Raw genomic sequence first — 48,755 nt, forward strand, 5'->3', positions numbered from 1 at the left:
AACCTTGGACCTATTGATTAAGAGTCAACTGCTCTACCAACTGAGCTAACGGCCCGAAAATCGGGAGGCGAATTATGACGTGGCCGCGACACGTCTTGCAAGCTTTTTTTTTGCGTGCGATGCCATGGGCATCATGCGGGCAAGAAAAAAGCCACCAAGCGCTTGCTTGGTGGCTTCTGTCTGGTGGGCCGTCAAGGATTCGAACCTTGGACCTATTGATTAAGAGTCAACTGCTCTACCAACTGAGCTAACGGCCCTAAAAACTAGACGAATACTTTAAGCTGCATTACGTCTTTCTGCAACGGCTGATCTGCTTTCGGCTGACCTGCCTTGAATCAGTGGGGTGGCTGAGGGGATTCGAACCCCCGACCACCGGAATCACAATCCGGTACTCTAACCGACTGAGCTACAGCCACCACTGAAACGTCGGACCCAGTGGCATCGACTGCCTGCCGCTGGAACCTTGATTTCTGCCCTGCACCGCGCCGAAAAGCGACGAATGCCGAAGCAAGTCCGCTATTTTTACGGAGTCGCCCCGGAATTGCAAGCAGTTCTTCACGCATCCGTTTTCATGCGCGCGCCGGGCCGTACGCTGCTGCCCGCGACCGGCCGCCGCAGCTGTCGCAATTACCTCTGCATACCCGCTACCACCGCACCGGATCGCCCGCTGCCCTGCCCTGCGCCACGGTGACCCTGCATGAACGAGCCCTGGATCGCTGGAGCCGCCCCCATGCTCCATGTCAGCGTGACCTTCTTTCCGGTGAGAGGTCGTTGCCATGAATACCCGCTTTCGCCCGGTCCGCATCCGCACGCAGCTGCACCTGACCCTGCGCCTGACGCAGCGCCAGCCACCCGCCGACGGCGTGCCGCGGTGCACGCTGTCCTTCCGCGCCAGCGCCCCGGCGGGCTGGTGGCTGACCCGGATGCTGCTGCAGTCCAACGAACTGGATCGCCTGATTGGTGACCTGCAGCACCAGCAGTGCCTGCTGCCGGACGACGCCACGCAGCCGTGGCGGCGCCCCGGCTGGCTGGATGCGTCGCTGCCGCTGGGGCTGGCGCGGGGCGAATACGACGCGATGATCCAGGCACTGAGCGCGCGACGCGCGGACCTGCGGCGGACCTACCTGCCGTTGATGACCGCGATGCGCGCGGGCCGGTCCGTCCCGCAGGCAGTGGCTGCCATCATCGCCTGCTGACCGGTTCGCAATGGCCGATGCCAGCGGTCACACCGCGCCGCGCAGGGCGTCGCGGGCGCTGTCCACCAGTTCGCGCCCGAGCAGCAGCAGTTCGCCTACCAGGGTGTCGCCGGGCGGCACGTCGGCGGTGGCGTCATAGGTATTGGCCTGCGCCTTCTGCAGGATCCGCAGCACCGCACCGAGCCCGCGCAGCTTGCGGTCGGCCAGCCGCACATCACAGCGCCAGGCATCGGCGGCCGCACAGGCCTCGTCATGGCACGCGGCCGCGCGCAGACGCTGCTGCATCGTCGGCAGGCCATGCACCGGCACGTAGGCGGGTCGTACATCGTCCTGCGCCATGAGGATGGCTTCGAGCCGAGACACGAAGCGCGGCGGCAGGTTATGGATGGCTTCGCCGATCAACGCGTACAGGCGCGCGCCGGCATCCAGCTGTGGCGACATCGAGAACCTCGCAGGGCTTCAAGCCACCTGCGCCGGGGCGCGAGGTGGCGGGCGATGCGGGTTGGAGTACCGGCCAGATTGACCAAAACCGGCGGATCGGGAGATCCCGCGCATCACCCGCCATTGAACCGGCGCGGCAATGCATTCTCCGCCGTGCCCGAAGGCCACAACAGAGGTTGATCGGTCAATCTGAAATCGGGACTCCAATCCCGGCCGACCCCGATGGGCCAGCAAGGACATCGTGCGCAGGCACGACCGCTGCGTCCATGAGGAAAATTGGAGTTTGTAGCGCGGATCCAATGGCGCGCCCGACAGGAATCGAACCTGTAACCGCCGGCTTAGAAGGCCGGTGCTCTATCCAGTTGAGCTACGGGCGCCCGAACCGGGTGGACCAACCCGCTCCAACAGGGCGATGGTTGGTCGGGGTAGAGGGATTCGAACCCCCGACATCCTGCTCCCAAAGCAGGCGCGCTACCAGACTGCGCTATACCCCGGCGATGCTTCCTGCCAGGGCGGGGCCCACGAGCAGACGGGAATTGTGAACATCCGGCCCCGGTTCTGTCAAACCTGTGCAGGGGTGCGCAGACGCGGCCCGGCCGGCTGCTGCGGCCGTGCGTTATGCTGGCTGCAGACGGCCGGATGGCCTCCCCTACCCCCTTTTCGCACGGAGATCGCACATGCGCAGCGGCAACCCGGCTCTTTCCGAGTCCACCTTCCTTGACCTTGGCAGCGGCACCGTTTCCGCACGCGGCGACCAGGTAATGACCCTCAACGGCACCGTCAACAAGACCGGCCTGCTGTTGCTGCTGACCGTGCTGACCGCGTCGTTCTCGTGGAGCCAGGCGCTGGTGACCGGCGGTGAGACGGCCGGTACGTTGTCGTCGGCCGGCATGGGTTACCTGATCGGCGGTGCGCTGGGCGGCTTCGTGCTGGCGCTGATCACCGTGTTCAAGAAGACCTGGTCGCCGGTCACCGCGCCGATGTACGCGCTGGTGGAAGGCCTGTTCCTGGGCGCGGTCTCGGCGGTGTTCGAACAGCGCTTCCCGGGCATCGTGTTCCAGGCCGTGCTGGCCACCTTCGGCACGCTGATCGCGCTGCTGGTGGCGTACCGCAGTGGGCTGATCAAGGCCACCGAGAACTTCAAGCTGGGCGTGGTCGCGGCTACCGGCGGCATCGCGCTGCTGTACCTGGCGTCGATCGTGCTGGGCCTGTTCGGCATCAACGTGCCGGTGATCCATGAAGCCAGCGGGCTGGGCATCGCCTTCAGCGTGTTCGTGGTGATCGTGGCGGCGTTGAACCTGGTGCTGGATTTCGATTTCATCGAAAGCGGCGTGGAACAGGGCGCCCCGAAGTTCATGGAGTGGTACGGCGCGTTCGGACTGATGGTCACCCTGGTGTGGCTGTACGTGGAATTCCTGCGCCTGCTGTCGAAGATCCAGCAGCGCTGAGCCGGCCGGGAAAAGGGGTCAGAGTCCCGGGTCAGAGTCGTTTTCTGCGAAAAGGAGTCTGACCCCTGCCGCGCCCCCTGCCGGGCTACTACCGCGCGGTCAGTGACGACTGCAGGGCGGCGTAGTGCGCCGCCAGATGATCGACCAGCGCGCGCACTTTCGGTGCCAGCGCGCGGGCATGCGGGTACAGCGCGTAATAGCGTCGCTGGCCGGCGGTCCAGTCCGGCAGCACGCGGATCAGGCGTCCCGCGCGCAGGTCGTCCTGCACCGTGAGTGCGGTGAACAAGGTGATGCCCATGCCGGCAAGCGCGGCGGCATAAAGCGCCGGCGTTGCATCCACCGCCAGCCGCTGGCCGGCTTCGACCTCCAGCTGCGCCCCACGCGGGCCATGCAACCGCCATGGTGAACGCGCAGTCACCGGACTGAATGCCAGTAGTGCATGCTGCGCCAGGTCGCTGCCGTGGCGCGGCAGACCGTGCCGGGCCAGATACGACGGTGCGGCCACCAGGATGCGGTCACAGCAGGCCAGTTCGCGCGCCACCATCTGGCTGTCCGGCAGTTCATGGGCAATGCGCAGCACCAGGTCGAAGCCACCGCCCACCACGTCCACCAGCTGGTCGTCCGCGCACAGGTCCAGCGCGATCTGCGGGTGACGCGACAGGAACGCCGGCAACCAGTGCGGCAGCTCCTGGCTGGCGACCACCTGGGGCACGCTGAGGCGGATGCGACCGCTCGGCTGCGCCTGTGCGGCACGGGCCCGGTTGTCGGCCAGTTCCAGCCGGTCCAGCAGCTCCACCGATTCGGCGTAATACTGGCGACCGGCTTCGGTCAACGCGAAGCGGCGGCTGTTGCGATCCAGCAGCCGTACGTCCAGATGGTCTTCCAGCTGCCGCAGTTGCCGCGACATCGCCGAATGCGTGGTGCCCATGCGCTCGGCGGCGGCGGTAAAGGTGCCGGCTTCGACAATGGCACGCAACGCACGCAACGCGGCGAAATGGTCCATCGTCGGCACGCTCCGGCAGCGCCCGCCGGGTGCGGGCGCTGCCAGCTTATCAGCGCGCGGCAGCGGCGGCCTTGCCGACCAGGCCGATGATCGCGTCGGTGGTCATGACGTCGCCATAGGTGTCTTCAACCGTGGCCAGGCTGGCTGCGTGCAGCGTCTTGTGATCGATGCGCGTCCCGGTGGCCAGTTGCAGGTCACGGGTGGCGGTCGCATCGGAGGAGACGATCACCCGGTAACCGCGCGGTGCAGCCGCCGCATCACGGGCAGCACCCGACACGCAGGCGTGGGTCATCAGGCCGGTGACGATCAGCGTGTCGATGCCGGCCTCCTTCAAGGTTCTGTCCATCACCGCGGCCGAGGCGCCGGCGAAGACGCTCACATTGTCCTTCTGCACCACGGTTTCACCGGTGCGCGGCTGCATGTCCGGATGGAACTGCACGGTCTTGCCCCCTTCGGCGAACAGCGGAGCGCCGGCCGGCAGCACGTGCTGGACGTGGATCACGCGGATGCCCTTGGCATCGGCCGCCTTGATCAGCCGACGGGTGTTCTCCAGGGCACTGGCGCCATCGGGGATCACCATGCGGCCGCCCGGGAAGTATTCGTTCTGGAAATCGATGACGAGTACCGCCGTCTTGTCTGCCTGCAGGGCGTCGATCGGAGTGGCACCGGCCATGTGGCGGATGGTGGGATGGGCCGGCTCGGCGGCGGCGGCCGGGGCGACGGCGGCCATGCCGATCAGGCTGGCAAGACCGAAAGCTGCGATGTTCATGCGGTTGGTACCTTGGCTGCGGAGTGTGCAGCCAGCTTGCCTCCTGCCCCGCATGCCGCACAGTCCAGAACCCGCACGCCATCTGTGCGTGGTCCGCACAGACCTCTGCTCCAAACGCAGCGAGGCGCCCGAAGGCGCCCCGCTGGTAGTGCAGTGACCGTACCGCCGCCGCTTACAGGCGGCTGGCGATGGCCTGGGCGAAGCCCATGGTGTTGCCGGTGCCGCCGAGGTCGCCGGTCAGCGAATCCTTGGCTTCCAGCGTGGCGACGATGGCCTTGCGCAGGCGCTCGGCGTTTTCCGGCTGGCCGATATGGTCCAGCATCTGCGCCGCCGCCAGCAGCAGGGCGCACGGGTTGGCCTTGCCTTGGCCGGCGATGTCCGGCGCGGTGCCGTGCACGGCTTCGAAGATCGCCGCGTTCTCACCGATGTTGGCGCCCGGGGCCAGGCCGAGGCCGCCGACCAGACCGGCGCACAGGTCGGAGATGATGTCGCCGAACAGGTTGGTGGTGACGATCACATCAAACTGTTCCGGACGCATCACCAACTGCATGCAGCAGTTGTCGACGATCATTTCCTGGAACTCGATGTCCGGGTACTTGGCGGCCACTTCGCGCGCCACGGCCAGGAACAGGCCCGAGGTCGACTTGATGATGTTGGCCTTGTGCACGGCGGTGACCTTCTTGCGGCCGGTGCTGCGGGCCAGTTCGAAGGCATAGCGCACGATGCGCTCGGAGCCCTTGCGGGTGATGCGGGTACCGGAGAAGGCGGTCTCACCGTCGGCCGACACTTCCTGGCCTTCGGCCAGGTAGGCACCTTCGGTGTTCTCACGCACGGTCACCAGGTTGACGTTGTCGAAACGTGACTTGGTGTTCGGGAAGGTGTGCGCCGGGCGGACGTTGGCGTACAGGTCGAAGTGGCGGCGCAGGCTGACGTTGATCGAGGTGAAGCCACCGCCGATCGGGGTGCTCAGCGGGCTCTTCAGCGCGATCTTGTTGCGCGCGATCGATTCCAGCGTGGAGGCCGGCATCAGGTCGCCATGCTTTTCCAGCGCGACCAGGCCGGCGTCGGCGTCTTCGTATTCCAGGCCGGCGTTGAGCTTGTCCAGGACGTACAGGGTAGCGTCCATGATCTCCGGGCCGATGCCATCGCCGCGGATGACCGTGATTTTCTGCGTCATTGATCAAATTTCCGAACAGGGGGAAAAACGCCGTCCGGGGGTGTCCGGTGCACCGGCGCAGGTAAGTTTCACCCGCAATTATGCCTCAGCCGGGTCCAAGCTCCCAAATAGACCAAAGTCCGAGGCCGGGGTAGCGCCAAGCCATGCTTGGCGAGCGCAGCGGCAAATCCCCGCGGAAAGCCGCCGGGCAGCAAGGGGTCAGGTTTCTTTTCCGGCGGAAAAGGAGCCTGACCCCGTCGCCCCTGCAAGGTCAGTGCTCGTGTTCGGCCGGGGCGGCGGCGCCGGCTTCAAGCTGGTCCAGGAAGTCCACCGCGCGGCGCAGGTGCGGGATCACGATGGAGCCGCCCACCACCAGGCCGACCGAGAACGTTTCGAAGAACTCATCGCGCTCCACGCCGGCGGCCTTGCACTGGGCCACGTGGTAGCTGATGCAGTCGTCGCAGCGCAGCACCAGCGATGCCACCAGGCCCAGCAGTTCCTTGGTCTTCACATCCAGCGCGCCGGCCTGGTAGGTCTGGGTGTCCAGCGCGAAGAAGCGGCGCACGACCTGGTTCGGTTCGGCCAGGATGCGCTCGTTCATCTTCTTGCGGTAGACGTTGAATTCAGCCAGGCGGTCGCCGCTTTCGTCCGCTGCGCTCATGCTGCGCCCTGCCCGGCCAGCAGCGGCTCCAGCTTGCCTTCCCGGTGCAGGGCCATCATGTCATCGTAGCCGCCGACATGGACCTCGCCGACGAAGATCTGCGGCACGCTGGTGCGGCGGGTCTTGGCCATCATCTTTTCGCGCTCGGCGGCATCCAGGTCGATGCGCACCTCGGTCCACTGCTGGCCCTTGCTCTTGAGGAAGTTCTTGGCCGCCACGCAGTACGGGCAGACAGCGGTGGAATAAATGGTGATGGCGGGGGCGCCACCAGCAGGCTGTTCAACTTGGCTCACGGGAAACTCCACGACGGTTCGACTGTCTGTATATGGTAGCGGCCTGATGGAAAATCCACGCCATGGCCGCAACACTGTGGATTAACGATAGGTTTCCCCCCGGCCTGCCACGCTGGGGGACGCTGCCCGAGGACCGACCGCTTGCGACCGCTGCTGCTCTCCGCTGCCCTGACCCTCGCATTGGCTGTGCCGCTGGCCCAGGCCCAGGATTCGCTGCCCGATATCGGCTCGTCTGCCGGTGAACTGCTGACCCCCGCCCGCCAGGCCGAGTACGGCGGCATGATGCTGCGCGAACTGCGCAACTACGGCTACCTGCTGGATGATCCGCTCACCGCCGAGTGGCTGCAGACCATGGGCACCCGACTGGGATCCAACAGCGCCCAGCCGCGCCAGCAGTACACCTTCTTCATGATGAAGGACCGGCAGATCAACGCCTTCGCCACGCTGGGTGGCTATATCGGGGTGAATGCCGGACTGGTGCTCACCGCCGAACGCGAGGACGAGGTCGCCGCGGTGCTGTCCCACGAAATCGCCCACGTCACCCAGCAGCACGTGCTGCGCGGGGTGGAACGCGCGCAGCGTGACCAGATTCCGATCCTGCTGGGCATGCTGGCGGCGGTGATCGCCTCGCAGCAGGCCGGCGGCAATTCGGCCGGCAACGCCACCATGGCCAGCATCGCCTCGGGCATGGGCCTGATGCAGCAGCGGCAGATCGATTACACCCGCTCCAATGAATCCGAGGCCGACCGGCTGGGCATCCGCACGCTGGCGCGCAGCGGCTACGACGTGGACGCGATGGCCGGCTTCTTCGAGCGCATGAGCGCTTCGATGCGCGGCAATGACGGCGGTTACAACGTGCCGGATTTCCTGCGCACCCACCCGGTCAACACCACCCGCATCAGCGAGGCCAAGCTGCGCGCCGAGCAGATGAAGAAGGACACCGTGGTGCTGACCACCGAGGTGCCCGGTGGCGTGCGCACCGAACGGGTGAACCCGAGCGATCCCGGCCTGTCCGACCCGATCACCCGCCGCAACAACCTGCTGTTGCCGCCGGGCATGCAGGTATCGGTGGGCCAGCTCAGCCGCGGTTCCAGCGGTGATTTCGACTGGGCCCGCGAGCGCCTGCGGGTGCTCAGCGCGGTGACGCCGTCGGAACTGACCCGTGAGTACCAAGGCCTGGCGCGGCAGAAGGGCGGCCTGACCCCAGCCCAGCGCTACGGCCAGGCCCTGGCCCAGCTGACCACCGGCACCGGCGGTGCGGCCGGCGCCGCGCGCGCCCTGGCTGAACTGAACGACGCCGACCCGGGAAACCTGTGGGTGGCACTGGCGCTGGGCGAAGCAGAATCCCGCTCCGGCCAGGCGGCCAAGGCCAATGAACGCTTCGAGGCGCTGCTGCGCGAGCATCCGGGCAGCCGCCCGGTGGCGCTGACCTTCGCGCAGATCCTCAATGAGCAGGGCGGCCAGGCGGCCGGGCAGCGCGCACAGGCGATGCTGCGCCCGCTGTTGTCACAAAGCGGCAACGATCCAGTCTTCCAGCAGCGCTTCGCCCGCGCCAGTGAACTGGCCGGCGATGCCCACCGCGCCAGCGAAGCCTATGCCGAAGCGGCCTATCTCAATGGCCGCCCGGAACAGTCACTGATGCAGCTGCAGGCGCTCAAACGCCAGCCCGGCCTGGATTACGTCACCCGCGCGCGGGTGGACGCACGCATCGAAACCATCACCCCGACCGTGCTGGAAATGCGCCGCCAGGGCGTCAACGACCCCGAGCTCGAGCGCCGCTGAGGCACGCCGCCCTGCGACCTGCCGACCGCTGGTCGTTACAGCGGGGTCGATGGCGTCACAAACATGTCATCAAATCGTAGTCTACTGACGTCACTCCCGATCTGATGAGCAACTTGGTGGCCTCGTGCAGAAACGCATCCTGATCGTCGACGACGAACCCGCGATCCGCGAAATGGTGGCCTTTGCCCTGCGCAAGGGCGATTACGAGCCGATCCACGCCGGCGACGCACGCGAAGCACAGACGGCCATCGCCGATCGCGTGCCCGACCTGATCCTGCTGGACTGGATGCTTCCGGGCACCAGCGGCCTGGACCTGGCCCGCCGCTGGCGCAAGGAGGCCCTGACCCGCGAGGTGCCGATCATCATGCTGACCGCGCGTGGCGAGGAAAACGACCGGGTCGGCGGACTGGAAGCCGGCGTGGACGATTACGTGGTCAAGCCGTTCTCGGCCCGCGAGCTGCTGGCACGGATCCGTGCGGTGATGCGCCGGGCGCGCGATGACGACGAAGATGGCAGCGTGGCGGTGGGTTCGGTGCGCATCGACGGCGCCGCCCACCGTGTGTTCGCCAACGACCAGCCGGTGCCGATCGGCCCGACCGAATACCGCCTGCTGCACTTCTTCATGACCCACCCCGAACGCGTGTACACGCGGGCGCAGTTGCTGGATCACGTCTGGGGCGGCAGTGTGTACGTGGAAGAGCGCACCATCGACGTGCACATCCGCCGCCTGCGCAAGACGCTGGAACCGTTCGCCGCTGAAAACATGGTGCAGACCGTGCGCGGTGCCGGCTACCGCTTCTCCACGTCCACCTGATCACTGGTACTGCAATGCCGCGTCACATCCGTTCCGCCTGGTTCAAGACCCTGGCCACCCTGACCACGGTGCTGTTGTTGTCCGGGGTGGCAGGTTGGGCGCTCGGTGATGCGTGGATGGGACTGGCGATCGCCGCCATCGGCGCGCTGGCTTGGCACTACTGGCGGCTGCGCCGGGTGCTCGGCCGGCTGACCGCGCGGCAGCGCTGGGAGATCGCCGACGGTGCCGGCGTCTGGAACGAACTGGACCGCGTGGTGTCGCGCAACCAGCATGAAATGCGCGTGCGCAAGCGCCGCCTGCTGGACATGCTGCGCAGCTACCGGGCCGCGGCCGCCGCGCTGCCCGATGCGGTGGTGGTGCTGGACCGCAACAGCCAACGCGTGCAGTGGTTCAACGAAGCGGCCACGACGTTGCTCGGCCTGCACCATCCCGGTGACCTGGGCCAGGCGCTGGTGCAGCGCCTGCAGCCGATGCCGCTGGCCCACTGGCTGGCCGGTGGACGCAATGCCGAACCGATCCTGGACGTGCCCTCGCCGGTGGATCCGGCGATCCGCCTCAACCTGCGCCTGATCCCCTATTCGGCCGACCACTGGCTGCTGATCGCCCGCGACGTCAGCAAGCTGCTGCGGCTGGAACAGGTGCGCCGTGACTTCGTCGCCAACGTATCGCACGAACTGCGCACGCCGCTGACCGTGGTGCATGGTTACCTGGACATGATGGATCCAGAGGACTTCCCCGGCACCGGGCCGATGCTGGAAGAGATGCGCAAGCAGAGCCAGCGGATGGCCCAGCTGGTGGAAGACCTGCTGACCCTGTCGCGGCTGGAATCGCAGGAAGCCGGCGATGCCGAAGTGGTCGCCATGCTGCCGATGCTGGCCACGCTGCGCCGCGAAGCCGAAGCCCACAGCCAGGGCCGCCACCAGATCACCGTGGAAGACCATGCCGGAGTGGACCTGCTGGGGTCGATCAAGGAACTGCACAGCGCGTTTTCCAACCTGGTCACCAACGCGGTGCGCTACACCCCGGCCGAAGGCCAGGTGCGGGTGATCTTCAGCCGCGAAGGCGACGGCGTGGTGCTGGCCGTCCACGATACCGGCTATGGCATCCCGGCCAACCACCTGCCGCGGCTGACCGAACGCTTCTACCGCGTGTCCAGCAGCCGTTCGCGCGAAAGCGGCGGTACCGGCCTGGGCCTGTCCATCGTCAAGCACATCCTTGGCCTGCACCACGCCCGCCTGGAGATCCAGAGCGAGGTCGGCAAGGGCTCCACGTTCTCCTGCCATTTCGATGCCGCGCACGTCCGCGCGCGCGATGTGGCCGCCTCCCTCCACGCCGAAGATTGAAGCCATGAGCAGCCTTGGATCCCTCCCCGCCGTGCCGCAGCCGGAATCCGATTCACTGCGGGATCCGGCGCTGTACATCAACCGCGAACTGTCCCAGCTGGACTTCAATTTCCGCGTGCTGGCGCAGGCGCTGGATCCGCAGGTGCCGCTGCTGGAGCGCCTGCGCTTCATGTGCATTTCCTGCACCAACCTGGACGAGTTCTTCGAAATCCGCGCGGCGGCCGTGCGCCATGCACAGGAATTCGGGCTGCCACCGGCACCGGACGGCATGAGTCCGCAGGCGATCCTCACCGCCATCCATGACCGCGCTGCCGAACTGGTGGACCAGCAGTACCGCTGCTGGAACGAGGTGCTGCGCCCGGCACTGCAGGAGGCGGGTATCGGCGTGCTCGGCCGGCATTCCTGGAACCACCGCCAGAAGCGCTGGCTGCGCGCCTATTTCCGCAACGAGATCATGCCGGTGCTGTCGCCGCTGGGCCTGGACCCGGTGCATCCGTTCCCGAAGATCCTCAACAAATCGCTGAACATCGTGGTGGTGCTGAAGGGCGTGGATGCGTTCGGTCGCAGTGGCCACCTGGCCATCGTGCGCGCACCGCGCTCGCTGCCACGCATCATCGAACTGCCCGAGTCGCTCGGCGAGGGCCGCAACTTCGTGTTCCTGTCCTCGATGCTGTCGGCGTTCGTCGACGAGCTGTTCCCGGGCATGGAAGTGGAAGGGGCCTACCAGTTCCGCGTCACCCGCAATTCCGAACTGGTGGTGGACGAGGAGGAAGTCGAGAACCTGGCGCTGGCCCTGCGCGACGAACTGGTCGACCGCGGCTACCGGCCCGCGGTGCGCCTGGAGATCGCCCAGGACACCCCGCGCGACATCGTGCGCACCCTGCTGCAGAACTTCGGCCTGACCGAAAACGCGGTGTATTACATCGATGGCCCGGTCAACCTCAACCGGGTCGTCCAGCTGTACGACGTCCTCCCGCGCCCGGACCTGAAGTACCCACCGATGACCCCGCGCACGCTGCGCGATGGCGACGGCATCTTCGAAACCGTGGCCCGCCAGGACGTGCTGCTGCACCACCCCTTCGATGCCTTCACCGCGGTGCTGGACGTGATCAAGCAGGCGGCGATCGATCCGAACGTGCTGGCGATCAAGCAGACGCTGTACCGCACCGGCAAGGACTCGCTGATCGTGGAGGCGCTGATCCAGGCCGCCCGCAACGGCAAGGACGTGACCGTGGTGGTGGAGCTGCGCGCGCGCTTCGATGAAGAGGCCAACCTGGGCCTGGCCGATCGCCTGCAGGAAGCCGGCGTGCAGGTGGTGTACGGCGTGGTGGGCTTCAAGACCCACGCCAAGATGCTGCTGATCGTGCGCCGCGAAGGCCGCAAGCTGCGCCGCTACGTGCACCTGGGCACCGGCAATTACCACAGCGGCACCGCACGCGCCTACACCGACATCAGCCTGATCACCGCCGATGCGGATATCGGCAACGACGTGCACCTGCTGTTCCAGCAGTTGTCCGGGCTGGCATCCAAGGCCAAGCTGAAGCACCTGTTGCAATCGCCGTTCACCCTGCACGCCGGGGTGCTCAAGCGCATCGAACGCGAGAAGGCGATCGCCGAATCCGGACGGCCGGCGCGCATCATCGCCAAGATGAACGCCCTCAACGAACCGCAGGTGGTGCGCGCGTTGTATGCCGCATCGCAGGCCGGCGTGCAGATCGACCTGATCGTGCGCGGCGCCTGCACGCTGCGTCCCGGCGTGCCGGGGGTGTCGGACAACATCCGCGTGCGCTCCATCGTCGGCCGCTTCCTGGAACACAGCCGCGTCTACTGGTTCGGCAATGCCGGCGCACCGGAACTGTACTGCGCCAGTGCGGACTGGCTGGAACGCAACCTGCTGCGCCGCGTGGAAACCGCGTTCCCGATCCTCGACCCGGCGCTGGCACGACGGGTGTACCGCGAAGTGCTGCAGAACTACCTGGACGACAACCTCAACGCCTGGGAGCTGCAGGCCGACGGCCGCTACGTGAAGCTGGCACCGGCGCATGACGAGGCCCCGCATTCGGCGCAGATGGGCTTGATGCAGGGCCTGTGACCGCTGCCGGTCCGGCAACGTGAAGAAGGCGCGGTGACGAGCGGCACCCGCCTTCGGCTACCATTCGAGCATGCCGCACACATCGACTTCCCCGACCCTGCAAGATGGCGACCTGTTGGCCGCCATCGACATCGGCTCCAACAGTTTCCACATGGTCATCGCCCGCTACACGCTGGGGCAGCTGCGGGTGGTCGACCGCCTGCGCGAGACCGTGCGCATGGCCGATGGCCTGGATGGCAAAGGCGGCTTGTCCAGCGAGGCGCGACAACGCGCGCTGGAATGCCTGGCCCGCTTCGGCCAGCGCATCCGCGACGTGCCCTCGCACCGCGTGCGCGCCCTGGCCACCAACACCGTGCGCCAGCTGCGCTCGCCGCAGGCGTTCCTGATGCCGGCCGAAACCGCGCTGGGGCATGCCATCGAAGTGGTCAGCGGGCGCGAAGAGGCGCGCCTGATCTACCTGGGCGTGGCGCATGCGCAGCCGCCCAAGGCCGACCAGCGCCGGCTGGTGATCGACATCGGCGGCGGCTCCACCGAGTTCATCATCGGCTCGGGCATGCAGACCCTGGAACGCGAAAGCCTGCAGGCCGGCTGCATCGCCAGCACCCGGCGCTTCTTCCCCGGTGGCAAGCTCAGCCGCAAGCGCTGGAAGGATGCGCTGGCCGAGATCGGCCGTGAATTCCAGCCGTTCGCCAGCAAGTACCGGGCGCTGGGCTGGGACGAGGCACTGGGCTCTTCGGGCACCCACAAGGCGATCAGCGAGATCTGCGCGGCGATGAAGCTGAGCAAGGGCGCGATCACCGCCGAGGCGCTGCCGCAGCTGCGCGATGAACTGCTGAAGGCCAAGAAGATCGATGACATCGTGCTGCCCGGACTGGGCAGCGACCGTCGGCCGATCATCGCCGGTGGCGTGCTGGTGCTGGAAGCGGCCTTCCAGGCGCTCGGCCTGCAGAAGCTGCTGGTCAGCAAGGCGGCGATGCGCGAAGGCATCCTGTACGACATCGTCGGCCGTGCCGGCGAGAACGACCCGCGCGACGTCTCCGTGGCCGCCTTCACGGTGCGCTACGGCATCGATGTGCCGCAGGCCGACCGCGTGCAGGCCACCGCGCTGGCGCTGTTCGAGCAGGTGCAGCAGAGCTGGGCGCTGGATGCCGACGACCAGCGCATGCTGGCTTGGGCTGCACGCCTGCACGAACTGGGGCTGATGATCGCGCACAGTGGTTACCACACCCATGGCAGTTACGTGCTGGAAAACTCGGACATCGCCGGGTTCTCGCGCCAGGAACAACAGATGCTGGCCGCGCTGGTACGCACGCACCGCCGCAACGTGCCCAAGAGTGCGTTCGAGGCACTTCCCGAGCGCCTGGTGGTCCCGGCGCGCCGGTTGGCCGCGTTGCTGCGGCTGGCGGTGCTGGTCAACCGGGCGCACGAATCCACGCCGCTGCCGGTGCTGGAAATCACGGCGGAGGACGACCGGTTGTCGCTGATCGTGCCGCAGAATTTCATCGATCCCCGGCCGCTGCTGCGTGCCGACCTGATCGGCGAAGTGGACGGCATGACCGGCCTGGGATTGCAGTTCAAACCGTTCGTGGCCTGATTCGGTAGCGTAGGCAACGTCAACGTCAACAGCTGCAGGGCTGTGGGTGGGCGGGGCGGGGTAGCCCCGCGGGAATCGCCGTGAATACGTCCCGGCAGGCTCGCCATCCGCTTGCTCGCCGGTGCAGTCCTGCACAGGCGGCAAGGCCTGCGCAGGACTCCTGCCCAGCCCGTCCGGCGCATGCGCCGGACCCATGCGGATGAGCGTTCCCGCGAGGCTACCCCGCCCCACCTTCGACAGGCCCATGGCGGCTTTTGGTTAAAGCCAGAGGTTGGACGGGTGGGAGAAAGATGGGGTCAAAGTCCTTTCGCGCAGCGAAAGGACTCTGACCCCTGCCTTTGTTCTTTTTTCCTCTTGCGCGGGTGGCGGCGCCCGGAACCTGTCAGGGGCCGGACGGTGGGGCTGGGCGGGGGGCGTTGAGCGCCATGGACGGCGCGAAACGAGGCCCGCATGGGTGAGGGGGCTTTGCTTGCGAAGCACCGCTTCGCAAGCACCCGAACGCACAGCCGCCCAGCGGCTGGGCCGGACCCCGGAGGGGCGGCTCCTGCCGTCCCCCGCACAGCCCCACCGCCCGGCCCACCCCAGCTGCAGCAACAAAGCCACCCGCGAGGGGGTCCCACCCGTTCGACCCCGGTCACGCGACGGTCGCAATCCGGTCACGCCCGGGACATGCCCGGCGACGAGCATGCGCACAAACGGGAGAATCCCATGCGCTACGCGATCGTCACCGAGACCTACCCTCCGGAAGTGAACGGCGTGGCCCTGACCGTGCAGGGGCTGGAGATGGGCCTGCGCCAGGCCGGGCACGAGGTCGACCTGGTGCGACCGCGCCAGCACGCCGACCGCGACGCCGACCTGCTGGACGGCGCGCTGCTGGTCCCCGGTGCCGCCCTGCCCCGCTATCCCGGCCTGCGCTTCGGCCTGCCCGCACCGGTCCGGCTCGGCCGCCACTGGCAGGCACGACGCCCCGATGCGGTCTACATCGCAACCGAAGGCCCGCTGGGCTGGTCCGCCCTGCGCTGCGCGCGCCGGCTCGGCATCCCGGTCGCCACCGGCTTCCATACCCGCTTCGACGAATACCTGCCCGACTACGGCGTGGCCTGGCTGCAGGCCGCCGCGCTGCGCTGGATGCGCCGCTTCCACAACCAGGCCGATGCCACCCTGGTGCCCACCCGTGAGCTGCAGGACTTCCTCGCCGGCGAAGGCTTCGAACGGGTGCGGCTGCTGGCGCGCGCGGTGGACAGCCAGCAGTTCGATCCGGCCAAGCGCGATCCTGCGCTGCGCGAAGAATGGGGTATCGAAGGGAATGGTTTTGCCGCGATCTACGTCGGCCGCATCGCCGCGGAAAAGAACCTGGGGCTGGCGGTAAAGGCCTTCCGCCGGCTGCAGCAGCAGCGGCCCAAGGCCCGCTTCGTGCTGGTCGGCGACGGCCCGGCCCGCGAAAAGCTGGCGCACGACAATCCTGATTTCCTGTTCTGCGGCGTGCAGCGCGGCGAAGCGCTGTCGCGCCATTTCGCCAGCGGCGACCTGTTCCTGTTCCCCAGCCGCAGCGAGACGTTCGGCAACGTGACCCTTGAAGCCATGGCCAGTGGGCTGGCCACGGTCGCCTTCGATTACGGCGCCGCACGCGAATACCTGCGCGATGGCGAGAATGGCGCGGCGGTGGATACCGATGACCAGTTCGTGCAGGCCGCGCTGCGCTTTGCCGGCGATGACACGCTGCGCGCCACGCTTGGCCAGCAGGCGGCGCGGGACATGAAGCGCCTGCATCCGCAGCAGGTGGTGGCCGAATTCGATGCCCTGCTGTCCGAACTTGCCCACGCCCGGAGGCTGCATGCGCACCACGCCGCTTGACCTGTTGATCGGCCGCGAAACCCGCTGGTGCCGCCGTGCCAACCTGTACTGCCGCCGCCGTCGCATCCGCTCGCTGTTCGCGGTGATCAGCCGGCTGGGTGATGGCGTGTTCTGGTACGTGCTGATGGGTGCGCTGGTGCTGCTGGACGGCATGCAGGGGCTGCGCGCCAGTACCCACATGGCCGCCACGGGGCTGGCCGCGTTGCTGCTGTACAAGGGCCTGAAGCGCTGGACCCGGCGCCCGCGCCCGTGCAAGGCCGACCTGCGCATCCGCGCCTGGGTGGCCCCGCTGGACGAGTTCAGCTTTCCCTCCGGACACACCCTGCATGCCGTCTCGTTCACCGCCGTCGCCCTGTTCCATTACCCGTGGCTGGCGCCGCTGCTGGTGCCGTTCACGCTCGGCGTGGCGGCATCGCGCGTGGTGCTGGGCCTGCACTATCCCAGCGATGTCCTGGCCGCCACCGGCATCGCGCTGCTGCTGGCGTGGGCCAGCCTGAGCTGGCTGCCGCTGGGTATCTGACAGGCAGTGGATGGGGCGTTGAGCCACCGGGCTGACACCCCATCCACGGAGCGATGACGCGGTGTACCTTCAACGGAAGCCGGCAACGCGCTCGCGGTTTTCCTCCATGACCCGGCGATTGTCGAAGCGCTGGGCATTCCCTGTCGGCCTGCCATCGTGCATCACGATGGGGCTGGTCCACTTCTGCGCGCGCGCCGAACGGTTCTGACACGGATAGGCCATCACCGAATGCCAGTTTCCGCGGCCCAGATTGCAGACTTGGCGGCCGTACGCATACGGGTAGAGCGCGCCACTTCCATTCTCGGGATTGTGGCTTGACCCGATGATATGGCCCAACTCATGTGGCACGGTGTCATTGCCCGCAAGACACTCCACGCGTACGACCATGAACGCGTCCTCCGCGCTGGCACCGACCGGCGCGACACCGCAGTAGAAGTCGTTGCCCATCACCAGCATGACCACATCGGCCTTGGCCTGGTCGCGCAGCGCGCGCACGGCCTTGGAACCGGGCGTGCGTGGATCGCGGAAGTACTGCAGGGCCTGCGACATGGAGGTACCGCCGTAGGCAATGGGTTCATAGCCGGCCAGCTCCATCTGCGCGTCGATGTTGCTGTCCACGTAGGTCCGGTTGCCTTCCGTGATTCCGAGTTGGATCAGGGATCTGACCCGTGCGCCCTGCGCGTTGTCGATTGCGTTGGTGGTAACAGCGAGCACCCGGATCACGCTGGGTCCAGCGGCGCTGGACGCCTTGCCTGCCACGGCCGCGATGTCCTTCGCGGATGTGAGCAGCGGCGGCGCGGGATGATCCGCTCCATGGCGTGGCAGCGCTGGCAGTTGGGTGTCCAGGCTCAACAGGTGATGCCGTCCGCCGGCCGGTTCGATGCGGTACAGATCACCCCGTTTGATGATCCCGGTTACCCCTTCCGGCGTGCGCACCAAGTCGATGCTTCCTTCGTCTTCCTGCGTGTCGGCGGCGATGGTTCCTGACCAGGTGATGGTTCCGTCCGCCAAGCGAACACCCTGCACGCGGGTGGCTGTGAGTTGTTGCCCCTGGAGTTCGAACTCCAGGCTTGCGGTATCGGCATTTACGGCTGATGCCGCAAGGTCTATCCACAGCGGCGCAGTGGACGGCGAGTACTGGCTGGCCATCTTCAACGCCAGCGCGGCGCGCCCGTGCAGGGAATCCGGCGCCGTCGCCGGAGAGAAGAGGGGTGCGGCATCGACGGAAGCGGACAACATCAGGGCCAGCCCGGTCAGCAGCGGATTGAAGCGATGAAGCGTGTTCATGGCATTCACCTCGTGTCACGGAAGGATGCGCGTCGCAGGCACAGCGCGCAGGCCCAGTTGACGACGAAATTCAGCCGGGTCCTAGGTGAAACACGGCGCGTTGGCGCGATCCCGCCAAGGACACGCACGCCGCGACCTGTTGATGCGCAGCTGCCCACCTGCCTGCAACGATCAGGGAGTGCATTGCGACGCGGCTGTTCGGTCCATACCCCCAGCGTGCCACGGTATCGCGCCGCTCCCCCGCTGGTCCTAGAATAGGCGCATGACCACGCTGTTCATTTCCGACCTGCACCTGGACGCGAGCCGTCCGGCCATCACCGATCTCTTCCTTGCCTTCCTGCGCAGCGAAGCGCTTGCGGCGGACGCGCTGTACATCCTGGGCGATCTGTTCGAAGCCTGGATCGGTGACGACACGCCTTCGCCTGCGGCCGATGCGGTGGCAGCGGCGCTGAAGGAGGTGTCCGACGCTGGCGTGCCGGTGTACTTCATCCGCGGCAATCGCGACTTCCTGCTGGGCGAGCAGTACGCCGCCCGTGCCGGCATGCGCATCCTGCCCGATCCCAGCGTGATCGACCTGTACGGCACGCCGGTACTGCTGCAGCATGGCGACCTGCTGTGCACCGATGACATCCCCTACCAGCAGTTCCGCGCGCAGACCCGCGACCCCGCATTCCAGGCCCAGTTCCTGGCCCAGCCGCTGGCCGCGCGCATCGCGTTCGCGCAGAAGGCACGCGATGCCAGCCAGAGCCGCCAATCGGAAATGAAGCAGGGCGATCGCGCGCAGTTCGAAACCGTCACCGATGTGGCACCGGCCGAGGTTGAGGCGACCTTTGTCCGCTACGGCGTGGACACGATGATCCACGGCCATACCCATCGCCCCGCCGTGCATTCGCTGACGGCAGGCGGCCAGGCCCGCACGCGCATCGTGCTGGGCGACTGGTATGAGCAGGGTTCGGTGCTGCGGGTCACCCCCGACGGGATGTCACTGCAGGCGCTGTGATGCATCGCTTCAGCGGAAGCCGGCGATCGTCGCGCGGGTGAGTTCCAGCACACGGCGGTTATCCGCTTCGTTGCGGTTCCCGGTGGCCTGGCCTTCGTACGCCAGGTCCGGGCTGGACCAGTACGGAATGCGCCGGCAGCCGGTCGGGCAGTCGTAGGACATCACCGTGCGCCATCCCAGCGCACGCGGCGGCTGATACCAGTACCCGTGGCCGAAGGCGAACGGAACCCCTGCCGGATCACGTTTGATGTCGTGCCGGGCGCCTGCCAGATGGCCGATTTCGTGGGCAAGGACGTACTCTCCCGTGGCGCATTGCTCCAGCATGGCAATGAACGCACCGGCGGCGTCCGCTCCGATCTGGTCGGCGAGCCCACAGGCAAACGCACGGTTCATCAGCAGCACCACGACATCGGCCGCGTGCTGGTCGCGCAGCGCGTGGACCTCGTCCATGTGTCCGTCGCCAGGCGAACGCAGGCGCCTCAGGTCCTGCTCCATGTTGCCGCTTTCCACATAGGGCGTGACCACGTACCCCGCCAGTTCCACGTCCATGTCCACGCCGCTGCGCCGATAGGTGAGGTTGGATTCGGCGATGGACAGCTCGGCCAGTGCCCGCAGGTCGCCGGGGTAGCCGGCCACGGCGTCGGCCGTGGCCACCACCAGCAGGCGGATCCGGCTGGCCGGCGCGATGGCCATCGGGCCGGCGGCGCCCGCCTGCAGGGGCCCCACCGGGATGTCGCCCGGAGGATGCATCGGCAGCAGGTGGGCGGCCCGTGGCAGGACCTGGTGCTGGCCGCCGCCGACCGGAACGATGCGCAGCACCTGCTCACCCACGCGTGCGACCGCGGTGACACCGGCCGCAGAGCGGACCAGGCTGATCTCTCCTGCGGCACGCTGGCCGGCGACGCCCCAGCTGCCGGTCCACGCCACATCGCCGGTGGGCAGCGTGAGGGCGTGTTCGCGCCGCACCTCGACCGGTCGGCCATCGACGTCGATCGCCAACGCCGGCGTATCGGCGTGCAGCGTGGAGGCCCCGGCGTCGTGCAGTTCCAGCAGCGGGGGAGCGGCAGAGGCCAGTGAGCCACCGGCCAGCAACAGGCCGGGCAGCAGAAGGGAGTGCAACATGGTGATCTCCAGTGAGCAGCCCGACGATCCAGCGCCCCACACCAGGCGCTGCAGAGATCGGTTTGCGTGGGAGCATTACGCCTCGCCCAAGGGCTTGGTTCCATCAGGAAATGCCGTCCTTGGCCGGTCCGTAAAACCGGACCGAAGGCGCAGCGGGCACTGCCGCGCACCACGCCCGCAGGCATGACGCGGGGACATACCTGTTGCACCCAGGCCACAGCAAGGTCAACGGAAGCCGGCGACCACGTGCTTGCGCTGCACCAGCACCCGCTGGTTGTCCGCCGTGGCCGCGTCACCGGTGCGGCCACCGCCGTAGGTGATGTCCGGGTTGGACCAGGTATTGAGCCGCGTGCAGCCGCCCGGGCAGTCGTAGGACATGATGGTGCGGAAACGCTCGCCACTGGGCAGGCTGAACTGGTAACCGTGTCCGTAGGGATACGGCGACCCGGATGCATTGGCGCGGTCATGGTTGGCGCCCAGCACGTGGCCGATTTCGTGGGCGAAGGTGTAGTTGCCGGTGGCACAGCGCCAGCCGACAACAGCGAAGGCATGCGAGGCCGGTGCATTGATGTACCCCACGCCACACGCGTCCTTGCCGTCGGTAAGCAGCACCACCACATCCGCACGGCTGGCATCACGCAGGGCGTGCACTTCATCCAGCTGGCCATCGCCCGGGTGCTGCAACCGCCCCAGATCATCCCCCATGCGTCCGTCAGGGAACCAGGTCGTGCGGTAGTCGGCAAGCTCCATGCGGATGTTGGTCCAGCCATTGAGGTAGCCCTGGTTGGATTCGGCCACGGCCAGTTCGGCCTTGGCCCGCATGTCGCCGCCATAGGCGTTGATCGCCCCCTGGGTGGCCATCACCAGCACCCGTATCGTCGCCCAGTCGCCCGGCTCTCCGCTGCGGATCTGCACGTCCGGCGCAGACGGCGGCGCCAGCATCGATGGCGTGCCCAGCGGATGCTGCGGCGGCAACCCGCGTTCGTCCACCTTGACCAGCACGTGCTGCCCTGCGCCCAACGGACGCACGTCATAGCGATCCTGGCGGTGTCGGATGGTGCCGGTCACGCTGCCATCGGCCGCCCGCACCAGGATCACCGATGCAGGCGCCATGACCCCTTGCGCGGACATCGCCAGCGGCGCGGCGGCATCCTGCTCGGCGCCATACCAGATCGCGCCGCCATCGGCCGTCGCCTCTTCGCGGAGGCGGCGTACCTGCAGCACCCGCTCGCCCAGCGGCAGCTCCAGCCGATCACCGGCCAGTGCAGCAACGTTCATGCGTAGCGCCTGGACGCCAGCGGTGCTCGGATCGGCCTGCAGGCGGGCCCAGCCAGCGTCTGCAGCGGCACGTGTTGCAGGCCCCTCGGCAATGTCGAACAAGGACGCGGCCGAGGCCCCTCCGGTCATCAGCAAGGCCAGCGCAGTCGCAAGCGGCGTGTAATTTGAATGGCGTGACATGGTCCGTTCTCCATGGTGGATTCCCCTGTTGCCGACGCTTCATCAATGGACCGCAGGTCGACGCGGCACCAGATGCGTAGCCGTCATGGCCGAACCGGTGTACCAATCCCATGGCAACGGCGATCCATGGTGTCCGTGGTGGCATCCCACGCGGGCAGGCAATTGAGAACCGATGTCCGCCAGAAGAGTGACCGCCGTGGCATTACAGACGTGTCCTCGTGGTCGTTACCACGGGCCTGGCCGGCTTCCCCTGGGCCCGGCGCCGCGCTACTGTCCGTCCACGGGAGGGTGGCCATGAGTACAGTGCGAGAGGACGGCAGCACACGCAGTGACGGCCTGCTGCGGATTGGCCTGTTCTTCGACGGCACGCGCAACAACGCGCTGAACCTGGCGCGCGGGCGCGCTTCCGGCACTGACCACAACGCGCCGGCGCAGGCGTTGGCGCCGGCATGGCGGGCCGACGATGCCTCGCCGTACCACAGCCGCATCACCAGCAGCTTCAGCAATGGCCTGACCAACGTGGCGCGGCTGCATGCGCTGTACCCCGACGGTCGCATGGCCGGCGCGGCCACCCCGTCGGTGGCCATCTATACCGAAGGCACAGGAACCCGTGACGGCCAGGCCGACGACCTGATCGGGCTTGCGTTCGGCGTGGGCGCCAGCGGCGTTCGCGCGAAGATCAACCGGGCGCTGCAGGACCAGCTCCCCGCCGCGCTGGCGCAGCTCGCACGGCACTGGCAGCAGCCGCTGCGCGGCGTCCGGGTGGATCTGTTCGGCTATTCGCGCGGTGCCGCAGCGGCACGCGATGCCGCCAACCAGATCGACGCGTGGGGATCACCGCACTGGCAGGGACTGCTGCGCGAAGCCGGCCTGCACGTGGATCCGGCGTTCGCCCTGCGCCGCCCGGTGATCGGTTTCATCGGGCTGTTCGATACCGTGGTGGCGGTCAAGGGCGGGCGCGCTGAACAACCGCTGCGCCTGCACCTGCCCGCGGGCATTGCCGGCAAGGTGCTGCAGCTGAGCGCACGCGACGAACATCGCGAGCACTTTGCCCTGACCACGGTGGCACCGGACCACGAAGAGATCCGGCTGCCCGGCGTGCATGCCAACATCGGCGGCGGTTATGACCAGACCGAAGAAGGCCCCAAGCTGCTGACCCGGCCACGCAGTACGCAGCTGCGACGGCATGGGCTGGCCGAGTTCGCCGTGCCGTCGCGGAACTGGCTGCATCGCACCGAAAGCCACCAGCGCGCGCTGGCCGACGCCGTTCGCTGGCAGCAGCAGCTGGGGCTGGATGCCACTGCGGTATGGGTGGACACGTGGCACCAGTGGGTGCGCCAGCGCCAGGCCGGAAGCCCCAGCGTGCTGCCCACACCCACCTTGTTCGTCTATTCGGCGGTCGTGCTGAAGCGCCCGATCGACTGGCGTTACCAGCTCATCGCGCTGCGCCTGATGCACGCGCGCGCCGCTGAGGCGGGCGTGCGCTGGACCGATGCGTCCGATACTTCCCTGGATGCGGCATTGCCGGGCGAACTGCGCGGCATCGCCACCGCGTTGATGGCCGGCCAGGCGCTGGATGGCGCACAGGAACGGCTGCTCACGCAGCGCTACCTGATGCAGTCGGCGCACTGGAATTTCGACGCGCTGGGCGATACCGCGCTGACCTACGCCGCCGATGCCGGGGTCAGCGAGCTGCCGTATCGCCCGGGCCCGGGATTGTTCTACATCAACCGCCCCACCGCCGATGGCCAGCGCGTCGTGCTGCGCAACGCCTGATGCGAAGAGGTGCGGTGTCGGCGTGCCCTGCGCGGCCGGCATCCCGGATGCGTTACGCAGAAGGCGGGTTCGATGGCGCCGAGCCATGCTCGGCGAGCGCAGCGGGGTTGCCGGCCTGTTCCACCAGCTCGGCGAGTTCATCGGCATCGAATCCCGCCAGCAGGCGGGCTTCGATGTTGAACGGGCCGTGCAGGTAACCACCGGCGTATTCGACCAGCAGTTGCCGGAAGCGGGCGCGCGGCTCCACCCCGGCACGTTCGCAGTACCAGCGGTACCAGCGGGTACCCGCCGCCACGTGGGCGACTTCTTCGCGCAGGATGATCTCCAGCACGTCGGCCGTCTCCTCGTCGCCGCAGCCCCGCAGTTTGGCGATCAGCCCCGGGGTGACATCCAGGCCACGCGCTTCCAGCACCCGCGGCACCAGCGCCATGCGCGCCAGTCCGTCGTGGGCGGTCTTTTCGCACATTTCCCACAGCCCGTTGTGTGCGGGGAAATCGGCATAGTCGTGGCCATGCGCCTGCAGCCGTTCGCGCAGCAGCATGAAATGCCGCGACTCGTCGTCGGCGCAGCTCACCCAGTCCGAAAGATAGGCGGCCGGCAGGCCGCGAAAGCGGTACACCGCATCCCACGCCAGGTCGATCGCGTTGAGTTCGATATGCGCGATGGCATGGATGAAACGCGCGCGCCCTTCCGCACCGCCGAGCTTGCGCCGTGGCACGTCACGCGGGTGCACCTGCTGCAGGGTGGCCGGACGCCCGGGCATGCGGATCGGCTCGGGCGCCGGCGCATCGGCCGGCAGCTTCAGCCGGCCGGCACGGAACGCGGCGGCATGGGCCTGGGTCAGGGCCACCTTGCGCAGCGGGTCGGCCTCGGCCAGGCACTGCTGCGCAGCGCGCAGCAGGTCACCGGCGACGTCAGCGCAATCGACGTCGCATGGAGCCGTGGCGCTCACGCTCAGGCGCGGCGCTTGTGCTTGGCGTCGTCCGAACGCAGCTGCTGGATGCGTTCGAAGTAGCCCGGCTCGATGCCCGTCGGGTAATGGCCGTTGAAGCACGAGGAATCGAAGTTGCGCAGCGCCGGATTGCCCTCGCTCACCGCCGCTTCCATGTCTTCGATGTCCTGGTAGATCAGCCAGTCACAGCCCAGGTGCGCTTCGATTTCCTCGATGCTGCGGTTGTGCGCGACCAGCTCTTCAGCGGCCGGCATGTCGATGCCGTAGATGTTGGGGTAACGCACCGGCGGCGCGGCGCTGGCCAGGTAGACCTTGCGTGCGCCGGCGTCACGCGCCATCTGCACGATCTGCTGGCTGGTGGTGCCGCGCACGATCGAGTCGTCCACCAGCAGCACCACGCGGTTGCGGAATTCCAGGTGGATCGGGTTGAGCTTGCGGCGCACGGATTTCACCCGCTCGCCCTGGCCCGGCATGATGAACGTGCGGCCGATGTAACGGTTCTTGATGAAGCCTTCGCGGTACTTCACCCCGAGCACGTTGGAGATCTCCAGCGCGGCATCGCGCGAGGTGTCCGGGATCGGGATGATGGTGTCGATGTCGTGGTCCGGGCGCAGGCGCAGGATCTTCTCGCCCAGCTTGATGCCCATGCGCATGCGCGCCTTGTGCACCGACACGTTGTCGATCATCGAATCGGGGCGTGCGAAATACACGTACTCGAAGATGCACGGCGTGTGTTCGGCCGGCTCGGCGCAGATTTCCGAGAACAACTCGCCGCGCGCGGTGATCACCAGTGCTTCGCCCGGCTGCACGTCGCGCACGCGCTGGAAGCCCAGCACGTCCAGCGCGGCCGACTCGGAGGCGACGATGTATTCATCGCCTTCGGCGTGGCTGCGCTTGCCCAGCACCAGCGGACGGATGCCGTGCGGATCGCGGAAGGCCACCAGGCCCAGGCCGAGCACCACGCTGACCACCGCATAGCCGCCCTTGCAGCGACGGTGCACGTGGGAGACCGCGCGGATCGCCGCTTCGGGGGTGAGCTGCTTCTGTGCATCCAGTTCGTAGGCGAACACGTTCAGCAGTACTTCGCTGTCCGAATCGGTGTTGACGTTGCGGCGATCCTGTTCGAATACCTGGCGACGCAGGTCTTCGGTGTTGATCAGGTTGCCGTTGTGCGCCAGCGCGATGCCGTAAGGCGAATTGACGTAGAACGGCTGCGCCTCGTCCATGCCCTCCGAACCGGCGGTCGGGTAGCGCACGTGGGCGATACCGACGCGACCTTCCAGCGTGGACATGGTGCGCGCGTCGAACACGTCGCGGACCAGGCCGTTGGCCTTCTGCACGCGAAGGCGGGTGCCGTCGACGGTGGCGATGCCCGCCGCGTCCTGGCCACGATGCTGGAGGACGGTCAGGCCGTCATAGAGCTGCCCGGCGACGTTCTGGTTGCCGACGATTCCGACGATGCCACACATGTTGCGTTATCTCCGCTGGGCTGTGCCCATCTACAGGGATGTTGGCCGTGCCTGGCCGGGGGAGCCGCCTTACGGGACAGCGGCAGGATCTGGACGCTCGGGCGCCGACTCGATGTTCGCGGGCAGTGCCGGGGCGTTTGCGGACTCGCTCGCCGCGCCCCTGGCCGGGTCCACGTTACGCGGCCATCCGCGTCCCGCCACCACCTCGCCGAGGACACCATTATCGCCTGTCGCGGTCGGCTTTCCCAACAGGCTTTCTGCAAATGGGGACGAACCGTTGGACGGCAAGGGCAAGCCGGCCGGTACCAGCCCATCCAACGACGACGGCAGGCCCTTGGGCACCATCCGTTCGATGTGCTGCATCGGCCGGGAAACGTCCGGCAGCTGGGCGTCCATCCACCCCACCACCGGCTGCAGCGCCGCACGCAGGTGGGACTGCTGCCACGCCGGTTCGGCGGTGAGCGGGGTGAAGGTAGCCATCAACAGCAGCACCGCACTGATGAAGCCGCCACGCACCAGGCCCAGCGCGCCGCCGAGCATGCGGTCGGCACCGCCCAGCAGCGCCATGCGCAGCCCGGCGCGGACCAGCATGCCGAGCACGGTGACGGCGATCAGCACGGCCAGGAACACCGTCACATAGCCGCCCACCAGATGGCCGTTGCCCGGCTGTGCCGGCGCCGACCACAGATGGGCCACGTCGTTGCCGAACAGGAAGGCGGCCCAGCCGGCGAGCAGCCAGGACAGGGTGCCGACCACGATGCCGACGAAGCCCCGCACGAACCCCAGCAGGGTCGAGAGGGCGATCACGCAGGCCAGCACGATATCGATCATGCGGGCGGGTTCCCTTGGGCGTCCTGGCCGGGAGTGGGCATCAGGGGTGCGGTCTGACCATGCCGGCCACGCCGACGCGGGCGGCGACCTGCGCCTTCAGCTGGTCGGCCTCGGCACGGTTGGCGACCGGCCCGACACGGACCCGGCTGAGCACGCCCTTGTCGGTACGGACCTGGTCGACGAAGGCGCTGAAGCCGGCGGCGCGCACTTTGTCGCGCAGCGCGTTGGCATCAGCGGCCTGGCCGAACGCCCCCAGTTGCACGGCGAAACCGACGCCGCTGGCGGCCGGTGCGGCCGGCGCCTTCACTTCAGGCTTCACTTCGGGTTTCGCGGCCGGGACTGGGGCCGGCGTTGCCGGCTTGGCGGCCACCGCCTTGGTTTCCGCAGCCGGCGCCGGGGTCGGCTTCGGTTCGGGCTTCGGCGCGGGCGGCGCGGTCGCCGGGGCCGGCGTGGCAGCGGCGCTTTCCGGCAGCGCCTGGGTCTGCACCGGGTTGCCGCCCAGCGGCGTGGTGGTGGCCGCCGGTGCCTGCGCGGTCGCGGCGGCGCCCTCGGCATTGGCGTCCAGGGTCACCACTTCGGCGCGCACGTCGCTGCGGATCTTCACTGCCTGCAGGCGCGCCGATTCGGCCTGGGCGCGGTCGACGAAGGGACCGACGCGGACGCGCCAGGCCTGCCTGCCGTTGATCGTGGCGGTTTCACTGAAGCCGGGCAGCTGCGCGCCCTTCAGGTGCGCGATCACCGCATCGGCGTCGGCCTTGCTGGCGTAGGCACCGAAGCTGACCGCGAAGTTGCCGGCGGCCACGGCCGGGCCGGTATCCACGGTGGCGGCGGCATTGGCGGCAGGTTCCTGCAGCGGCGCGGCACCGCGCAGGCCACTGTCGCCCCCCGCCGGAGCGGCCAGCGGCAGCTCGCGTGTTTCGAACTGGGCATTGGCCGGCGCGCCGGGTACTTCCAGCGGCACGCTGTCGGCGCTGCTGTTGCGGGCAGGGCCGGTCACCAGCATCGGCAGGAAGATCACGGCAAGGGCCACCAGGACGATGGCACCGATCAGACGCTGTTTCAGGGACGTATCCACGGATGGCAGGCAACAGGTGGGAACTGCCGATGATTATACGGTCCCGCCGTGATGCAGCGTCGGCAACGGCTGAACGGTGATCAGGCGGCGGTCTTCAACCAGGCCAGCGCCTCGGCCGCGGTATGGAACGAACCGAACACCAGCACCCGGTCGCCCGGCCCTGCCTGGGCCAGCACCTGGGCCAGTGCGTCGGCCACCGAATCGGCGCGGGCGGCGTCGGCGGCAACGGTGCCGGCCAGGCGGGCGGCCAGCGCCGCGGCATCCTGGCCGCGCGAGCCGTCCAGCCCGGCCACGGTCCATGCGCTGACGACCTCGCCCAGCGCCTGCACGACGCCCACCGCGTCCTTGTCCTGCAGCGCCGCATACACCGCCAGGGTACGCCCGCTGATCGGTTCGGCCTGCAGCGCGCGGGCCAGCGCGGTGGCCGCCTGCGGGTTGTGGCCCACGTCCACCAGCACGCTGATACCGTCACGCTGGAAGTGCTGCAGCCGTCCGGCGATCTGCGCGGCGGCAACGCCTTCGGCGTACGCGCTGCGCGGCAGCGAGCGACCGTGCGGCAGCTCCAGCGAGCGCAGCGCGGCGATCGCTGCACCGGCATTGGCCAGCTGCACCGGGCCCGCCAGCGACGGCATCGGCAACTCCAGGCGCACGGCGACATCGCGCCAGGCCCAGGTCTGCGCATCCAGTGGTTCATTGAAGTAATCACTGCCGGCGCGGATCGCGTTGGCGCCGATCAGGTACGCCCGCCGCAGCACGCTGGACGGCGGATCGATCTCGCCCAGCACCGCCGGCTTCCAGCCACGCAGGATGCCGGCCTTTTCGCGGCCGATGCTTTCGCGGTCATCGCCCAGCCAGTCGGCATGATCGATGTCCACGGTGGTGATGACAGCCACGTCGGCGTCGATCAGGTTCACCGCATCCAGGCGGCCACCCAGCCCGACTTCCAGCACCGCCAGGTCCAGTCCGGCCTGCGTGAACAGGTACAGGGCCGCCAGCGTGCCGTATTCGAAGTAGGTCAGCGTGGTCTCGCCGCGCGCGGCTTCGACCGCGCTGAAGGCCGCGACCAGCGCGTCATCGCTGGCCTCTTCGCCATTGATGCGCACGCGTTCGTTGTACCGCAGCAGGTGCGGCGAGGTATAGGCGCCGACCTTCCAGCCGGCCGCGCGCGCGATCGCTTCGACGAAGGCCACCGTGGAGCCCTTGCCGTTGGTCCCGCCCACCGTGATGGTGCGCTGCGCGGGCACGCCCAGCTGCAGGGCGCTGGCAACGGTGCGCACGCGCTCCAGTCCCATGTCGATGGTGGCCGGGTGCTGGCGTTCAATGAAGACGAGCCAGTCGCTGAGCGTAGTGGGCAGTGCAGTCACGGTGGGACGTCCAATCGTTTCGGTTACAGGGCGCGGTGCTTGGCTTCGCCGAAGAACGGCGTGTGGTGGGCGCAGTCGTTCATGCGCACCACTTCCAGTTGTTCGATGTCCGGGCCTTCCAGCAGGTTCAGCGTGGTCGGTGCCTGGCGGAAGCTCCACAGGCGGCTGATCGGCAGGCCGAGGATCCGGCACAGGATGACCCGGTTGACCGCATCGTGGGCGACCACCAGCAGGGTGTCGTCCTCGCCGAGGCCTTCGGCGGCACGCGCCAGGCCGCGCCAGCTGCGGTCAAGCACCAGGCGCAGCGATTCGCCGCCCGGCATCAGCACGGTATCCGGTTCTTCGCGCCACGCGCGCAGGCGCGACGGGTCTTTTTCATGGATCTCGCTGGCCAGCAGGCCTTCCCACTCGCCGTGGGCGATTTCCTGCAGCTCCGGTTCGGTCAGCAGCATGTCGGCGCGGGCTCCCAGTGCGAGCTGGGCCGTGCGCTGTGCACGCGACAGCGGCGAGGCCACCGCCCGGGTGATGTCCACGGATTTCAAGCGCTCGCCAAGCGCCTGCGCCTGGGCTTCGCCGATCGGCGACAACGGGATATCGATCTGGCCCTGGTAACGGCCTTCGGCGTTCCACGGCGTTTCGCCATGACGGGCAAGCAGGATGCGCATGCGGGGTACGGGTCCTTGGGGGGAGGAGGTCCGGCGTTTCGTTCACGTCCTGTGAAACCGCGCCGGAGCGCCATCATAACCGCTCCGCCTGAAGCCCTGCCGTGCGGAACGCCACGGCCGTGGGGCCAGATCCAGCGGACCTGGCCCCGCGCCCGGTTACTGCGACAGGTTCAGTTCTTTCAGCAGCTGCGGTGCCGGCGCCACTTCCTGCATGATCCACTGCATGTAGCGGCTGTCCACGGCGATCATGCGGGTCATCACCGGGTCGAACACCCAGTTGGAGCTGACCGACTCCCAGTTGCCATCGAAGGCCAGGCCGACCAGCTTGCCGTGCGCGTCCAGCACCGGCGAGCCGGAATTGCCGCCGGTGATGTCCAGGTTGGACAGGAAGTTGACCGGCACCGAGCCGATGCGCTTGTCTTCCAGGCCGCCATAACGCTTGGCCTTGACCGCATCCAGCAGCGCCTTCGGCGAATCGAACGGGTCTTCGCCGGTTTCCTTGGCGGCGACGCCTTCCAGCGTGGTGAACGGGGTGAAGTTCACGCCGTCCTTGCCGTAGCCCATGACATTGCCGAAGGTGATGCGCAGCGACAGGTTGGCGTCGGGATAGACGAACCCGCCCTGGCTCTTCTTGTAGTCGGCCACGGCCTGCAGGTACAGCGGACGCGCGCTGAGCGATTCGCCTTCGCGGATCTTCTTCTGTCCTTCCTGCTTCAGCAGCGCCGGCATCACCGCCACCGCGTACTGGATGGCCGGATCGGTGCTGGCTTCGAACGCGGCGCGGTCGGCGCTGAGCCACTTCAGGCGCTCGTCCAGGCTGCCCAGCCGGGTGCCGCCCAGCTTGTTGACCAGTGCCTTGACCGCGTTGGCATCGCTGCCGGCCAGCCACTGGTTCAGCACCGCGTTGTCGCGCTGCGCGGCCGGCAGGGCCACGTACTGGTCCAGCCAGTACTGCTGCAGCTGCTGGTCCATCTTCGCCACGTAACGGCGGTCCATCTGGCGCACGCCACCTTCGATGGTCGGCAGGTCGCGCTGCTGGTAGCCGACTTCGCGCTCGGCGTCCGGCTTGCTGCGCTCGATCGCGGTGCGGTACAGGGTGATCGCCGAACCCACCGCCGAGGTGCTGTTGAACTGGTTGACGAACAGGTCGCGCTCGCGCGTGGACTTGCTGGTATCCAGGTGCTTGAGCAGCTGCGCATGCGCGGCCAGCGCCGGCTTGCCGGCCGTGCCCTGCTGCTTCAGCCAGGCCAGCACCTGGGCCTCTTCAGCCTGCTTCTGGCCGGCCGCGTCGATCCGCTTGAAGCCTTCCAGCTGGCCGGCGTAGTTCTTGGCGACGTTGTTCATGCTGGCCGCAGTGGCGGCGTACTTCACCTTCACGTCGGCGTCGGCCTTGCCGGCATCTTCGATCAGTTTCAGCACCGCGTTGTAGTGGCGGGCGATGGTCGGATAGGTCCAGTCAGCGGTTTCGTTGAACTCGCCGGCCAGTGCGTAGCGGTTGGTGCGGCCCGGGTAGCCGGCCACCATCACGAAGTCGTCGGCGCCCAGCGGCTGGTCGGCGAACTTCAGGAAATGCTTGGGCTGGTAGGGCACGTTGTCGGCGGCGAAGGCGGCCGGCTTGCCGTCCTTGCCGACGTAGGCGCGGTAGAAGGAGAAGTCGCCGGTGTGGCGCGGCCACATCCAGTTGTCGATGTCGCCACCGAACTTGCCGACGCTGCCCGGGGGCGCGTAGACCAGGCGCACGTCCTTGATTTCCAGGTTGCGGAACAGGCGGTAGGTGTTGCCACCGGAGAAGCTGTACAGGCGGCAGCGGAAGCCAGCGTCGGCCTCGCAGGCGGCGACCTGGGACTTGTCGAAGGCATCCAGCGCGCGGGTGCGGGCCAGCGGGTCGTTGCCGGCCGCGGCGATGGCGGCCTTGGCCTGGGTGGTCACGTCGGTGATCTGGTCGAGCACGTACACGCGGGCGTTGGGGCCGGCGCTGAGTTCGTCGCTGGTCTTCGGGGCGTTGAAACCGTCCTTGATCAGGTTCTTTTCGGCGGTCGAGTTCAGCTGGATGGCGCCGTAGGCGCAGTGGTGGTTGGTGACCACCAGGCCCTGCGGGGAGACGAAGCTGGCGGTGCAGCCGCCCAGCGCGACCACCGCGCCCATCGGGTCGCCGGTCAGGTCGGCCAGCTGCTCGGCGGACAGTTTCAGGCCGGCCTTCTGCAGCGGACCGGCGATTTCCGGCAGCTGCTGCGGCACCCACATGCCTTCTGCGGCATGGGCGACCTGGACCAGGCCAAGGCTGGCGACGATGGAGAAAGCAAGCAGGTTCGAGCGCATGAAGCGGCCCTTGGGTAATGGAACCATCGATTCTAGCCCGCCGCCCGGCTCCGGCAGGATGCCCGGAGGTCATGGTCGCCATGCCTGCGGGCTAGCGGCGCGTCAGGGTCAGAAGCCGGGGCGGCGTGCTGGCGGGACGTCAAGGTCAAAAGCCGGGGCTGCGTGCTGGCGCGGCGGGGTGGCTGTGCAGGACACGCCGTTAACCCGTCCATGGGGGCTCGCTTTTCGCATCCATGCGAAAAGACGGTCCTGCACAGCCACCCCGCCCCGCCTTCGACAGGTGACCGGTGGCCTGGGTAGCGACGGCCATGTTTGGCGGTTTTGCGTCGGCCGGCCCGCGCTGCAACATGGCGCGGGCGCTGGCGGCTTTATAATCCGCGCCATCTTTCCCCCTGTGAGTTCCACCGAGATGGCACAAACGATGAAGGCGCTGGTCAAGCGCGAAGCCGCCAAGGGCATCTGGCTGGAAGAAGTGCCGGTGCCGGTGCCGGGTCCCAACGAGGTCCTGATCAAGCTGGAAAAGACCGCCATCTGCGGGACGGACCTGCATATCTACCTGTGGGACGAATGGAGCCAGCGCACCATCAAGCCCGGCCTGACCATCGGCCATGAGTTCGTCGGCCGCGTCGCTGCGCTCGGCAGTGCGGTCACCGGCTATGAGGTCGGCCAGCGCGTTTCGGCCGAAGGCCACATCGTCTGCGGCCACTGCCGCAACTGCCGGGGCGGTCGCCAGCACCTGTGCCCGAACACCGTCGGCATCGGCGTCAACGTGAACGGCGCCTTTGCCGAATACATGGTGATGCCGGCCACCAACCTGTGGCCGATCCCGGACCAGATCCCGTCCGAGCTGGCCGCCTTCTTCGATCCCTACGGCAACGCCGCGCACTGCGCGCTGGAGTTCAACGTGATCGGCGAGGACGTGCTGATCACCGGTGCCGGCCCGATCGGCATCATCGCCGCCGGCATCTGCAAGCACATCGGCGCGCGCAACGTGGTGGTCACCGACGTCAACGATTTCCGCCTGAAGCTGGCCGCCGACATGGGCGCCACGCGCGTGGTGAACGTGGCCAACCAGTCGCTGAAGGACGTGATGAAGGAACTGCACATGGAGGGCTTCGACGTGGGCCTGGAAATGAGCGGCAACCCGCGTGCGTTCAACGACATGCTGGACTGCATGTACCACGGCGGCAAGATCGCCATGCTCGGCATCATGCCGCGGGGCGCGGGCTGCGACTGGGACAAGATCATCTTCAAGGGCCTGACCGTGCAGGGCATCTACGGCCGCAAGATGTACGAGACCTGGTACAAGATGACCCAGCTGGTGCTGTCCGGTTTCCCGCTCGGCAAGGTGATGACCCACCAGCTGCCGATCGATGACTTCCAGAAGGGCTTTGACCTGATGGAAGAAGGCAAGGCCGGCAAGGTGGTGCTGAGCTGGAACTGATTCGTCGTGCCTTCGGCACGCCGGATCAGTCCGCGCATGTTTCCTTGTCCCCGCGGCTGTCGGCGCGCGCCCTTGAACATCAAGGGGGCTCCACTCCAGCGGGAACACAGGTACAGCAATTGAAGAAGGCGCCCGCAAGGGCGCCTTCTTCGTAGTGCACTGGCTGCGATCGAGCTGCGCCTGCGGGCGCAGCCTGCTTACTTGCCGACGCCGACGGTGAACACCACGCGGTTGTCGGCCAGGTAGCCATTGTTGTCACGGCCGGCGCCATCGGTGCCGTGGAAGCCCAGGCCGAGGTTGAACAGGCCGAACTGACGGCTGACGCCGATGTTGAAATCGGTGTAGTCCTTGCCGAAATCGGTCTCAAGCGAGGTGCGTCCGACGTTGGCCGCCAGGGTGAACTCCTGCGGCAGCGCCCACTCCCCCCCGACGGCGTAATACCAGCTCTTGGTATCCGAACCGGACAGGTCGTTGGTGTAGGCCACGGTGAGCTTGTACTGCTCGGCGAAGGTGGTGGTGGTGATCAGCTCGTTGTAGTTGAGCTCGCTGGCACCGGGGTAGGTGTAGCGGTTGAACAGCACGTCGAAGTTGACGTTGTCCGTGACGTCGAAGCCGTAACCGATCAGGAAGTCCACTTCGGTGCTCGGGTCGCCCGGCCCGAAGTCCACGCCCGATCCCCACACACCGGCATACAGGCCAACCGGGCTGGTGTAGGTGAAGCCGGCCTGCAGGGTCGGATCTTCGTCGGTCTGCGACACGCCACGGAAGACGTAATCGGACACGGCGGTGACGTTCCAGCTGTAGGGCGACTCCGCTTCCTGCGCGCTGGCGGCGAACGAGGCGAGGGACAGGACAGCAGCAGCGGCAAGACAACGGACGGCGTGCTTCATGGGCGTCTCCGAAGGGGCAATGGCGGGGGAGGAGGGACATGGGGCGTGGCGCGGACCGGCTGCACGAATCCATCCGGTTCACGGTTTTTTAACCTGTTTGATATTGCAACGCAACACGTTCGTGCTCCCTGCCCCGCCGCCCTTCCGTGGCCGGGGCAGGTAAAATCCTCGTTTTCCCGTGTTGAGCCATGCTGCCGCCATGACCGAATCCTCGCCTGACCTGACCCGCCATTACGCCGAGGAACTGGACGCCATCCGCGCCCAGGGCCTGTTCAAGTCCGAGCGGATCATCACCAGCCCACAGTCGGCGGAGATCACCCTGGAAGACGGCCGCACGGTGCTGAATTTCTGCGCCAACAACTACTTGGGCCTGGCCGACCATCCGGACCTGGTCCAGGCTGCGAAGGACGCGCTGGACAGCCACGGCTTCGGCATGGCGTCGGTGCGCTTCATCTGCGGTACCCAGGACCTGCACAAACAGCTGGAAGCGCAGATCGCCGGCTTCTTCGGCAAGCAGGACACCATCCTGTATGCGGCCTGCTTCGATGCCAATGGCGGCCTGTTCGAGCCGCTGCTGGGCGAGCAGGATGCGATCATTTCCGACAGCCTCAACCACGCCTCGATCATCGACGGCGTGCGCCTGTGCAAGGCCAAGCGCTTCCGCTACGCCAACTGCGACATGGCCGATCTGGAAGCGCAGCTGCAGGCAGCCGACGCGGCCGGCTGCCGGACCAAGCTGATCACCACCGACGGCGTGTTCTCGATGGACGGCTTCATCGCCCCGCTGGACGAGATCACCGCGCTGGCACAGAAGTACGGCGCGCTGGTGCATATCGACGAATGCCATGCGACCGGCTTCCTGGGCGCCACCGGCCGCGGTTCGGCCGAAGTGAAGGGCGTGCTGGAGAAGATCGACATCATCACCGGCACCCTCGGCAAGGCGATGGGCGGGGCGCTGGGCGGCTTCACCACGGCCAAGGCCGAAGTGATCGAACTGCTGCGCCAGCGTTCGCGCCCGTACCTGTTCTCCAACTCGCTGCCGCCGCACGTGGTGGCCGCCGGCATCAAGGCCTTCGAGATGCTGGCCGCCGCTGACGACCTGCGCGGAACGCTGGTGGCCAACACCACGTATTTCCGCGAAAAAATGGTCGCGGCCGGCTTCGACGTGAAGCCCGGCGTGCACCCGATCAGCCCGGTGATGCTGTACGACGCACCGTTGGCGCAGAAGTTCGCCGAGCGCCTGCTCGAAGAAGGCATCTACGCGATCGGCTTCTTCTTCCCGGTGGTGCCCAAGGGCCAGGCGCGCATCCGCACGCAGATCAGCGCCGCGCACACCCGCGAACACCTGGACCGCGCCATCGACGCCTTCACCCGCATCGGCCGCGAACTCGGGGTGATCTGACAAAAAGGGGACGGAGGGCATTAAGTCGTATCCGGCCGGTACGGGCTGGATACGACTTAATGCCCTCCGTCCCCTTTTTTGGGTCAGCGGCCCTTGGCGACGCGGATGCCGTTGGCTTTCATCCAGGCGTCGAACTCGTCGGCGGACATCTTCTTGTCGCCTTCGCTCATGTTGAAGCGGTAGCTGCCCCGCCCGTCCAGTTCGGGGACGCGTACTTCGATGATGTCCTGCGGCGGTGGTGGCGGGGCCTTGGCCAGTTCTTTCTTGTGGCTGCAGGCGGCCAGGGCCGCCAAGGGCAGCAGCAGGGCCAGGCGCAGCGGAGAGGTCAGGGAACGCAACACGGTGGGATACCTCTTTCAGTAAATGCAAAGCCGGGCCCCCCTTGCGCCCGGAGCGGGACCGACGCCAGGCGTCGGCCGCGGGTCTCAGCCCGGTCCTGCAGCGGCCTCCAGTTGCCGCTGGTCTTCCATCTGCAGCATCCGCCACTGGCCCTTGGGCAGTTCGCCGAGCTGCAGCCCGCCGATGCCGATGCGGACCAGCCGCAGCACCTGCAGGTCGAATGCCGCCAGCAGGCGGCGGATATGGCGATTACGCCCTTCGTCCAGCGTCACTTCCAGCCAGCTGGTCTTTTCGCCGGTGCGCAGCAGCGTCACCGCGCGCGCGGTGAGGAACTCGCCTTCATCCTCGATGCCGGCGCAGAATGCGGCGAGCATCGGCGCGTCCGGAATGCCATCCACCTGCACGTGGTAGGTCTTGTCCGGGCCGGTCGCCGGATCCATCAGCGCGGCCGCCCACTGCGGGTCATTGCTGAACAGCAGCAGCCCTTCGCTGGCCTTGTCCAAGCGTCCGACCGGCGCCAGCCATGGCAGTCCGGCGCCGTCGAAACAGCGATAGACCGTATCGCGGCCCTGCTCGTCCTGCACCGTGGTGACCAGGCCGCGCGGCTTGTTGAGCATCAGGTAGATCCGCGGCGCGGCATCCAGCGGTTGGCCGTCCACGCGCACCTGCTGGCGGCCGGCCTGGATCGGAAACTCAGCATCGCGGACGATGCGTCCATCCACGCTGACGCGGCCAGCGGCGATCCAGCGCGCGGCTTCAGTGCGCGAACACAGGCCTGCCTTGGACAGCACGCGTGCCAGCCCATGGCGAACGCCTCCGCCTGGTGCCGGGACCGCGCGCGCGCCCATCGGGCGGGCACGGGCAGAGGGACGGGCAGGTGGGCGCGGTGGCCGCATGTCCTGCCCTGCCCCCACTTACTTCTTGTCAGCCGGCTTGGTCTCGGCGGAGGCTTCCACCGGGGCAACCGGAGCGACCGCGGTGGCCGGTACCGGGCGTGCCTTGACCACGCGCACGCCACGCGCCTTCATCCAGGCGTCGAACTCTTCGGCAGTCATGCGCTTGCCGTTCTGGCTCATGTCGAAGCGCCACGGCGTGTTGTCGAATGCGGTCTGCGGCTTGTAGGCGGCCGGGTCGTTCGGGCTCACCGCCGGTGCGCTCGGCATGGCCTTGGCCACGTTCTGGCAGCCTTCGATACGCAGGCGACGCAGCACGCTGTCCAGCGACTGAGCCTGTTCGTAATTGGTGGTCAATACGCCGGCGGGCATGCCCAGGCGCGAATTGCGGGTGAACAGCTCGCTCGCCACCGGTGCGATCGCGGTGGCCGGCAACGGCAGCGGGGCGCTGCTGGCCGAGACCGAGCAGTCCACGGCAGCGTGGGCGGCGGGAACCAGGGCCAGGGCCAGGACGACGGCCGATGCAGTGCGCAGCATGAGGAGCATCCAGAAAAGTAGGGAGTGGCGCGAGTTTAACAGCGACACAACGGCTTTCAAGATCCTACATTCAATGAATACGCCAACTCATTGGTTTTTTTGTTTTTTTCGGATAAACGGTAGATCGCCATAGCGCAGAAACAACAAGACCCGGCCGAAGCCGGGTCCTGCTGTGTGTCTTACCGGTGAAACGTCAGAACTTAGTTCTGGACGTTCAGCTCGGTACGACGGTTCTTCGCACGGCCTTCCGGGTTGTCCGAACCATCAGCATTGGTGTTCGGAGCAATCGGGCGGCTCTCGCCGTAACCGACCGGGCCCTGCAGGCGCGAAGCAGCAACGCCGTTGGAGGTCAGGTAGTTGTACACGGCGGTAGCACGACGCTCGGACAGCTTCTGGTTGTACTCGTCGGAACCCTTCGAGTCGGTGTGACCAGCAACTTCAACCTTCAGATCCGGGTAACGGGTCAGGATCTGCGAGGCTTCGCTCAGGATCGCAACTGCGTCAGGACGCAGGTTGGCCTTGTCGAAGTCGAAGTTCACGCCCTTCAGGTCGATGGAGACCGGGACCGGGCAACCGTCCGGACCGATGGTCTGGCCAGGCTGCGAATCCGGGCACTTGTCGTCGCAGTTGTTGACGCCGTCACCGTCGTCATCCAGGTCGGCGCAGCTCGGAGCAACCGGAGCCGGAGCCGGCACGGCAGCGACCGGAGCCGGTCCCAGCGGAATCACGACGCCGACCGAAGCCAGCACGTCGCCGAACCAGTCTTCGCTCGGAGCGGCAACGCTCTTGTCGTCGAAGTCAGCGCGGTAGGCCACTTCGGCACGCACGGCAACGCGCTTGTCGAAGGTGGTCTGCAGACCGGCGCCGAGCTTGGCGGCGAAGTTGCCGTCCTTGCGCTCACGCGGGCCATTGGCGTCGACAGCAGCGAACTCTTCTTCCGACTTCTGGTAGCCCAGGCCGAACAGCAGGTACGGGTTCCAGCCACGGCCTTCCTGCACGAAGTGGCGACGCAGGTCCAGCGAGGCGCCGTACTGCGACCAGTTCAGGTCCTGGTTGGCGTCGAAGTTCGGGTTCTGATAGTTCAGCTCACCGTCGAGCGACCAGTTCGGGCTGATGAACTTGCCCAGGCCCAGGGTGACGAACGGAGCATCGTTGGTGGTGCGGTCGCTGTCCTGGAAGTTGAAACCAGCCGAACCGGTCAGGTACCAGCGGTCGTCAAACTCCTGTGCCGAAGCAGCCTGGGCGAAAGCCAGACCACCCAGCAGCGCGGCGGTAAGGATCTTCTTGTTCATTGAGTACAGCTCCTATATCGGGGGTATGAAACCGGTAGAGGCATGGGCCAGCACTACGACAGCCGATTCAGCACGCCACCGCCGCGAACATTATGCTCAGGGGAGTGAAGGCCATGTTAACAGTCCCGTAACATGTGAAAAACGGGCGCCGGGCCTCCACCGGACCGGCGGTTGCACCCTATACAGGATCATGAAAAACCGCAACAGGCAGGCCTGGCAAGGGTTTTACCGGGCTTCAGTCTCGCACCGCAACATTTTGCTTTGGCAGAAAGTCAAGGGTTCATCCGGCAGCCTGCGCCGTGAGGAACTTTATGCATCTGGCAAGTCTGAACGGCGACAACGCGCTGATCACGACGGAGCGCGAGGGGTATTTGCCCGGTCACATTGCGACACTGTGCTGCGTAAGTTCCGCATCGCTGTACCTGTTCCTCGACATTTACACGACCTATCGTGGCACCAGACGCTCCGAGGCCTGGTGCCATGCCCACTTCCCTGCCGCTTCGCCTCATCCAGTTGATTGCCGGCCTTTTCCTGTATGGCTTCGGGATTTCGCTGATGGTGCGGGCCGCCATCGGCGTTGCGCCGTGGGATGTGCTGTCACAGGGCATCGCAGCCCACACGCCGCTGTCCTTCGGGCTGGCCACCAATGTCATCGGGGCCGTGGTCCTGCTGCTGTGGTGGCCGCTGCGACAGAAGCCAGGACTGGGCACCGTGCTCAACGTGCTGCTGATCGGTCCGGCTGCGCAGTTCGGGCTGTGGCTGCTGCCTGTGGTGGAAAGCCTGTCGCTGCGGTTGCCGCTGTTTGCGGGTGGGCTGCTGCTGATCGCCGTAGCCACCGGCCTGTATATCGGCGCCCGCCTCGGACCTGGCCCGCGCGATGGGTTGATGACCGGGCTGCACGCCCGCAGCGGCTGGCCGATCTGGCAGGTGCGCAGCCTGATTGAAGGCAGCGCGTTGCTGGTGGGCTGGCTGCTGGGTGGAAACGTGGGTCCGGGAACGTTGGCCTTTGCCCTGCTGATCGGGCCGCTGTGCGGGATGACGCTGGGCTGGTTCGGCATCGGCAAGCCCCCGCGCGCGGCACCGGCGGTGATTCCACCGGCCTGACCCGCGCCCGGTTGGCGAACGCCGGCTGCTTGCTGCGGCAGCGCGTCTTGCGACGCAGGCCGATTCACGGCACGCTGGGCGCTTCCGTACGCAAGCGTATCCACGATGACGCCAGCCAGCGACAGCGCCTACCCCCACCTGTTCACCCCGCTCGACCTGGGCTTCACCCAGTTGCGCAACCGGATCCTGATGGGCTCCATGCACACCGGGCTGGAAGACCGCGCCCGGGATTTCCCACGCCTGGCCGCCTATTTCGCCGAGCGCGCCGAAGGCGGCGTCGGCTTGATCGTCACCGGCGGCTTCGCGCCCAACGTGGTCGGCTGGCTGAAGCCGTTCGGCGGCAAGCTCAGCTGGCCATGGGAAGTGCGCCCGCATCGCCAGCTCACGGCAGCCGCCCACCAGCACGGGGCGAAGATCTGCCTGCAGTTGCTGCATGCCGGTCGCTATGCCTACCACCCGTTATCGGTGGCGCCGTCGAAGCTGAAGGCACCGATCAATCCGTTCACCCCGCGCGCCTTGTCCAGCCGCGGCGTGGACCGGCACATCGCCGATTACGCGCGCAGCGCGCGGCTGGCCCGCGATGCCGGCTACGACGGCGTGGAAGTGATGGGCTCGGAGGGCTACCTGATCAACGAATTCGTCGCCCCGCGCACCAACACCCGCACCGACCAGTGGGGCGGCGACGCCGCGCAGCGCATGCGATTCTCAGTGGAAATCGTGCGCCGCATCCGCGACGCCTGCGGCCCGGACTTCATCATCATCTACCGGCTGTCACTGGTCGACCTGGTCAGCGATGGCAGCAACTGGCAGGAAATCATCGCCCAGGCGCAGGCCATCGAAGCGGCCGGCGCCACCCTGATCAACACGGGCATCGGCTGGCACGAAGCGCGCATTCCGACCATCGCCACCTCGGTGCCACGCGGCGCCTTCGCCGGGGTGACGGCCAAGCTCAAGCCACACGTCAACGTACCGCTGGTGGCCACCAACCGGATCAACATGCCGGACGTGGCCGAACGGATCCTGGCCAGCGGCGGCGCCGACATGGTGTCGCTGGCGCGTCCGCTGCTGGCCGATCCGCAGTGGCCCAACAAAGCACGTGCCGGCCGCCCCGAACGCATCAATACCTGCATTGCCTGCAACCAGGCCTGCCTGGACCACGTGTTCGAAAACAAGCTGGCCAGCTGCCTGGTCAATCCGCGCGCCGCGCACGAAACCGAACTGGTGTATCGCCCCACCGCAACGCCGCGGCGCATCGCGGTGGTGGGTGCGGGACCGGCCGGCCTGGCCTGCGCGACCGTCGCCGCCGAGCGCGGCCACCACGTCACCCTGTTCGACGCGCACGACGAGATCGGTGGCCAGTTCAACGTGGCCAAGCGGATCCCGGGCAAGGAAGAGTTCCACGAGACCCTGCGTTACTTCCGCCACAAGCTGGAGGAAACCGGGGTGCAGCTGCGGCTCGGCAGCCGCGTCGGAGCCGCCGCGCTGGCCGGCTTCGACGAGGTGGTGCTGGCCACCGGCATCCTGCCACGCAAGGTCGATTTTCCCGGTGCCGGGCACGCCAAGGTGGTGGACTACCTGGACGTGCTGCTCGGTCGCGTCAGGGTGGGGCCGCGCGCGGCGATCATCGGCGCCGGCGGCATCGGCTTCGATGTCGGCGAATTCCTCAGCCATGCGGGCCCGTCGCCGTCGCTGGACACGGCGAGCTGGATGGCCGAATGGGGCGTGGACCCGAGCTTTGAATCGCGCGGCGCGCTCGCCCGCCCCGTCGTGGTTCCTTCCCCGCGCAAGCTCTGGCTGCTGCAGCGCAGTGCCGGACGCCCGGGCGCCAGGCTGGGCAAGACCACCGGCTGGATCCACCGCGCCACGCTGAAGGCCAAGGGCGTGACCCAGCTGGGCGGCGTGGAGTACCTGGGCGTGGACGATGCCGGCCTGCATATCCGCGTGGAGGGTGTGGAACAGCTGCTGGATGTCGATCACGTAGTGATCTGCGCGGGTCAGGAATCGAACCGCAGCCTGCGCGACGAGCTCGCTGCTGCCGGCATCGTGGCGCAGCTGATCGGCGGTGCCGATGTCGCCGCGGAACTGGATGCAAAGCGTGCGATCGACCAGGGCAGCCGGGTCGCTGCGGCCCTCTGAGGAACATGAATAGGGGCACTCGGATTCGCTTTCCGACCCTGCCCCGAACCTGAATGTCAACCCGATTGATTCAGGATGCGTTGCGAAATACCCCCTTACCTTGCGCCAACTTTCCCGCTCACCACCCAGTTCCGGTGAGCAGGTGCGGCCCGCCTGATCGATCGTCGATCACTCTTCGTGGCCGCCCACGGGGTGACCCCGATGGTCGCCTCCCCATGACGCCAAGTCGTACCCCCGCCTCTGCCGGCCATGACGCCGACGGAACCGCCAGGTCCGGCCCATACGGAGCAAGGAGTTATATGAAACTGGCCTGGATTCTCTGGCTGTCGCAGTTGTTGCCGCAGCCGGCCGCTGATTCGTTGTGCCTGAGCACGACCGTTTACCTGGAAGCCCGCGACCAGACCGTGCGTGGCCAGCAGGCCGTCGCCGAAGTGGCCCTGCGTCGCCGTGACAGCGGCCTGTGGGGAGACTCGATGTGCCAGGTGGTGACGGCGCGCAAGCAGTTTGCCCCGACCATCGTCGCCCCCGGTACCCAGCTGGCCAATGACGCCGCATGGCGCGAAGCAATGAGCGTTGCCTTCGATGCCGAACGCAACTGGGCGCTGCCGGTCAGCGAGCGCAAGGAGATCGTGCCCGGTGCCAGCCACTTCGCGGCGCTGTCGATCGCCAGCCCGAGCTGGCGCAATGCCTACCAGGTCGCCACCATCGGCGATCACACCTTCTACAAGGTGCAGAGCCTCAAGCCGCGCCAGTCGTAACGGACTGTTGTGCCAGCGCGTCATTGCCGCGCGCTGCAGGCTCCGCGATAGTGTTGGCCTGATGCCACCTATCCCGCGCGGAGTTCCCATGAAGCTGTACAGCAAGCCCGGTGCCTGTTCCACCGCCGACCACATCGCCCTGCAATGGACCGGCCAGCCGTTCGAGGTTGAACTGCTGGATCGTGAATCCCTGAAGAGCCCGGCGTTCCTGAAGATCAACCCGGTCGGTTCGGTGCCCGCGCTGGTCGATGGCGATTTCGTGCTGACCCAGAACGCGGCGATCATGGGCTATATCGCCGATACCCATCCGCAGGCAGGCCTGGCAGGCGATGGCAGTCCGCGCCAGCGTGCCGAAGCGGCCCGTTGGCTGTCCTTCGTCAATTCCGACGTGCACCCGGCGTTCTCCCCGCTGTTTGCGCCGGGCAAGTTCCTGGCCGATGAAGGGCAGAAGGAAGCACTGGCTGCGGCCGCGCACAAGCGCCTGCGCGGGATCTTCGAACAGGCCGATGCGCAGCTGGCCGACAAGCCATGGCTGGCGGGATTCCGCAGCTTTGCCGATCCCTACTTCTACATCACGCTGCGCTGGGCCGCTGCGGCGAAGGTCGACCTGTCCGGCCTGGAGCATCTTGCCGCGTACAAGAAGCGCATGGATGCCGACGCCGGCGTGCAGGCCGCCTTGCAGGCTGAAGGGCTGGCCTGAGCCCCGGCCTGCCGGACCCGCGCGCGGCAATGCTGCCCCGCGCAGGCCGGCCGCTCAGCGCTGGATATCAATATCGGTGCAGTTGAAAAAGCCCTCGTTGCCGGCATCGTCGCGCTGCCAGTAGTGGTACAGCACGGCGCGGCCGGTCCGGTCCGCAGGGAGGGGCACCTTCACGGTGTATGTCGGATACGGCGTGCCCGGCACGGATTGCGGCGCATCGTCGTTGTAGATTTCTTCCAGGTCGTCCCAGCGCAGCGCCCGGCTGCCGTCATACGACGGCTTGGACAGGAATACTCTCATCCACGACGGGTTGTGCGCCTGGGTGAGGTCCCACACCAGCTCCAGCCGCCCCTGCGCATCGGGAGTGACCGGCTGGGCCCTCCAGGGCTGGGTAGCCTGGTCCAGGCCGCGCTTGCGCACATCGCCGCCGGCACACAGCAGCCCATCGGGAACGGCCGCCTTGATCTTTTCCAGGGTGTCGCCCATGTCCTGCGGATTCGCTGACAGCTCGTTCCACTGCTGGAACGGCCATGGATCCATTGTCTCGCGGTAAGCCTGTCGGCAGTCCGCACCGGGTATCCCACTGCCGTCGGCGGGCCAGTCGTAACCGCGCTCCTGGAAACACAGGTATTGCCGGGCGATGGGCGAGGCGAGCGCGCCGTGGGCGTGTGCGTGGCGCCAGGGAGCCAGCGCGCCGACTACAGCCACGGCCACGACGAGGAGGATCGAAACGGCGCTGCCATCCACTTGACGCTTCATGGGCTGCATTCCTGTCTCAGACGCGACCGGACGATGGCCGCACGGACATTGCACCTTGCCCACCGGGGCGAATCGCCAGGGATACCCCGCGGCACGCTGCGGCAGTTTCAGCCGATGAAGCGCAGGGGTTTTCCTTCGCTGTCGCGAAGACAGGAACGCCGGATGTCGATCGACAGCACATCGGAGATCCGAGTCACGTTGGCCACGGGCCTGAGCGCCAGCCGCAGGCACTCCCACGCGCCCGGCGAAAGCACGCAGGTCCGCTGCAGGTCATCGCCCTGCATGCGGTCCTGCTCGCCCCGTTCAAACGTCCAGCGCTTGCGCGGGCCGACGATCTCCAGCGGCAGGCCAGCAGCAAGGCGTACTTCCAGCAGCTCCCGCAGGGGCTCGGCCTGCCCTGCCCCGAGCACCAGGGTGGTGCTGCCGGACGCATCGCCGTCCTGCCAGTCCAGCATCTCCACGAGCAGCAGGCCGGTGGCCGCGCCCTGCGCCTGGGAACCTGCAGCGACGCGTGCGGCCAGCTCGGCATTGGACAGCGCACAGGCGCGGCCGAGGTCGGTGATCCACAAGGGCATGACCGGTTCCAGCGCCTCCAGCACAGCGCCGGTCGATCCGCGCAGGATCGCGGCGTGCTCGTCATCGGTCAGGCCCACTGCCTGCAGGAACTGCAGACGGCCGTTAGGGGTATCGCGCGGTGGCAGCTGCGGGTCTTCGATGAAGGCAAGGTGGCGCAGTGCCGTGGCGTGATCGGCGGCAATCGGTCCGTTGGCGTCCAGGTGATGGCCCGCCTCCAGCACGTTGCCGGTCTGAAACACATAGCGCGCCAGGTTCTGCAGCAGGCTCATCGGCCAGGTCGGCGGGCTGTCCGCCTCGGTGCTGCCCGCTGCAGCAGCCAGCCGGAAGGTCAGTTCGAAGCCGAAGCCGCTGACCTCGGCGTCGTCGCTTTCCTTGTCGAACAGTTCCGACAGCCCGTAGCTGACGTAGTGCCAATGCGGGCGACCCTGTTCACTCCAGTAGACGCTGACCCCATCCAGCGGGTCCTTGCCGCCGAGGGTCCACGGCAGCGCCGTGCCGAAGTGACGTGGCACCTGGCGGGGATGCACTTCACCCAAGGCCTGGCTGATGGCATCCCAGCCAGGCGTACCGTTGTCGTCCGTCATGGTGGTGGTACGCTCGGAAGCGGAAGCAATCTGCACGATGGAACCTGGACGACCCGGGCGCTCACTTTAGCCCAGCTGGCCGCCGACACGCAGGCAAAATGCGTCAGTTCGATTGAACCTTACATGCATCCTGGGCCGATCCTTTCACCCGCTAGCTGATCGCTACCGGTTCGAGCTGTTGTCGTGTTTCATCCAGCCACCGCGAGGCCAGCGCGCTGCTGCGGGCCTTGCCGATGGCCGCCACCATGTCCGGCAGCAGCTGCTCCAGCGCCGCCGCATCGGTGCAGCGCTCGATCTTCAACTGCATGAAGTACCCCTTCAGGCCGAGGTGGCGGCGCACCGATGCACTCATCCAGTCGTGGAGGATGCGATACAGCTCCGGGTCCTGGCCGCGACCTTCGGTCAGCGCCGGGGGGCGTGTCGGCGCCGCCGTGCCACCGACCTTCTCGATCAGTCCCTGTGCGGCCAGTTGTTCCAGTGCGTCCGGCGGTGCACGCAGGCCCGGCAGCAGCGCACGCAGGACATCATCATCGCGCTGGCCGTCGACCATCAAAAGAATTGATCGGAGGGCGGCTGGCAAGCGCCGCGCGCGATCATCGATTTCCTGACGGCCAGCGGCCGTCTTGGCATGCAGCAGCGCCATCGGTGTTCCCCCTGTCTGGACTCCCAATGCCCTCGACTGCGGCAGCCACGCCTGATCCCCCAGGCGCGGCGCTGTGTGGCAGCGCGATGACAGGCCGAGCTTAGCGCAGTCGGGCAGCCGGCGGAGCTGCACTGCAACACGCCCTTTGCGCGGGGAGCGGAGCATTGCCGCCTCCTGTCCCCGCGGACGGTTCAGCGTCCCAGTGCGCGCCGGATCTCATCCAAGGCCGCCGGGTCGTCCAGGGTGGACAGGTCGCCCGGATCACGCTGCTCTGCCAGGGCCTGCAGCGAGCGCCGCAGCAGCTTGCCGGAGCGGGTCTTGGGCAGTGCGTTGACCACGTGGATGTGCGCCGGCCGCGCTACCGCGCCCAGCGAGGCGGTCACCGCCGCCATCATTTCCGCCACCACCGGCGCCGGATCTTCACCGTTGAGGCCTTGCTTGAGGGTCACGAACACCAGCGGCACCTGCCCCTTGAGTTCGTCCTTGACCCCGATCACGGCCGCCTCGGCCACGCGCGGATGACCGGAGATCGCTTCTTCTATCTCGCGCGTCCCCAGGCGGTGGCCGGCAACGTTGATCACATCGTCGGTGCGTCCCAGGATGAAGGTATAGCCATCCTCGTCGCGGATCGCCCAGTCCAGCGAGCTGTACAGCAACTCCTTGAAGTGGCTGAAGTAACTCTGCAGGAAACGCGCATCGTCATTCCAGACCGTGCTCATGCAGCCCGGCGGCAGCGGCGGGGTCATCACCAGCACGCCCTTCTGCCCCGGCGCGACCTCCACCCCGGTGTTCTCGTCGATCACCTTCATCCGGTACCCCAGGTTGGGGAACCCGGGCGAGCCGAAGCGCACCGGTTTCATGTCCAGTCCCGGCAGCAGGGTGAGCGCCGGCCATCCGGTTTCGGTCTGCCAGTAGTTGTCGATGATCGGCTTGCCCAGCGCTTCGTTGGCCCAGTGGGCGGTGGGCTCGTCCAGCGGCTCGCCAGCCAGGAAGATGTACTTCAGCGCCTTCAGGTCATGCCGGCGGATGAAGTCGACGTCGTGCTTCTTCAGAACGCGGATCGCGGTCGGCGAGGAGAACAGCGTGCGCACGTTGTACTGCTCGCACAGCGCCCACCAGATGCCCGGATCCGGGTTGGTCGGCAGCCCTTCGTACAGCAGCGACGTACAGCCGCCGATCAGCGGCCCATATACGTTGTAGGAGTGCCCCACCGCCCAGCCGACGTCGGAGGTGGAGAACATCACCTGGCCCGGCTGGCAGTCGAACACGGTCTGCATCGACTGGGCCATCGCCACCGCATAGCCACCGACATCGCGCTGCACGCCTTTCGGCTTGCCGGTGGTGCCGGACGTATACAGCAGGTAGCTCGGCTCGCTGGATTCCAGCCACTGGACGGGTACATCGACCTCCCCGACCTCGGCACGCAGGGTGGCGTAGTCCACGTCGCGCCCCGCCTGGCGCGGTTCGGCCGGGTCCAGCCCGCGCGACACGATCAGCACATGCGGGGGCGGATTCTGCGCTTCGGCGCAGGCCGCATCGACCATGCCCTTGTAGGGAATGAGCTTGCCGCCCCGCATGCCGGCATCGGCGGCGATCAGCAGCTTCGGCCGTGCATCGTCGATGCGCAGGGCCAGGTTGTGCGCGGCAAAGCCGCCGAACACCACCGAGTGCACGGCACCGATGCGGGCGCAGGCGAGCATGGCAAAGACCGCCTCGGCCATGTTCGGCATGTAGATGACCACGCGGTCCCCATGGCCGACGTCCAGCCGCTTCAGCACGGCGGCGAAATCGTTCACTTCGCGGTACAGCTGGCGATAGGTGATTTCGCGCGTGGTGCCGGTTTCGCTGGACACCGCGACCAGCGCGAGCTGGTCGGGACGTTCGGCCAGGTGGCGGTCGACGGCGTTGTAGCAGAGGTTGGTTTCGCCACCGACATACCAGCGCCGGAATGGCGGATTGCTGTAGTCGAGCACCTGCCGTGGCGGCTTGTGCCAGTAGATGCGATTGGCTTCTTCGCCCCAGAATGCCTCCGGCTCGTCGATCGAACGGCGGTAGGTTTCTTCGTAGTCCATGACACAGCCCTCCCAGACAAAGTCATGGGATCGAGCATAGAGCGCCAGCCGCGGTGCGAACGCCCCGACCTTGGTCGTAGGTCAACGTCAACGTCAACGTCAAAAGCCCTGCAGGGGTGTGGGTTGGGCGGGGCGGGGTGGGTTGGCGGGAATCGCCGTAAATACGTCCATGTAGGCTCGCCATCCGCATCCATGCGGATGAGCGTTCCCGCCAACCCACCCCGCCCCACCTTCGACAGGTCCATGGAGGCCCTGGTAGCGGCGCCCTGGTGGCCGGAGGAGGAAAGATGGGGTCAGAGTCCTTTCGCTACGCGAAAGGACTCTGACCCCTGCCTTTGTTCT

42 protein-coding genes and 5 tRNA genes (1 of these 47 cut by a window edge) are annotated in these 48,755 nt (G+C 67.3%); 17 read left to right on the top strand and 30 right to left on the bottom strand.

Annotated features, from left to right (window positions below):
• From RTX79_RS09375 to RTX79_RS09385, 3 genes are all read right to left on the bottom strand, one after another.
• Positions 1–55: transfer RNA gene (locus RTX79_RS09375), tRNA-Lys, on the bottom strand; it reaches 121 nt to the left of the window's first position.
• A 126-nt stretch (positions 56–181) separates the two neighbouring features.
• Positions 182–257: transfer RNA gene (locus RTX79_RS09380), tRNA-Lys, on the bottom strand.
• Positions 258–339: 82 nt separating this feature from the next.
• A tRNA-His gene (locus RTX79_RS09385) sits at positions 340–416 on the bottom strand.
• Positions 417–776: 360 nt separating this feature from the next.
• Here RTX79_RS09385 and RTX79_RS09390 point away from each other — a divergent pair.
• Positions 777–1,196, top strand: a complete 420-nt coding sequence (locus tag RTX79_RS09390; protein WP_312683353.1) for a hypothetical protein — start codon at positions 777–779, stop codon at positions 1,194–1,196.
• 27 nt (positions 1,197–1,223) lie between these two features.
• Here the strand turns inward: RTX79_RS09390 and RTX79_RS09395 are convergent, their stop codons facing one another.
• The 3 genes from RTX79_RS09395 to RTX79_RS09405 all read right to left on the bottom strand — a co-directional run bounded on the left by RTX79_RS09395 (position 1,224) and on the right by RTX79_RS09405 (position 2,131).
• Positions 1,224–1,637, bottom strand: coding sequence for a hypothetical protein (locus RTX79_RS09395; protein ID WP_312683354.1), 414 nt, complete (start codon positions 1,635–1,637; stop codon positions 1,224–1,226).
• 300 nt (positions 1,638–1,937) lie between these two features.
• Positions 1,938–2,014, bottom strand: a tRNA-Arg gene (locus RTX79_RS09400).
• 40 nt (positions 2,015–2,054) lie between these two features.
• A tRNA-Pro gene (locus tag RTX79_RS09405) sits at positions 2,055–2,131 on the bottom strand.
• A gap of 183 nt (positions 2,132–2,314) precedes the next feature.
• Here RTX79_RS09405 and RTX79_RS09410 point away from each other — a divergent pair.
• On the top strand, positions 2,315–3,085 hold the full coding sequence (locus RTX79_RS09410) for a Bax inhibitor-1/YccA family protein (RefSeq protein ID WP_312683355.1): 771 nt from the start codon (positions 2,315–2,317) through the stop codon (positions 3,083–3,085).
• An 88-nt stretch (positions 3,086–3,173) separates the two neighbouring features.
• On the opposite strand, the gene RTX79_RS09415 is transcribed toward RTX79_RS09410, so the two are convergent.
• From RTX79_RS09415 to grxC, 5 genes are all read right to left on the bottom strand, one after another.
• Positions 3,174–4,088, bottom strand: a complete 915-nt coding sequence (locus RTX79_RS09415; RefSeq protein ID WP_312683356.1) for a LysR family transcriptional regulator — start codon at positions 4,086–4,088, stop codon at positions 3,174–3,176.
• A gap of 49 nt (positions 4,089–4,137) precedes the next feature.
• Positions 4,138–4,857 (bottom strand): cysteine hydrolase family protein, encoded by a 720-nt coding sequence (locus RTX79_RS09420; protein WP_312683357.1) that lies wholly within the window; start codon positions 4,855–4,857, stop codon positions 4,138–4,140.
• A gap of 172 nt (positions 4,858–5,029) precedes the next feature.
• The gene (locus RTX79_RS09425; RefSeq protein ID WP_123700529.1) at positions 5,030–6,034 is read right to left on the bottom strand and encodes an isocitrate dehydrogenase; all 1,005 of its coding nucleotides are present in this window, start codon (positions 6,032–6,034) and stop codon (positions 5,030–5,032) included.
• Positions 6,035–6,284: 250 nt separating this feature from the next.
• Positions 6,285–6,674 carry a carboxymuconolactone decarboxylase family protein gene (locus RTX79_RS09430; RefSeq protein ID WP_312683358.1) on the bottom strand — a complete coding sequence of 130 codons (390 nt, stop codon included), beginning with the start codon at positions 6,672–6,674 and terminating at the stop codon, positions 6,285–6,287.
• Positions 6,671–6,967: a glutaredoxin 3 gene (gene grxC / locus RTX79_RS09435; protein WP_057506987.1), complete on the bottom strand. Its 297-nt coding sequence runs from the start codon at positions 6,965–6,967 to the stop codon at positions 6,671–6,673. The genes RTX79_RS09430 and grxC overlap by 4 nt, the downstream gene beginning before the upstream one ends.
• Positions 6,968–7,108: 141 nt before the next feature.
• On the opposite strand from grxC, the gene RTX79_RS09440 reads away from it, so the two are divergent.
• From RTX79_RS09440 to RTX79_RS09470, 7 genes are all read left to right on the top strand, one after another.
• Positions 7,109–8,749, top strand: a complete 1,641-nt coding sequence (locus RTX79_RS09440; protein ID WP_309687741.1) for a M48 family metalloprotease — start codon at positions 7,109–7,111, stop codon at positions 8,747–8,749.
• Between the two features lie 124 nt (positions 8,750–8,873).
• Positions 8,874–9,563: a phosphate regulon transcriptional regulator PhoB gene (gene phoB / locus RTX79_RS09445; RefSeq protein WP_042614802.1), complete on the top strand. Its 690-nt coding sequence runs from the start codon at positions 8,874–8,876 to the stop codon at positions 9,561–9,563.
• A 14-nt stretch (positions 9,564–9,577) separates the two neighbouring features.
• The gene (gene phoR, locus RTX79_RS09450; RefSeq protein WP_057506989.1) at positions 9,578–10,906 is read left to right on the top strand and encodes a phosphate regulon sensor histidine kinase PhoR; all 1,329 of its coding nucleotides are present in this window, start codon (positions 9,578–9,580) and stop codon (positions 10,904–10,906) included.
• Positions 10,907–10,910: 4 nt separating this feature from the next.
• Positions 10,911–12,998, top strand: a complete 2,088-nt coding sequence (gene ppk1 / locus RTX79_RS09455; protein WP_057506990.1) for a polyphosphate kinase 1 — start codon at positions 10,911–10,913, stop codon at positions 12,996–12,998.
• Positions 12,999–13,068: 70 nt separating this feature from the next.
• On the top strand, positions 13,069–14,592 hold the full coding sequence (ppx, locus tag RTX79_RS09460; protein ID WP_057506991.1) for an exopolyphosphatase: 1,524 nt from the start codon (positions 13,069–13,071) through the stop codon (positions 14,590–14,592).
• A gap of 708 nt (positions 14,593–15,300) precedes the next feature.
• Entirely contained in the window at positions 15,301–16,446 is a 1,146-nt protein-coding gene (locus tag RTX79_RS09465) for a glycosyltransferase family 4 protein (protein ID WP_312683360.1), read from the top strand.
• On the top strand, positions 16,427–16,966 hold the full coding sequence (locus RTX79_RS09470; RefSeq protein ID WP_057506993.1) for a phosphatase PAP2 family protein: 540 nt from the start codon (positions 16,427–16,429) through the stop codon (positions 16,964–16,966). Before RTX79_RS09465 ends, RTX79_RS09470 begins: the two co-directional genes overlap by 20 nt.
• A gap of 69 nt (positions 16,967–17,035) precedes the next feature.
• Here RTX79_RS09470 and RTX79_RS09475 read toward each other — a convergent pair whose 3' ends face one another.
• On the bottom strand, positions 17,036–18,253 hold the full coding sequence (locus tag RTX79_RS09475) for a M12 family metallo-peptidase (RefSeq protein WP_312683362.1): 1,218 nt from the start codon (positions 18,251–18,253) through the stop codon (positions 17,036–17,038).
• 262 nt (positions 18,254–18,515) lie between these two features.
• Here RTX79_RS09475 and lpxH point away from each other — a divergent pair, with 262 nt between their 5' ends.
• Positions 18,516–19,253 carry a UDP-2,3-diacylglucosamine diphosphatase gene (gene lpxH, locus RTX79_RS09480; protein ID WP_312683363.1) on the top strand — a complete coding sequence of 246 codons (738 nt, stop codon included), beginning with the start codon at positions 18,516–18,518 and terminating at the stop codon, positions 19,251–19,253.
• Between the two features lie 9 nt (positions 19,254–19,262).
• Here the strand turns inward: lpxH and RTX79_RS09485 are convergent, their stop codons facing one another.
• Together RTX79_RS09485 and RTX79_RS09490 are read right to left on the bottom strand one after the other, a co-directional pair.
• Positions 19,263–20,375, bottom strand: a complete 1,113-nt coding sequence (locus RTX79_RS09485) for a M12 family metallo-peptidase (RefSeq protein ID WP_312683364.1) — start codon at positions 20,373–20,375, stop codon at positions 19,263–19,265.
• 225 nt (positions 20,376–20,600) lie between these two features.
• Positions 20,601–21,833 carry a M12 family metallo-peptidase gene (locus RTX79_RS09490; protein WP_312683365.1) on the bottom strand — a complete coding sequence of 411 codons (1,233 nt, stop codon included), beginning with the start codon at positions 21,831–21,833 and terminating at the stop codon, positions 20,601–20,603.
• A 294-nt stretch (positions 21,834–22,127) separates the two neighbouring features.
• Here RTX79_RS09490 and RTX79_RS09495 point away from each other — a divergent pair, with 294 nt between their 5' ends.
• The gene (locus tag RTX79_RS09495) at positions 22,128–23,609 is read left to right on the top strand and encodes a DUF2235 domain-containing protein (protein WP_312683366.1); all 1,482 of its coding nucleotides are present in this window, start codon (positions 22,128–22,130) and stop codon (positions 23,607–23,609) included.
• A gap of 52 nt (positions 23,610–23,661) precedes the next feature.
• On the opposite strand, the gene RTX79_RS09500 is transcribed toward RTX79_RS09495, so the two are convergent.
• From RTX79_RS09500 to RTX79_RS09530, 7 genes are all read right to left on the bottom strand, one after another.
• A complete protein-coding gene (locus tag RTX79_RS09500; protein ID WP_312683367.1) occupies positions 23,662–24,561 on the bottom strand; it encodes a ferritin-like domain-containing protein in 900 nt (299 codons plus the stop codon).
• Positions 24,562–24,563: 2 nt separating this feature from the next.
• A complete protein-coding gene (gene purF / locus RTX79_RS09505) occupies positions 24,564–26,030 on the bottom strand; it encodes an amidophosphoribosyltransferase (RefSeq protein WP_312683368.1) in 1,467 nt (488 codons plus the stop codon).
• Positions 26,031–26,099: 69 nt separating this feature from the next.
• The gene (locus RTX79_RS09510; protein ID WP_312683369.1) at positions 26,100–26,861 is read right to left on the bottom strand and encodes a CvpA family protein; all 762 of its coding nucleotides are present in this window, start codon (positions 26,859–26,861) and stop codon (positions 26,100–26,102) included.
• Positions 26,862–26,901: 40 nt separating this feature from the next.
• Positions 26,902–27,936 (bottom strand): SPOR domain-containing protein, encoded by a 1,035-nt coding sequence (locus RTX79_RS09515; RefSeq protein WP_312683371.1) that lies wholly within the window; start codon positions 27,934–27,936, stop codon positions 26,902–26,904.
• Positions 27,937–28,016: 80 nt separating this feature from the next.
• Positions 28,017–29,300, bottom strand: coding sequence for a bifunctional tetrahydrofolate synthase/dihydrofolate synthase (gene folC / locus RTX79_RS09520; protein ID WP_312683373.1), 1,284 nt, complete (start codon positions 29,298–29,300; stop codon positions 28,017–28,019).
• A gap of 23 nt (positions 29,301–29,323) precedes the next feature.
• The gene (locus RTX79_RS09525; RefSeq protein WP_057507005.1) at positions 29,324–29,965 is read right to left on the bottom strand and encodes a histidine phosphatase family protein; all 642 of its coding nucleotides are present in this window, start codon (positions 29,963–29,965) and stop codon (positions 29,324–29,326) included.
• 156 nt (positions 29,966–30,121) lie between these two features.
• Entirely contained in the window at positions 30,122–32,284 is a 2,163-nt protein-coding gene (locus RTX79_RS09530) for a S46 family peptidase (RefSeq protein ID WP_312683375.1), read from the bottom strand.
• A 409-nt stretch (positions 32,285–32,693) separates the two neighbouring features.
• Between RTX79_RS09530 and tdh the strand changes: the two genes are divergently transcribed.
• Positions 32,694–33,728 (top strand): L-threonine 3-dehydrogenase, encoded by a 1,035-nt coding sequence (gene tdh, locus RTX79_RS09535; protein ID WP_182657610.1) that lies wholly within the window; start codon positions 32,694–32,696, stop codon positions 33,726–33,728.
• Positions 33,729–33,925: 197 nt separating this feature from the next.
• Here the strand turns inward: tdh and RTX79_RS09540 are convergent, their stop codons facing one another.
• A complete protein-coding gene (locus RTX79_RS09540; protein ID WP_057507007.1) occupies positions 33,926–34,618 on the bottom strand; it encodes a TorF family putative porin in 693 nt (230 codons plus the stop codon).
• Positions 34,619–34,817: 199 nt separating this feature from the next.
• On the opposite strand from RTX79_RS09540, the gene kbl reads away from it, so the two are divergent.
• Entirely contained in the window at positions 34,818–36,020 is a 1,203-nt protein-coding gene (gene kbl, locus RTX79_RS09545) for a glycine C-acetyltransferase (protein WP_312683379.1), read from the top strand.
• Between the two features lie 83 nt (positions 36,021–36,103).
• On the opposite strand, the gene RTX79_RS09550 is transcribed toward kbl, so the two are convergent.
• From RTX79_RS09550 to RTX79_RS09565, 4 genes are all read right to left on the bottom strand, one after another.
• Positions 36,104–36,361 (bottom strand): hypothetical protein, encoded by a 258-nt coding sequence (locus RTX79_RS09550; RefSeq protein WP_309687789.1) that lies wholly within the window; start codon positions 36,359–36,361, stop codon positions 36,104–36,106.
• Positions 36,362–36,445: 84 nt separating this feature from the next.
• Complete coding sequence (locus tag RTX79_RS09555) at positions 36,446–37,255, bottom strand: pseudouridine synthase (protein WP_428695983.1); 810 nt, start codon at positions 37,253–37,255, stop codon at positions 36,446–36,448.
• A gap of 18 nt (positions 37,256–37,273) precedes the next feature.
• Complete coding sequence (locus RTX79_RS09560) at positions 37,274–37,789, bottom strand: hypothetical protein (RefSeq protein WP_042615057.1); 516 nt, start codon at positions 37,787–37,789, stop codon at positions 37,274–37,276.
• A 200-nt stretch (positions 37,790–37,989) separates the two neighbouring features.
• Positions 37,990–39,081 carry an OmpA family protein gene (locus tag RTX79_RS09565; protein ID WP_312683386.1) on the bottom strand — a complete coding sequence of 364 codons (1,092 nt, stop codon included), beginning with the start codon at positions 39,079–39,081 and terminating at the stop codon, positions 37,990–37,992.
• A gap of 480 nt (positions 39,082–39,561) precedes the next feature.
• Between RTX79_RS09565 and RTX79_RS09570 the strand changes: the two genes are divergently transcribed.
• The 4 genes from RTX79_RS09570 (at position 39,562) to RTX79_RS09585 (ending at position 43,779) form a co-directional block, all read left to right on the top strand.
• Complete coding sequence (locus RTX79_RS09570; protein WP_312683387.1) at positions 39,562–40,185, top strand: YczE/YyaS/YitT family protein; 624 nt, start codon at positions 39,562–39,564, stop codon at positions 40,183–40,185.
• Between the two features lie 105 nt (positions 40,186–40,290).
• Positions 40,291–42,321, top strand: coding sequence for an NADPH-dependent 2,4-dienoyl-CoA reductase (locus RTX79_RS09575; RefSeq protein WP_312683388.1), 2,031 nt, complete (start codon positions 40,291–40,293; stop codon positions 42,319–42,321).
• Positions 42,322–42,620: 299 nt separating this feature from the next.
• Positions 42,621–43,079: a cell wall hydrolase gene (locus RTX79_RS09580; RefSeq protein ID WP_309687808.1), complete on the top strand. Its 459-nt coding sequence runs from the start codon at positions 42,621–42,623 to the stop codon at positions 43,077–43,079.
• Positions 43,080–43,167: 88 nt separating this feature from the next.
• Positions 43,168–43,779, top strand: a complete 612-nt coding sequence (locus tag RTX79_RS09585; protein ID WP_057507015.1) for a glutathione S-transferase N-terminal domain-containing protein — start codon at positions 43,168–43,170, stop codon at positions 43,777–43,779.
• A gap of 54 nt (positions 43,780–43,833) precedes the next feature.
• On the opposite strand, the gene RTX79_RS09590 is transcribed toward RTX79_RS09585, so the two are convergent.
• The 4 genes from RTX79_RS09590 to prpE form a co-directional block, all read right to left on the bottom strand.
• A complete protein-coding gene (locus tag RTX79_RS09590) occupies positions 43,834–44,538 on the bottom strand; it encodes a lytic polysaccharide monooxygenase (protein ID WP_312683391.1) in 705 nt (234 codons plus the stop codon).
• A gap of 107 nt (positions 44,539–44,645) precedes the next feature.
• Entirely contained in the window at positions 44,646–45,734 is a 1,089-nt protein-coding gene (locus RTX79_RS09595; RefSeq protein ID WP_312683393.1) for a suppressor of fused domain protein, read from the bottom strand.
• Between the two features lie 115 nt (positions 45,735–45,849).
• Entirely contained in the window at positions 45,850–46,341 is a 492-nt protein-coding gene (locus RTX79_RS09600) for a hypothetical protein (RefSeq protein WP_312683395.1), read from the bottom strand.
• A 191-nt stretch (positions 46,342–46,532) separates the two neighbouring features.
• Positions 46,533–48,413 carry a propionate--CoA ligase gene (prpE, locus tag RTX79_RS09605; protein WP_312683396.1) on the bottom strand — a complete coding sequence of 627 codons (1,881 nt, stop codon included), beginning with the start codon at positions 48,411–48,413 and terminating at the stop codon, positions 46,533–46,535.
• Positions 48,414–48,755: the final 342 nt, after the last annotated feature.

Source organism: Stenotrophomonas chelatiphaga (assembly GCF_032054965.1).
GTDB lineage: Bacteria > Pseudomonadota > Gammaproteobacteria > Xanthomonadales > Xanthomonadaceae > Stenotrophomonas > Stenotrophomonas chelatiphaga.

What these genes read in the sequence shown, in the direction of transcription:
- lpxH (WP_312683363.1), top strand. Translation starts at nt 18,516, where the DNA reads ATGACCACGCTGTTCATTTCCGACCTGCACCTGGACGCGAGCCGTCCG.
- RTX79_RS09590 (WP_312683391.1), bottom strand. Translation starts at nt 44,538, where the DNA reads ATGAAGCGTCAAGTGGATGGCAGCGCCGTTTCGATCCTCCTCGTCGTG.
- RTX79_RS09575 (WP_312683388.1), top strand. Translation starts at nt 40,291, where the DNA reads ATGACGCCAGCCAGCGACAGCGCCTACCCCCACCTGTTCACCCCGCTC.
- phoR (WP_057506989.1), top strand. Translation starts at nt 9,578, where the DNA reads ATGCCGCGTCACATCCGTTCCGCCTGGTTCAAGACCCTGGCCACCCTG.
- RTX79_RS09560 (WP_042615057.1), bottom strand. Translation starts at nt 37,789, where the DNA reads ATGCTGCGCACTGCATCGGCCGTCGTCCTGGCCCTGGCCCTGGTTCCC.
- RTX79_RS09420 (WP_312683357.1), bottom strand. Translation starts at nt 4,857, where the DNA reads ATGAACATCGCAGCTTTCGGTCTTGCCAGCCTGATCGGCATGGCCGCC.
- RTX79_RS09490 (WP_312683365.1), bottom strand. Translation starts at nt 21,833, where the DNA reads ATGTCACGCCATTCAAATTACACGCCGCTTGCGACTGCGCTGGCCTTG.
- RTX79_RS09465 (WP_312683360.1), top strand. Translation starts at nt 15,301, where the DNA reads ATGCGCTACGCGATCGTCACCGAGACCTACCCTCCGGAAGTGAACGGC.
- RTX79_RS09395 (WP_312683354.1), bottom strand. Translation starts at nt 1,637, where the DNA reads ATGTCGCCACAGCTGGATGCCGGCGCGCGCCTGTACGCGTTGATCGGC.
- RTX79_RS09525 (WP_057507005.1), bottom strand. Translation starts at nt 29,965, where the DNA reads ATGCGCATCCTGCTTGCCCGTCATGGCGAAACGCCGTGGAACGCCGAA.
- RTX79_RS09540 (WP_057507007.1), bottom strand. Translation starts at nt 34,618, where the DNA reads ATGAAGCACGCCGTCCGTTGTCTTGCCGCTGCTGCTGTCCTGTCCCTC.
- ppx (WP_057506991.1), top strand. Translation starts at nt 13,069, where the DNA reads ATGCCGCACACATCGACTTCCCCGACCCTGCAAGATGGCGACCTGTTG.
- RTX79_RS09565 (WP_312683386.1), bottom strand. Translation starts at nt 39,081, where the DNA reads ATGAACAAGAAGATCCTTACCGCCGCGCTGCTGGGTGGTCTGGCTTTC.
- ppk1 (WP_057506990.1), top strand. Translation starts at nt 10,911, where the DNA reads ATGAGCAGCCTTGGATCCCTCCCCGCCGTGCCGCAGCCGGAATCCGAT.
- RTX79_RS09585 (WP_057507015.1), top strand. Translation starts at nt 43,168, where the DNA reads ATGAAGCTGTACAGCAAGCCCGGTGCCTGTTCCACCGCCGACCACATC.
- RTX79_RS09425 (WP_123700529.1), bottom strand. Translation starts at nt 6,034, where the DNA reads ATGACGCAGAAAATCACGGTCATCCGCGGCGATGGCATCGGCCCGGAG.
- RTX79_RS09495 (WP_312683366.1), top strand. Translation starts at nt 22,128, where the DNA reads ATGAGTACAGTGCGAGAGGACGGCAGCACACGCAGTGACGGCCTGCTG.
- RTX79_RS09530 (WP_312683375.1), bottom strand. Translation starts at nt 32,284, where the DNA reads ATGCGCTCGAACCTGCTTGCTTTCTCCATCGTCGCCAGCCTTGGCCTG.
- RTX79_RS09555 (WP_428695983.1), bottom strand. Translation starts at nt 37,255, where the DNA reads ATGCGGCCACCGCGCCCACCTGCCCGTCCCTCTGCCCGTGCCCGCCCG.
- RTX79_RS09570 (WP_312683387.1), top strand. Translation starts at nt 39,562, where the DNA reads ATGCCCACTTCCCTGCCGCTTCGCCTCATCCAGTTGATTGCCGGCCTT.
- RTX79_RS09410 (WP_312683355.1), top strand. Translation starts at nt 2,315, where the DNA reads ATGCGCAGCGGCAACCCGGCTCTTTCCGAGTCCACCTTCCTTGACCTT.
- RTX79_RS09475 (WP_312683362.1), bottom strand. Translation starts at nt 18,253, where the DNA reads ATGAACACGCTTCATCGCTTCAATCCGCTGCTGACCGGGCTGGCCCTG.
- RTX79_RS09485 (WP_312683364.1), bottom strand. Translation starts at nt 20,375, where the DNA reads ATGTTGCACTCCCTTCTGCTGCCCGGCCTGTTGCTGGCCGGTGGCTCA.
- kbl (WP_312683379.1), top strand. Translation starts at nt 34,818, where the DNA reads ATGACCGAATCCTCGCCTGACCTGACCCGCCATTACGCCGAGGAACTG.
- RTX79_RS09390 (WP_312683353.1), top strand. Translation starts at nt 777, where the DNA reads ATGAATACCCGCTTTCGCCCGGTCCGCATCCGCACGCAGCTGCACCTG.
- RTX79_RS09415 (WP_312683356.1), bottom strand. Translation starts at nt 4,088, where the DNA reads ATGGACCATTTCGCCGCGTTGCGTGCGTTGCGTGCCATTGTCGAAGCC.
- RTX79_RS09470 (WP_057506993.1), top strand. Translation starts at nt 16,427, where the DNA reads ATGCGCACCACGCCGCTTGACCTGTTGATCGGCCGCGAAACCCGCTGG.
- purF (WP_312683368.1), bottom strand. Translation starts at nt 26,030, where the DNA reads ATGTGTGGCATCGTCGGAATCGTCGGCAACCAGAACGTCGCCGGGCAG.
- prpE (WP_312683396.1), bottom strand. Translation starts at nt 48,413, where the DNA reads ATGGACTACGAAGAAACCTACCGCCGTTCGATCGACGAGCCGGAGGCA.
- tdh (WP_182657610.1), top strand. Translation starts at nt 32,694, where the DNA reads ATGGCACAAACGATGAAGGCGCTGGTCAAGCGCGAAGCCGCCAAGGGC.
- RTX79_RS09600 (WP_312683395.1), bottom strand. Translation starts at nt 46,341, where the DNA reads ATGGCGCTGCTGCATGCCAAGACGGCCGCTGGCCGTCAGGAAATCGAT.
- RTX79_RS09510 (WP_312683369.1), bottom strand. Translation starts at nt 26,861, where the DNA reads ATGATCGATATCGTGCTGGCCTGCGTGATCGCCCTCTCGACCCTGCTG.
- RTX79_RS09580 (WP_309687808.1), top strand. Translation starts at nt 42,621, where the DNA reads ATGAAACTGGCCTGGATTCTCTGGCTGTCGCAGTTGTTGCCGCAGCCG.
- RTX79_RS09430 (WP_312683358.1), bottom strand. Translation starts at nt 6,674, where the DNA reads ATGAGCGCAGCGGACGAAAGCGGCGACCGCCTGGCTGAATTCAACGTC.